Origin of the sequence: Corallococcus sp. AB011P, from assembly GCF_003611605.1 — a bacterium.
GTDB lineage: Bacteria > Myxococcota > Myxococcia > Myxococcales > Myxococcaceae > Corallococcus > Corallococcus coralloides.
Window position 1 is genome coordinate 1 of record NZ_RAVX01000026.1, and the last position, 56,812, is coordinate 56,812.

At 70.2% G+C, this 56,812-nt stretch carries 49 protein-coding genes (1 of these 49 cut by a window edge); 7 read left to right on the top strand and 42 right to left on the bottom strand.

Going from position 1 to position 56,812, the window contains the following annotated elements:
• Positions 1-685: 685 nt before the first annotated feature.
• Complete coding sequence (gene gmk, locus D7X30_RS36915) at positions 686-1,309, bottom strand: guanylate kinase (RefSeq protein WP_120567677.1); 624 nt, start codon at positions 1,307-1,309, stop codon at positions 686-688.
• Positions 1,306-2,184, bottom strand: a complete 879-nt coding sequence (locus tag D7X30_RS36920) for a YicC/YloC family endoribonuclease (protein ID WP_120567678.1) — start codon at positions 2,182-2,184, stop codon at positions 1,306-1,308. Before D7X30_RS36920 ends, gmk begins: the two co-directional genes overlap by 4 nt.
• An 82-nt stretch (positions 2,185-2,266) precedes the next feature.
• Between D7X30_RS36920 and D7X30_RS36925 the strand changes: the two genes are divergently transcribed.
• Positions 2,267-3,376 carry a glycosyltransferase family 9 protein gene (locus tag D7X30_RS36925; RefSeq protein WP_120567679.1) on the top strand — a complete coding sequence of 370 codons (1,110 nt, stop codon included), beginning with the start codon at positions 2,267-2,269 and terminating at the stop codon, positions 3,374-3,376.
• Between the two features lie 169 nt (positions 3,377-3,545).
• Here the strand turns inward: D7X30_RS36925 and D7X30_RS36930 are convergent, their stop codons facing one another.
• From D7X30_RS36930 to D7X30_RS36970, 9 genes are read right to left on the bottom strand one after another with little or no spacing between them, the layout of a single operon-like run.
• A complete protein-coding gene (locus D7X30_RS36930) occupies positions 3,546-4,034 on the bottom strand; it encodes an adenylyltransferase/cytidyltransferase family protein (protein ID WP_120567680.1) in 489 nt (162 codons plus the stop codon).
• Positions 4,031-5,044 (bottom strand): bifunctional heptose 7-phosphate kinase/heptose 1-phosphate adenyltransferase, encoded by a 1,014-nt coding sequence (locus D7X30_RS36935; protein WP_120567681.1) that lies wholly within the window; start codon positions 5,042-5,044, stop codon positions 4,031-4,033. The genes D7X30_RS36930 and D7X30_RS36935 overlap by 4 nt, the downstream gene beginning before the upstream one ends.
• 31 nt (positions 5,045-5,075) lie before the next feature.
• The gene (lpxK, locus tag D7X30_RS36940; RefSeq protein ID WP_120567682.1) at positions 5,076-6,155 is read right to left on the bottom strand and encodes a tetraacyldisaccharide 4'-kinase; all 1,080 of its coding nucleotides are present in this window, start codon (positions 6,153-6,155) and stop codon (positions 5,076-5,078) included.
• Positions 6,152-7,183 carry a glycosyltransferase gene (locus D7X30_RS36945; RefSeq protein WP_120567683.1) on the bottom strand — a complete coding sequence of 344 codons (1,032 nt, stop codon included), beginning with the start codon at positions 7,181-7,183 and terminating at the stop codon, positions 6,152-6,154. Before D7X30_RS36945 ends, lpxK begins: the two co-directional genes overlap by 4 nt.
• Positions 7,183-8,184, bottom strand: a complete 1,002-nt coding sequence (locus D7X30_RS36950) for a glycosyltransferase family 4 protein (RefSeq protein WP_120567684.1) — start codon at positions 8,182-8,184, stop codon at positions 7,183-7,185. Before D7X30_RS36950 ends, D7X30_RS36945 begins: the two co-directional genes overlap by 1 nt.
• Positions 8,181-9,449 (bottom strand): 3-deoxy-D-manno-octulosonic acid transferase, encoded by a 1,269-nt coding sequence (locus D7X30_RS36955; protein ID WP_120567685.1) that lies wholly within the window; start codon positions 9,447-9,449, stop codon positions 8,181-8,183. Before D7X30_RS36955 ends, D7X30_RS36950 begins: the two co-directional genes overlap by 4 nt.
• Before the next feature lie 20 nt (positions 9,450-9,469).
• Complete coding sequence (locus D7X30_RS36960) at positions 9,470-10,645, bottom strand: PHP domain-containing protein (protein ID WP_120567686.1); 1,176 nt, start codon at positions 10,643-10,645, stop codon at positions 9,470-9,472.
• Entirely contained in the window at positions 10,642-12,426 is a 1,785-nt protein-coding gene (locus tag D7X30_RS36965; RefSeq protein WP_120567687.1) for an ABC transporter ATP-binding protein, read from the bottom strand. Before D7X30_RS36965 ends, D7X30_RS36960 begins: the two co-directional genes overlap by 4 nt.
• Positions 12,427-12,428: 2 nt before the next feature.
• Positions 12,429-14,315, bottom strand: a complete 1,887-nt coding sequence (locus tag D7X30_RS36970) for a DUF4388 domain-containing protein (RefSeq protein ID WP_120567688.1) — start codon at positions 14,313-14,315, stop codon at positions 12,429-12,431.
• Between the two features lie 63 nt (positions 14,316-14,378).
• On the opposite strand from D7X30_RS36970, the gene lpxB reads away from it, so the two are divergent.
• The 3 genes from lpxB to D7X30_RS36985 all read left to right on the top strand — a co-directional run bounded on the left by lpxB (position 14,379) and on the right by D7X30_RS36985 (position 16,957).
• Positions 14,379-15,539: a lipid-A-disaccharide synthase gene (gene lpxB, locus D7X30_RS36975; protein WP_120567689.1), complete on the top strand. Its 1,161-nt coding sequence runs from the start codon at positions 14,379-14,381 to the stop codon at positions 15,537-15,539.
• Between the two features lie 71 nt (positions 15,540-15,610).
• Positions 15,611-16,315, top strand: coding sequence for a polyprenol monophosphomannose synthase (locus tag D7X30_RS36980; protein WP_120567690.1), 705 nt, complete (start codon positions 15,611-15,613; stop codon positions 16,313-16,315).
• A gap of 6 nt (positions 16,316-16,321) precedes the next feature.
• Complete coding sequence (locus D7X30_RS36985; protein ID WP_120567691.1) at positions 16,322-16,957, top strand: MarC family protein; 636 nt, start codon at positions 16,322-16,324, stop codon at positions 16,955-16,957.
• Here the strand turns inward: D7X30_RS36985 and D7X30_RS36990 are convergent.
• The 20 genes from D7X30_RS36990 to D7X30_RS37085 form a co-directional block, all read right to left on the bottom strand.
• The gene (locus tag D7X30_RS36990; protein WP_120567692.1) at positions 16,950-17,420 is read right to left on the bottom strand and encodes a hypothetical protein; all 471 of its coding nucleotides are present in this window, start codon (positions 17,418-17,420) and stop codon (positions 16,950-16,952) included. The genes D7X30_RS36985 and D7X30_RS36990 overlap by 8 nt on opposite strands.
• A gap of 8 nt (positions 17,421-17,428) precedes the next feature.
• Complete coding sequence (locus D7X30_RS36995) at positions 17,429-18,454, bottom strand: OmpA family protein (protein WP_120567693.1); 1,026 nt, start codon at positions 18,452-18,454, stop codon at positions 17,429-17,431.
• Between the two features lie 74 nt (positions 18,455-18,528).
• Positions 18,529-19,332 carry an LpxI family protein gene (locus D7X30_RS37000; RefSeq protein ID WP_120567694.1) on the bottom strand — a complete coding sequence of 268 codons (804 nt, stop codon included), beginning with the start codon at positions 19,330-19,332 and terminating at the stop codon, positions 18,529-18,531.
• Positions 19,333-19,362: 30 nt separating this feature from the next.
• Positions 19,363-20,139 (bottom strand): acyl-ACP--UDP-N-acetylglucosamine O-acyltransferase, encoded by a 777-nt coding sequence (lpxA, locus tag D7X30_RS37005; protein ID WP_120567695.1) that lies wholly within the window; start codon positions 20,137-20,139, stop codon positions 19,363-19,365.
• 34 nt (positions 20,140-20,173) lie between these two features.
• Positions 20,174-20,644 carry a 3-hydroxyacyl-ACP dehydratase FabZ gene (gene fabZ, locus D7X30_RS37010; protein WP_014395495.1) on the bottom strand — a complete coding sequence of 157 codons (471 nt, stop codon included), beginning with the start codon at positions 20,642-20,644 and terminating at the stop codon, positions 20,174-20,176.
• Positions 20,641-21,705, bottom strand: a complete 1,065-nt coding sequence (gene lpxD, locus D7X30_RS37015) for a UDP-3-O-(3-hydroxymyristoyl)glucosamine N-acyltransferase (protein ID WP_120567760.1) — start codon at positions 21,703-21,705, stop codon at positions 20,641-20,643. Before lpxD ends, fabZ begins: the two co-directional genes overlap by 4 nt.
• A gap of 15 nt (positions 21,706-21,720) precedes the next feature.
• Positions 21,721-22,287 (bottom strand): OmpH family outer membrane protein, encoded by a 567-nt coding sequence (locus D7X30_RS37020; protein ID WP_120567696.1) that lies wholly within the window; start codon positions 22,285-22,287, stop codon positions 21,721-21,723.
• A gap of 119 nt (positions 22,288-22,406) precedes the next feature.
• Positions 22,407-24,878: an outer membrane protein assembly factor BamA gene (gene bamA / locus D7X30_RS37025; protein ID WP_233592039.1), complete on the bottom strand. Its 2,472-nt coding sequence runs from the start codon at positions 24,876-24,878 to the stop codon at positions 22,407-22,409.
• Positions 24,879-24,954: 76 nt separating this feature from the next.
• A complete protein-coding gene (locus tag D7X30_RS37030; RefSeq protein WP_120567698.1) occupies positions 24,955-25,629 on the bottom strand; it encodes an ABC transporter ATP-binding protein in 675 nt (224 codons plus the stop codon).
• Positions 25,630-25,631: 2 nt separating this feature from the next.
• Complete coding sequence (locus D7X30_RS37035) at positions 25,632-28,001, bottom strand: ABC transporter permease (protein WP_120567699.1); 2,370 nt, start codon at positions 27,999-28,001, stop codon at positions 25,632-25,634.
• Between the two features lie 12 nt (positions 28,002-28,013).
• Positions 28,014-29,573, bottom strand: a complete 1,560-nt coding sequence (gene lysS / locus D7X30_RS37040; RefSeq protein ID WP_120567700.1) for a lysine--tRNA ligase — start codon at positions 29,571-29,573, stop codon at positions 28,014-28,016.
• 89 nt (positions 29,574-29,662) lie between these two features.
• Complete coding sequence (locus D7X30_RS37045) at positions 29,663-30,043, bottom strand: anti-sigma factor (protein ID WP_120567701.1); 381 nt, start codon at positions 30,041-30,043, stop codon at positions 29,663-29,665.
• A complete protein-coding gene (locus D7X30_RS37050) occupies positions 30,040-30,672 on the bottom strand; it encodes an RNA polymerase sigma factor (RefSeq protein WP_120567702.1) in 633 nt (210 codons plus the stop codon). The genes D7X30_RS37045 and D7X30_RS37050 overlap by 4 nt, the downstream gene beginning before the upstream one ends.
• 157 nt (positions 30,673-30,829) lie before the next feature.
• A protein-coding gene (gene prfB, locus D7X30_RS37055) for a peptide chain release factor 2 (protein ID WP_233587644.1) occupies positions 30,830-31,952 on the bottom strand; the annotation gives its coding sequence in 2 pieces (ribosomal slippage) (positions 30,830-31,882 and positions 31,884-31,952; 1,122 coding nt in all).
• A gap of 50 nt (positions 31,953-32,002) precedes the next feature.
• A complete protein-coding gene (locus D7X30_RS37060; protein WP_120567703.1) occupies positions 32,003-33,325 on the bottom strand; it encodes a DUF4105 domain-containing protein in 1,323 nt (440 codons plus the stop codon).
• Positions 33,326-33,376: 51 nt separating this feature from the next.
• Positions 33,377-34,258, bottom strand: coding sequence for an rRNA maturation RNase YbeY (ybeY, locus tag D7X30_RS37065; RefSeq protein ID WP_199724656.1), 882 nt, complete (start codon positions 34,256-34,258; stop codon positions 33,377-33,379).
• Positions 34,255-36,768, bottom strand: a complete 2,514-nt coding sequence (locus tag D7X30_RS37070) for an HD family phosphohydrolase (protein WP_120567704.1) — start codon at positions 36,766-36,768, stop codon at positions 34,255-34,257. Before D7X30_RS37070 ends, ybeY begins: the two co-directional genes overlap by 4 nt.
• 213 nt (positions 36,769-36,981) lie before the next feature.
• On the bottom strand, positions 36,982-38,061 hold the full coding sequence (locus D7X30_RS37075; protein ID WP_120567705.1) for a PhoH family protein: 1,080 nt from the start codon (positions 38,059-38,061) through the stop codon (positions 36,982-36,984).
• 96 nt (positions 38,062-38,157) lie between these two features.
• Positions 38,158-39,276: a DUF4388 domain-containing protein gene (locus tag D7X30_RS37080; RefSeq protein ID WP_120567706.1), complete on the bottom strand. Its 1,119-nt coding sequence runs from the start codon at positions 39,274-39,276 to the stop codon at positions 38,158-38,160.
• A 3-nt stretch (positions 39,277-39,279) separates the two neighbouring features.
• Positions 39,280-41,451: a tetratricopeptide repeat protein gene (locus tag D7X30_RS37085; RefSeq protein WP_120567707.1), complete on the bottom strand. Its 2,172-nt coding sequence runs from the start codon at positions 41,449-41,451 to the stop codon at positions 39,280-39,282.
• Positions 41,452-41,557: 106 nt separating this feature from the next.
• Between D7X30_RS37085 and mazG the strand changes: the two genes are divergently transcribed.
• On the top strand, positions 41,558-42,742 hold the full coding sequence (gene mazG, locus D7X30_RS37090; protein ID WP_120567708.1) for a nucleoside triphosphate pyrophosphohydrolase: 1,185 nt from the start codon (positions 41,558-41,560) through the stop codon (positions 42,740-42,742).
• Between the two features lie 172 nt (positions 42,743-42,914).
• Positions 42,915-43,181, top strand: a complete 267-nt coding sequence (gene rpsT / locus D7X30_RS37095) for a 30S ribosomal protein S20 (RefSeq protein ID WP_014395478.1) — start codon at positions 42,915-42,917, stop codon at positions 43,179-43,181.
• A gap of 46 nt (positions 43,182-43,227) precedes the next feature.
• Here the strand turns inward: rpsT and lptE are convergent, their stop codons facing one another.
• The 3 genes from lptE to leuS all read right to left on the bottom strand — a co-directional run bounded on the left by lptE (position 43,228) and on the right by leuS (position 46,992).
• Positions 43,228-43,749: an LPS assembly lipoprotein LptE gene (gene lptE / locus D7X30_RS37100; protein ID WP_120567709.1), complete on the bottom strand. Its 522-nt coding sequence runs from the start codon at positions 43,747-43,749 to the stop codon at positions 43,228-43,230.
• Between the two features lie 129 nt (positions 43,750-43,878).
• A complete protein-coding gene (locus D7X30_RS37105) occupies positions 43,879-44,472 on the bottom strand; it encodes a hypothetical protein (RefSeq protein ID WP_158619457.1) in 594 nt (197 codons plus the stop codon).
• Positions 44,473-44,490: 18 nt separating this feature from the next.
• Positions 44,491-46,992: a leucine--tRNA ligase gene (gene leuS, locus D7X30_RS37110; protein WP_120567711.1), complete on the bottom strand. Its 2,502-nt coding sequence runs from the start codon at positions 46,990-46,992 to the stop codon at positions 44,491-44,493.
• A 217-nt stretch (positions 46,993-47,209) separates the two neighbouring features.
• Between leuS and asnS the strand changes: the two genes are divergently transcribed.
• Positions 47,210-48,610, top strand: coding sequence for an asparagine--tRNA ligase (gene asnS, locus D7X30_RS37115; RefSeq protein WP_120567712.1), 1,401 nt, complete (start codon positions 47,210-47,212; stop codon positions 48,608-48,610).
• A gap of 69 nt (positions 48,611-48,679) precedes the next feature.
• Here the strand turns inward: asnS and D7X30_RS37120 are convergent, their stop codons facing one another.
• The 8 genes from D7X30_RS37120 to D7X30_RS37155 form a co-directional block, all read right to left on the bottom strand.
• Entirely contained in the window at positions 48,680-49,570 is an 891-nt protein-coding gene (locus D7X30_RS37120; RefSeq protein WP_120567713.1) for an NAD(P)-dependent oxidoreductase, read from the bottom strand.
• 25 nt (positions 49,571-49,595) lie between these two features.
• Positions 49,596-51,317 (bottom strand): putative ABC exporter domain-containing protein, encoded by a 1,722-nt coding sequence (locus D7X30_RS37125; protein ID WP_120567714.1) that lies wholly within the window; start codon positions 51,315-51,317, stop codon positions 49,596-49,598.
• A complete protein-coding gene (locus tag D7X30_RS37130) occupies positions 51,314-52,087 on the bottom strand; it encodes an ABC transporter ATP-binding protein (RefSeq protein ID WP_120567715.1) in 774 nt (257 codons plus the stop codon). The genes D7X30_RS37125 and D7X30_RS37130 overlap by 4 nt, the downstream gene beginning before the upstream one ends.
• A 27-nt stretch (positions 52,088-52,114) precedes the next feature.
• On the bottom strand, positions 52,115-52,498 hold the full coding sequence (locus D7X30_RS37135) for a response regulator (protein WP_120567716.1): 384 nt from the start codon (positions 52,496-52,498) through the stop codon (positions 52,115-52,117).
• Between the two features lie 69 nt (positions 52,499-52,567).
• Complete coding sequence (cheB, locus tag D7X30_RS37140) at positions 52,568-53,611, bottom strand: chemotaxis-specific protein-glutamate methyltransferase CheB (protein WP_120567717.1); 1,044 nt, start codon at positions 53,609-53,611, stop codon at positions 52,568-52,570.
• The gene (locus tag D7X30_RS37145) at positions 53,611-54,483 is read right to left on the bottom strand and encodes a protein-glutamate O-methyltransferase CheR (RefSeq protein WP_199724657.1); all 873 of its coding nucleotides are present in this window, start codon (positions 54,481-54,483) and stop codon (positions 53,611-53,613) included. The genes cheB and D7X30_RS37145 overlap by 1 nt, the downstream gene beginning before the upstream one ends.
• A gap of 13 nt (positions 54,484-54,496) precedes the next feature.
• Complete coding sequence (locus tag D7X30_RS37150) at positions 54,497-56,488, bottom strand: HEAT repeat domain-containing protein (RefSeq protein WP_120567718.1); 1,992 nt, start codon at positions 56,486-56,488, stop codon at positions 54,497-54,499.
• 251 nt (positions 56,489-56,739) lie between these two features.
• Positions 56,740-56,812, bottom strand: the 3' portion of a protein-coding gene (locus D7X30_RS37155) for a chemotaxis protein CheW (protein WP_120567719.1). It continues 455 nt past the right edge of the window; only the last 73 of its 528 coding nucleotides appear in the window; its start codon lies beyond the right edge, outside the window; it ends in the stop codon at positions 56,740-56,742.

Consider the following 56,812-nt stretch of genomic DNA (forward strand, 5'->3'; position numbering starts at 1 on the left):
GCTTTTGCGTCCTGCGGGCTGCTTCGAATCTCGTCGGCGCCGTCCAGTGACTTCCGCCGCTTCTTTTCGAAGGGGAGCGGCTTCTACTTCAGCGCCGCGTTCCCTGTCAACCGCTTGCTGTCAGCTTTCCTCACCGCTTTGCGTCCGTTGTGTTGCCTTCCGGACCGCTGCTTCTTCGGTGGGGCGCGGCTTCTATCTCTTCGCCGCGTTCGCTGTCAACCCGCTCGTTGACTGCCCTATTTCCTTGTCGGTGCTGCTCTCTCTACGAAGTGCCTTCCGCGCCAGTGCGCGGGCTTCGAAGCGAGGGGCGCGGCTTGTACCACCGCCGCGTTTTGTGTCAACCGCTCGACTGCTGCTTCTACTTCCCGACCTGCTCCGCCTCCCGTGAGGCGGCAACCCGCTCCGACACCTTCAACGCCCGCTGATCGGCTGCCCTGCTGCGGCACCATCTAAGAATCGGTTCGGAGAATGTCAACTTCCCGTCACCGATGAGGCCGACTGCGCCTCTCCCCGTCTCTGCGTCGCTCAGGTGCCACCGGAGTGACGCCTGCGTGTCGCCGCGAGGTGGGCGGCTTATCCATCAGGCGATCGGGCAGCGCAAGATATTTGATGCAGGCTGCCAGCGCGGTGCGACGTGGTGGAGGGGGAACCCGTGGGGCGGTCCCACCCATTCCCCCGACGGATTTCAGCTCCCGAACTTGAGCTTGGAGAGGTCCACCCTTCCCCGCCGGCACTTCTCCGCGACCACCACCGAGCGGAGCTCCTGATAGGCGCGCTCGATGTCGTCGTTCACCACGATGTAGTCGTAGGACGCGATCCCCCGCTCGATCTCCGAGCGAGCGGCCAGCATCCGGCGACGGATGGTCTCATCCGAGTCCGTCTGGCGATCCCGGAGCCGCCGCTCCAACTCCTCCATGGAGGGGGGCAGCACGAAGATGAGGACCGCGTCAGGGTGCTTGCGCTTGATGGCCTGCCCGCCCTGGACGTCGATGTCGAAGATGGCGGTGCCACGGCGGGTGCGGGCTTCGTCCACCACGGACTGGGGGCTGCCGTAGAAGTGGCCGTGGACCTCGGCCCACTCCACGAACTCGCCCTTCTCGATCTTCTCCTGGAAGGCGGCGACTCCCACGAAGTGGTAGTCCACGCCCTCCTGCTCCTTGCCCCGGGCGCGCCGGGTGGTGACGCTGGTGGAGAAGATGCCGTCCGGCATCTCCTTCAGCAGCCGGTGCGCGAGGGTGGTCTTTCCAGCTCCGGACGGCGCGGAGAGGACGAGGAGCAGGCCAGGCTGGAGTCCAGTGGGTTCGTTCATTCGACGTTCTGCACCTGTTCGCGGATGCGCTCGACCTCGGCCTTCATCGAGACCACGCGCGCGGAGATCTCCGCGTGCTGGCTCTTGGAGCCTGTCGTGTTCACCTCGCGGTGCATCTCCTGCACGAGGAAGTCCATGCGCCGGCCCACCGGCTCGGGGCTCGCCATCAGGAGCCGGAACTGCTCGAGGTGGGTCGCGAGCCGGGTCACCTCTTCCGCGATGTCCGTGCGCTCGGCGAACAGGGCCACTTCCTGCGCCAGGCGCTGCGGATCCACCGCGACGCCGCGCGCGAGCTCCGCGACACGCTCGGTGAGCCGCTGCTGGTAGTCACTGACCGCGCGAGGCGCGAGCCGGGCGACTTCCTGGCTCCAGCCCTCGATGAGCTTCATCCGGGCGTCCAGGTCCGTGTGGATGGACTCGCCTTCGGTGTTCCGCATCGTCTCCAGGGCCGCGAGCGCCTGCTGGAGCGCGGTCTGCGTGGCCTGGGTGGCGGACTCCACGTCCACGCCCTTCTCCTCCAGGCGGATGACGCCCGGCTGGTTGGCCACCTGCGACCAGGCGACGTCCACCGACTGGCCCATGGCCTCGGCGACCTCGCGGAAGGCTCGCGCGTATTCGCGGGCCAGGGCGACATCCACCGTGGGGACGTTGCCCGAGACGGTGGCGGCCTGCCGGCGCACCAGGATCTCCACCGAGCCTCGCGCGAGGCGGTCCTTCACCTGCTTCACGAGGGCAGGCTCGAGCGCGGACAGCTCGCGCGGCAGCCGGACCTTCACTTCACAGAACTTGTGGTTGAGCGAGCGTGCTTCCACGGAGACCTCTTCGTCCCCCACGCGGGCGCGGCCCGAACCAAATCCGGTCATGCTCTTGAGCATCGGGCCGGGTGCTAGGGGCTTTCGGTCCCAAGGTCAAGCCAGCGTCTTGTGTCCGTTCCAATTCTGGTAGGGTCCGCCGCCGATGGCGTGGCACAAGCGGCTTGAAACGTGGGCGAAGCTGGCACTGACGCTCCTGGCTTCCCTCCTGTTCTGGCGCCCCGGACGTCGCCGTTCTCCCGGAGCGCCCCTCCCCCACCCGCGAAAGGTCCTGCTCGTCCGGCCCGACAACCGCGTGGGCGAGGCCCTTCTCACCACGCCCCTGATGCGGACCCTCAAGGCGCATCTCCATCCGCCTCCGGAGGTGCACGTGCTGGTGCACGCCAAGGTGGCTCGCGTCCTCCAGGGACACCCTGACGCGGATGCGGTCCTGGCGTTCGACCGGCGCCTGCTTTGGCTGGGGCCCCTGGCGCCTGGCATCCGCGCGCTCCGCCGCGCGGGCTATGACAGCGTGGTGGACTGCGCCAACTGGAGTGCTCCTTCCGTGACGAGCGCGCTCGTCGCTCGGATGGTGGGGCCCAAGGCGGTCGTCATTGGGCCTGGCATCTGGCCGGTGTCGCTGCTGCAGTCGGTGTCCGTTCCTGCCCGGTCCGATACGCGGCACGAAGCCATTCAGCGCACCCACCTGCTGACGCCCCTGACGAAGGGCGCTGTCGCCGAGGGGCTTTCGTTCCGGGAGCCGGTGCTCGGCGAGGCGTTCCGCGGCTATCTGGCGACGTTCTCCGGGACGGGTTCGCGGCGCGCGGTCATCAACCCGGGGGGCCGGCTGGGTGAGCGCCGCATCCCGGCCGAGGCCTTCGCGGCGGCGGCGCGGGAGCTCATTTCACTCGGCTATTCGCCTGTCGTGACGTGGGGGCCCGGAGAGGAGGCCCTGGCTCGGACCGTGCTCTCCGGCGCTCCGGGGGCGGAGCTTGCTCCGGCGACGAGCATCGATGAGCTGGGTGCTCTCATGCGGACCGCTGGCCTCACCATCTGCAACAACACCGGGCCCATGCACCTGTCGGTCGCCGTGGGCGCGCCCACGCTCGCGTTCTTCCTGCGCATCGACATGGAGCGCTGGGGTCATGCGGTGGCGCCCCACCGGATGGTGGACCTGACGCCCGTCGTGGATGGGGCTTCCGGCGTGGGATTGGAGCAGCGCGTGGCCACGGAGGTCCGGTCCTTCGTCGCGGAGCGGGCCTCGCTCACGGGGTGAGCGGTCGCTCCTGCTCGGACACCATCTGGGGGACGCCTTCCTCCACGGGCCAGGCTCGGAGGCACTTGCCGCAGCGGACTTCGGGCGGGGGGCCCTGGTGCTCTTCGAGCGGGCTCTTGCAGTGGGGACACCCCAGGATGGACCTCAGCGCCGGGTCCAGGACCATGGGCTACTTCGCGCCTTCGCGGCCGAGCCTGCGGGCCAGCTCCGTGGTGCTGTGGTCCTTCGGGTCTCCCGCCACCGCCGTCCTCCCTCCGTAGGCCCGGACCTCGTCACCTTCCGGAATGGAGTCCGGCGTGTAGTCCGTCCCCTTCACGTGCACGTCGGGCTTGAGGGCGCGGATGAGGGTCCGCACGTTCGGCTCGTCGAAGACGACGACGCGGTCCGTGCAGGCCAGCGCCGCGACCAGCTCCGCGCGCTCCGCTTCCGGGATGTGCGGACGGCCCGGCCCCTTGTAGGCCCGGGTGGAGGCGTCCGAGTTCACCGCCACCACCAGCACGTCCGCCAGGGCCTTCGCCCCTTCCAGGTAGCGGACGTGACCGACGTGCAGCAGGTCGAAGACGCCGTTGGCCAGGGCCACCGTGCGGCCCTGCTCGCGCCAGCGTTCCCGTTCCTCCGCGATGGCAGCCAGGGGACGAAGCTTGTCCAGGGTGTTCATCGTGGGCTCCGCAGCGCTTCGAGGAGTTCTTCGCGGGAGACCGTCGCCGTGCCGGGCTTCTGCACCACCAGCGAGCCCGCGACGTTCGCGAGCCTCGCGGCTTCACCGAACGAGGCTCCGGCCGCGAGTGCCAAGGCGAAGCTCGCGATGACCGTGTCGCCCGCTCCCGTCACGTCCACCGCCGACTTCGCTCCGTGCACGGGGATGAGGTCCACGCCGCCCTTCGCGTCGAAGACGGCCATGCCATGCCGGCCTCGCGTCACCAGCAGGGCCTGGCAGCCCAGCTTGCGGACCGCTTCGTGACCGGCCTCCAGGAGGTCCTCCTTCGTGCGCACCGGACGGCCCGTGAGCGCTTCCAACTCCGGCTCGTTGGGCTTGCACACCGTGAGGCCGGCGAAGGCCATGAGCGCGTAGCGGCTGTCCACGCAGACCGGGAGGCCGTCCGCGGCGAGCTTTCGCAACACAGCCCGGACCTCGTCGCTGACGACGCCCGCGCCGTAGTCCGAGACCACCACCGCGTCCGCGTCCTTCGCCGCGGCCTCCACCTGCCTGGCGATGGCCTTGCGCATCCGGGGCGGGAGGGGGCCTCGCTGGCCCCTGTCGACGCGGAGCATCTGCTGCCTCGTGGTGCTGATGCCTCCCGCGAGGATGCGCGTCTTCGTCTCCGTCTGGATGCTCCGGCTGCTGACCGCGTGCAGCCGGATGTCCGCGGCTTCGAAGAGCTTGCGCAGCTCGCTGCCCATCGAGTCCACGCCCAGGGCTCCCACCGCCGTCACCTGCCCCGACAGCGCGCGGATGTTGGCCGCCACGTTGGCTCCGCCGCCGAGATTCACCTCCGACGACTCGTACCGGACGATGAGCACGGGGGCCTCGCGGCTCACCCGGTCCGTCTGTCCGTAGAGGTAGTGGTCGGCGACCAGGTCTCCCACCAGCAACACCCGACGGCGCGCGAAGGCGAGTGGCAGGCGCGAGGACGAAGCTGCCGGACGTGAAGACGGGGCCGCGGGCATGGGCGCGCGTTGTCCCACAGCGGTCCAGCCCTCACAAGTCGCGCGTCTCTCCCTGCAGCCCGAGCGCCCGCTTGAGATGCGCTTCGCCCTCCAGGACCTCCACTCCCAGGCGCACCACCCAGGCCTCGAAGCCGACGGGCAGGCGCACCGCGTCCTTCTCCGTCGTCACCACGAGCGCTCCGTGCTGGCGGGCCCGGGCTTCAACCTGGCGAAGCTCGTCCGCCGTGAAGCGATGGTGATCCGGGAAGAGGGCCGCGTCCCGGACCTCCGCTCCGAGGGTGGTGACGGTCTTCAGGAAGCCTCCGGGCCGGGCCAGCCCCGCCAGGGCGAGGACCGGCTTTCCTTCGAGCGCTTTCGTCGCGTGCTCGGTCCCCGAAGGGTCCCACCAGCCCGTGGGCCCATAGCGCGTCCGGACCCGTGGAGCGGTCACGCCTTCGAGCCATGGGTTGGGGGCGGCGTCTCCGGAAGCAGCTCTCAGCCAGAGGAGCGTGGCGCGGCGCAGGGCCGATGGGGGCTCGCGCAGCGGGCCTCTTGGGAGCAGTTGGCCGTTGCCCAGGCCCACGGCCTCGTCCACGACCACCAGGTCTTCGTCACGGTGCAGGCGGCGGTGCTGGAAGCCGTCGTCCAGCAAGACCGTGTCCAGGCCGAAGTCGTCCCTGGCCCGGAATGCAGCCGCGACGCGGTCCGCTCCCACGAAGAGCCGGGCCCTCGGACATCTGCGTGCGAGCAGCAGGGGTTCGTCGCCTGCTTCCGTCACCGCGGGCAGGGGCTCCGCTCCCGTGAAGGTGAGTGGCTCCTGGGACTCGCGTCCGTAGCCTCGGGTCAGGATTCCGACCTTGCGCCCTTCGCGGATCAGCAACTCCGCGAGATGGAGGACCGCCGGTGTCTTGCCCGTGCCTCCGACGTTGAGGTTGCCGATGGAGATGACCCGCAGACCTTCGACTTGTTCGGCTCGCTTCAATCCCGAGTCGTAGAGGGCACCGCGGAGACGAACCGCTCCGCTGTAGGTCCAGGACAACAGCGTGAGCGGTGACAGGAGGGCACGACGGGTCCAGGGCTCCGGTGCCGGCGGATAGAAGATCCGCTCCAGGGCCGTGGGTCCGCCCGTCATCGCCGTGGCTCCGCTGCCTTCTGATAGAGGGTCAGGATGTCCCGGGCGATGTGCTCGTTCGTCGGGTGCCGGGTCCCCGCCGTTGCTCCGGACAGCGAGGCGGTGACGACGGCTTCCACCGTGGGCGCTTCCACCCTCGCGTCCGCCAGCTCCGGGAGTGCTCCCTCGTTCACCGCGACCACCCGGACTCCGCAGGCCCTGGCCTGGGCCGCGGCCCTCGCGCTCCAGTCGTTTCCCAGGCCGAGGATCCAGACTTCATCCAGGGCCTGCAGCCACTTCGCGAAGTCCGCTCCCTGCTGGTAGCCCGCGAACGCCACCTGTTCGTTGAGGCCTCGCTCCGATACCTGCTTCCGGGTCGCTTCAAGCAGCGCCCCATCACCTACGAGCACGAGGCGGGATTCGGGACGTTGCTGGCGGAGCGTGGCGAAGGCTTCGACTCCCAGCGAGTGACGGCGGCTCTGCTGGAACGTGGAGATCATCCCCACCAGGTGCGTGTCATCGAGGCCCAGGGTCCAACGGAGGGTCTTGCGGTCCTGGGGGCGCTCGAACATCGGGTCCACCAGCGCGGGCAGGACCTGGACGGGGCGATGCCGACCTTCGAGCTTCTCCATCAGGTGGCTCGCGGGCACCGTGTACGCGGCGGCTTCGGGCAGCGAGGAACGCAGTGAACGGGGCGCGTGGATGGAGCGGATCCGCACAGCGCCCTTCGGCGTTCCCCAGCGCGCCACGAGATGATCATGGGTGAAGTGGGCGTGGACCACGTCCACCGTCCTGCGGCGGAGGGCTCGCAGGTCGCTCCAGAGCTCCCAGGGTGGGGACTTCACGGACAACACCAGGCCTCCTTCGTCCAGGAGGCCCAGTTGCTGGAAGCGGGGAACGGCGGGCTCCTCGGCGGCGATGTCCCGGCGCTTGCGGTCCACCGCCACCGTGACCTCGTGGCCCAGCGCCCGCTGCGCCTGGGCCAGCAGCGCGACGTTCTCCGCCGGGCCGCTCCAGAAGGGACTCGCGAGCAGGTGCAGGATGCGCATCAGCGCTTCACCAGCGAATGGTAGAGGTCACGGAGCGCCCGGGCTTCGTGCTCGACGCCGCAGCGGCTGCGCGCTTCCTCTTGCGCGTTGCGGCCGACCTGCCGGGCCCGCTCCGGTTCGCGGGTCAGCTCGTCCAACAGGTCGCGCAGGCCCTTCACGTCTCCGGGTTCGAAGAAGAAGCCCGTGCGGCCGTGCTCGATGAGCGTGTCCAGGTACGGCAGCTTCGAGGCCACCACGCAGCAGCCGGAGGCCATCGCCTCCACGTGCACCAGCGAGTAGCCCTCCGCGTAGGAGGGATGCACCAGGATGCTCAGGCCCTGGTACCAGGGCTCGATGGTGGACTGCTCTCCCGCGAGCAGCACCCGGTCCTCGATGCCCTGGCGCAGCCCGTTCACCCAGGCCAGGTCCGGCCCCTTCGCGAGCCCCACCAGCACCGCCTGCCAGTCCGGCCGCTGCGGCAACAGGGGCCTCAGCGCTTCGATGAAGTCGCCCTGCCCCTTCTCCTTGCGGATGCGTCCGATGACGCCGATGCCGTAGCGGCCCCCCTGCTGGAGCCGGGCCCAGGCAGCGTCGCGGTCTTCCGGTGGGTGGAAGCGCTGGAGGTCGATGCCGTGCGAAATCACCGTGGACGGGAGCGCGATGACGTCGGAGATCTGCTTCGTGAGCGATACGAGCGCGTCCGCGCCCCTGGCGAGCCAGCGGGTGAAGCGCGTGGGGGCTACCGACGTGTGCCTCGTGAAGACGAGTTGGACCCTTCCTCCCAACGCCTTCAGGAGCATCCCCGCCAGCAGCTCGTTGTTCCGGTGCGCGTGCCAGACGATGGGCTCCTGGTGCGAGCGGCGGATCAGCTCTCCCCAGGTGATGCGCGGCAGGGCTTCCGTCAGGCCAGAGCCGATGACCCGTGTCTCGTCGCCCTGGGCCAGCGCTGGTACGACGGACTCCACGTGCCGCGTCACTCCCGTGTAGCGCTTGTGGAAGTGTGGATGGACGATAAGGGTCATCGAGGAGCCCTCCTTAGCGCGGCCATGGCCTCCGCGTTGCGCTCACTGGCTCCGGAGATTCGACGCACCGTGGCTTCGGCCTGGGCTCCCAGTTGCTGCCGACGTTCGGGATGGGCGAGGAGGTCCTCCAGCGCGGCGTGCAGGGCTTCTCCATCCGCCACTTGAATGCCTCCGTTGCCTTGCAGCACCGCGACGCTGTCGCGGAAGTTGTCCATGTGCGGGCCGAACAACACCGGCCTGCCCTGCCCCGCTGGCTCCAGGATGTTCTGGCCGCCCCGCTTCGTGAACGAGCCTCCCACGAACACCACCGTCGCCAGGCGGTAGGCTCGCGACAGCTCTCCCATCGAGTCCATCACCACCACCGGCGCTCGCTCCGGGTTGCCCTGCGAGCGCAGGCCCACGGTCAGGTTCCGCTCCCTTGCGAGGGTCTGAATCCGCTCCGCCCGGTTCAGGTAGCGCGGCGCGATGACCAGGCTCAGCGTGGGCCAGCGTTCCCGTAGACGCTGATACACCTGCAACAGGATTTCTTCCTCGCCCTCGTGCGTGCTTCCCGCGAGCCACACCGGATCCGCTGGAGCCAGGCCGAGGGCGGTTCGCAGGGCTTCGTCCTCGGGGGCTGGCCCCGCCGCGAGGGCGTCGAACTTGGTGTTCCCGGTGGTGAGGACCCGCTCGGCCGGTGCGCCCAGGGCCTTTGCTCTTTCGGACTCCTCGTCCTGCCGCATCAGCAGCAGGTCCATGTCCTTCAGCGGGTTCTCGATGAGGCCGAAGAGCGTCCGATACCTCCCCACGTTCGCGGGGGAGAAGCGCCCGTTGGTCATCACCACGCTCGCTCCAGACTGCTTCGCGGCGCGGATCAGGTTGGGCCAGACCTCCGTGTACTCGAGGACGAGGAGGTCCGGCTGGAGGGCTCGCACCGCCCTTCGTGTCGCGCCCCAGAGGTCGTAGGGCACATACACGACTCCGTCGATCTGCTTCGCCAGGCGGTCTCTTGCCATCGCGTGGCCGCTGTCCGTCATCGTCGAGAGCACGATGCGGCAGCCGGGGAAGCGCTGGCGCAGGGGGCCGAACATGGGCGCCAGGGCCAGCAGGTCTCCCGCGCTGGCTCCGTGCAACCACAGCAGCGGGCCCTCTCCCTTTGGCAGGTCGCCTGGCTCGTAGAAGCCCAGCCTCTGCTTCAGCCCGTGACGCGTCTTCCGGTACACGCAGAGCACCGGGAACAGCAGCGCGAAGAGGACGTAGGTGGCGACGACGTAGAGCAGGCGCATGGGCGACGTCCCGCGCTCTATCAGATGCCCGGCGGTCTCGGCACCACTCGCACCGGGCTGGGGACCAGCCAGGGCCGCCACTCGTGGCCGAAGAAACGTCCGGGCGCGTGGGCCCAGACCTCTACCTGGACTGCTCCGGGGCCGGTCAGCTCGATGTGCTGCCCGTCGGGTTGCAGGCGGCCGTCACCCCACACCCGGACCTCCAGCGTGCCTGGGGTGTGTTCCGGGAGGCGGACCGTCAGCACCGTGCCCGCGGGGGCTTCTCTCGTGTTCGCGTCGAAGCCTTCCAGGGTGAAGCCCTCCGGCGCTCCGAGCGCTCGGAAGACGCAGAGGGCCTGGCCGCTCGCCAGCGCCTGCGTGACCTGGGTCGCGGCTTCGCGCGCGTTCTGGGACAGGGGGCCCTTGAGCACGTCCGGCGGGAGCTCCATGTCGAGCGCGTTGAAGATGTCCTCGTACGCGGGCACCCCGTGCGCGTCATGGCCACACAGGGCGATGCGCTTGCGCTCTCGCGCCAGCTCCAGGAAGCGCTCCGTCGGGCGTGGCTCCGGGACCGCGAGCAGCATCACTCCGTGCACCGGGTTCACCAGGGAGGCGCCCACCGCCGGCAGGAGCCGGCTCACCGGGCTTCGCAGCGCCTGCCGGAAGAAGGTGTCCGCTGAGTACAGCTCGAAGCCTGGGACCTGGTGCGCCGTTGCTTCGTCCTTCCAGGGGTTCTTCGTCTGGACCGGATGCGCGAGGATCGCCGTGCCTCCAGCGGCCTCCACCGCGGCCACCGCCTGTTCCGGGGGCCCCCAGGGCGTCACGCCTTCGATGGGCCGTTGCATGCCGAACGCGGTCAGGTGGCCCGCGTTGGTCGAAATTTCCACCCCGGGGATGAGCAGCACGCCGTCCACCCAGGTCGCGGCGGGCGGCTTGAAGTCGTTGTGGTCGGTGAGCACCACGAAGTCGAGGCCCGCGGCCTTCGCCGCCCGGGCGACCTTCGCGGGCGTCCCGTTCCCGTCCGAGCGAGTGGTGTGCACGTGGTACGCGCCTCGGATCCACGGCTTCGCGTTCGGGGCGGGCTCGACGACGGGGTAGTCCGCGAAGCCCGCCGCGAAGGCGAAGAAGCCCGCGACGCCCATGAGCAGGAACAGCAAACCGAACACGGCGCGGATCGCCAGGGAGAGGGGCCGCCTGGCCGTGCCGGCCTTGCTCACGCCGCTCCCCGCTCGATGGGGCCTGACGTCTGCAGGCGCCACATGGCGGCGTAACGGCCTTCCTTCTGGAGCAGGTCCGCGTGGCTCCCGCTCTCCACGACCCGGCCCGCCTCCACCACGTGGATGACGTCCGCGTTCGTCACCGTGGACAGCCGGTGCGCGATGACCAGCGCTGTCCGGCCGGGGAGCACCTTCGCCAGCGCGGCCTGCACCTCGCGCTCGTTCTCCGGATCCAGGCTGCTGGTCGCTTCGTCCAGCACCAGCACCGGGGCCTTGGACAGGACCGCCCTCGCGATGCACAGGCGCTGGCGCTGGCCTCCGCTCAAGGTCACGCCTCGCTCGCCGATGCGCGTGTCGTAGCCCTGTGGCAGGCCCTGGATGAAGGTGTCCGCGTTCGCCACCCTCGCCGCGGCCTCCACTTCCTCCTTCGTCGCTTCGGGCCTCGCGTGCCGCAGGTTCTCCAGCACGGTGCCGTGGAAGAGCAATGGCTCCTGCGTCACCAGCGCGAACTGACTCCGGACGCTCGCCGCCGTGTACGTGTCCGCGTCCACGCCATCCAGCAGGATGCGCCCCTGCTGGGGACGCTCGAAGCGCAGCAGCAGCGACGTCACCGTGCTCTTGCCGCCTCCACTGCCTCCCACCAGCGCCGCCACCTGGCCCACCTTCAGGTCCAGGGTCAGCCCGTCCAGCGCGCGACGCTCGCCGTAGAAGAAGCGCACGTCCTCCATGCGCAGCGACTCATGCAGCGCGGGCGTAGGCACCGCAGCGGCGGCGTCCTCCACGGGGTGCTTCAGGTCGAGCAGCGCGAAGAGGCGCTCTCCCGCAGCTCCCGCCTGCACCGCGAACTGCGTCACCCGGCCCAGGTCCTTCACCGGCTGGTACACGAGGATGACCGCCGTGAGCAGCGACAGGAGCGCCTCCGGCTCCATCGCCCGCGTCGCCGCCGCGTACCCCAGCGCTCCCGCGAGCGCCGCCGCGGCGAGCACCTCCATCACCCCCGGCACGCCTCCGCGCGCCCAGGCCGCGCCCACCACCGCTTCCTCGTGGGCCTTCGCGTAGGACTCGAAGCGCGCCAGCTCCGCCTCCTGGCCGTTGAAGGCCTGGATGGTGCGCAGGCCTCCGAGCCCTTCATGCAGCTGGCCCGCGAGCTGCCCCAGGTGGGACTGCCCTTCTCGCGTTCCCTTCAGCACCTTGCGCGTGAGCTTCGAGGCGGGCAGCGCCGCCAGCGGAATCACCGCCAGCATCAGCCCTCCGAGCATCGGGCTCATCGCCAGCGCCACGCCCGCGAGCACCAGCACCTGGATGGTGTCTCGCAGGTACGAGCCCACCGTGTACATGGCGGCCAGCTCCACCGCCATCACGTCCGAGGAGAAGCGGCTGAGCAGATCTCCCGTCCGCTCCTTCGACAGCTGCGACGGCGACAGCGCCGTGAGCCGCAGGAACAGGTCGCGCCGCAGGTCCTTCACCACGCGCTGCGCGAACAGGCCCATGAAGTAGAACTGGCCCAGGTACCCGACGCCCTTCACCGCGCCCACCGCCAGCACGAACACCGGGAAGCCCCAGAGCGCGGCCTCTCGCGGCAGGTTCGCGAGCCACGGCACCCGGTGCGCGCTCGCGAAGCCCTCTTCGCCTCCCGACAACAGGAAGCGCAGCGCCGGGCCCAGCAGGTACGCGTACGCGCCCGTCGCGAGCCCCAACACCGCCATGCACACGAAGGCCAGGACGAGGGTTCCCGCGTGCGGCTTCGCGTACCGGAGCAGCCGCCTGAGCGCGTGATGCATGACTACTTCACCACCTTCTGCAACGCCGCCCTCGCGAGCACCGAATACGGATTCAGCTCCAGCACCTTCATCAGCTTCTTGCGCGCGAGCGGCGCGTCGTCCAGGTCGATTTCGATGATGGCCGCGATGATCTGCGCCCGCTCCAGGTACGGGTCCAACGTCAGCGCCTGCTTGAGCACCTTGCGCGCCGCGAGCGCCCGCTGCATCAGAGGCCCGGGCGAGCCCCGGTACTTCGCCCAGGCGAGGTACGAGTAGTACTCGGGCTCGCCGCCGTTGAGTGACACCGCCTCCTCGAAGCCCTGGATGGCCGCCTTGTAGTCGCCCCGCTTCATCGCGGACTCGCCCCGGCGCAGCGCGAGCTCCGCGTCCACGTTGATGGCGGTCGCGCGGCCCACCACCTCCTGCCGGCTGAGGAAGTACTGGAGATAGGCGCGGCGCTTCTCGTCCACGCTCAGCACGCGGTACGCCGCGGACAGCTTCTCCTGCACCTGCTCCAACAGGTCGCGCAGGTCGGAGAGGTCGAACTCCGCGTAGGTGTCCGGATGAAAGCGCATCGCCGTCTCGTGATACGCGCGCTCCACCGCCTCCTTGTCCGCCGCGAGGTCCAGGCCCAGCCCGCCGAAGTAGCTGCGCGTGATGATGCGCACCGCTTCCTCGCGAAGCGCCGCCGCCGTCTCCGCGGGCAGGCTCTTGCGCTTGCGCGGCGCGATAACGTCTGGCACCACTGCCGCGCTCAGCACGTCCGTCCCCGTCGCCACCGGCGTCGCGGAGAACGTCACCCCGCCCGTCAGCTTGAGGAACCACAGCAGCGTGTACGCCGCCCGCAGCTCCGCGCGTCCGTGCGCGAGCAGGTCTTTGAGCACGATGCGGCCATTCACCTGCATCGCCAGCTTCAGGTCCTCCGTGTCCAGCGCCATCGACTGGAGGTCCCGGCCGAAGTCCGCCGAGCGCACCGGGTACTCGTTCAGGTGCGCCTTGAGCGCGTTCGCCACCACCCGCAGGGGCATCCGCCGGCGCGCGGCCTCCAGCAGCGGGGCCAGGGCGGGCTGATCCACGGAGGCCACTTCGGAGGAGAACTCGTCGCCCGCGTAGAACGCGTAACGGCCCTCGCGCATGGCCAGCACGCGTCCGAGCCGGTCCCTGGTGAAGTCGCGAAGGAGCGCCAGCAGGTCCTCGCCCACCGCCTCCACGCCCACGTCCGCCAGCGCCGCGCCGATGCGCAGCCCGGAGGCTAGTGACTCCACCACCGGCTGCTCCTGCGCCTCCGTAAGGACCCGCCGCTCGCGCAGGAAGCGCGGCAGCGCGTCCTCCTTCGCGGAGGAGTCGAAGTTCACCGGCCCGCCGCGCAGGAAGTACACCCGGCGCGACAGCCCCTTGAGGGCCACCACCAGCACGCCGTCACGGCGCAGCCGGTAGAGCGAGTGCTGCAGCGCCGGCAGCGGGAAGGACTTCAGGTCCCCCGCCGCCACCGCGGGCCTCGACAGCGTGGCGGCCAGGCCCGTGAGCGGGATGGCCTGGGCGGCCTTCACCAGCGCCTCCAGGCGGGGCACCAGCTCCCCCGGCTTGAGCGGATCCGGGATGTACGCGTTGACCTTCAGGTCCAGCACCGAGCTCACGCCCTTCGCGCGGCCCAGGTGCCCCTTGTCGATGGCCACGATGGGCACGCGCCCGCCCTGGCTGTGCCCTCGGATGAGGTGCACGACGTGCTGCCCCTCCACGCGCGGCAGGTCCACGCCCAGCACCACCACGTCCGGGTTGTCCGCCGAGAAGTGCTCCAACGCCATCACGGCGTCATTCACCGCCCGAACGGTGTACCCGGCCTGCGAGAGCAAGCCCGTCAGGTGCTCCAGGGTCGGGGGGTGGCTCTCAGCGAGCAGAAGCGTCTTCAAGGGGGCCGCAGTCTACAACCTCCCTCCCTCCGCGCATCAGCTACGATGAGGGTCTTGCCTCCCATGACGCAGCCATCCTCCCCCCGCATCCTCGTCGTGGCCGGCGAGGCCTCCGGCGACACCCACGCCTCGGAGCTCGTCGCCGCCCTCCAGGCCCTGCGCCCCGACCTCACCTTCTTCGGCATGGGAGGCGCCCGGCTGGCCGCTCGGGGGGTGGAGCTCATCCACGACGCCCGGGAAGTGTCCGTCATGGGCATCACCGAGGTGCTCCCCCGCATCCCCCGCATCCTGCGGATCATGAAGGACCTGGCCCAGGCCGCCGAGGAGCGCCGCCCCGACTGCGCCATCCTGGTGGACATCCCGGACTTCAACCTGCGCCTGGCCAAGAAGCTCAAGGCCCTAGGCATCCCGGTGGCCTACTACGTGTCCCCGATGATCTGGGCCTGGCGCCGGGGCCGCGTGCGCACCATCCAGCGGCTGGTGGACCGGATGCTCTGCATCCTTCCCTTCGAGGAGGACTTCTACCGGGAGGCCGGGGTGCCCGCACGCTACGTGGGCAGTCCTGTCCTGGAGCAGATGCCCAAGTCCGCCAGCGCCCGCGAGTTCCGCCAGCGCCTGGGCCTGCCCGAGGACGCTCCCACGCTCGCGCTGCTGCCCGGCAGCCGGATGAGTGAGATCCGCCGCATCCTGCCCACCCTCGTCGGGGCCGCAAAGCAGCTCGTCTCCGAGCGGCCGGGGCTCCAGGTGGTGGTGCCGGTGGCGCCCACCATCGCGAAGGAGGAGATCCTCTCCCGCTTCGAGGGCAGCGGCGTGACGCCGGTGCTGGTGGACGGGCGCGCCCCGGAGGTCGTGGGCGCGAGCGACGCCGCGGTGGTGGCCTCCGGCACGGCGGTGCTGGAGGCGGGGCTGATGGAGCGGCCGCTCGTCGTCGTGTACCGCGTGTCGCTGGTGACGTACTGGGTGGGCCGGCTGATGCTGAAGGTGGCCTTCGTGTCGCTCATCAACCTGCTGGCGGGCCGGCGCGTGGTGCCGGAGCTGCTCCAGGGGGAGATGACGCCGGAGAACATCGCCTCCGAGGTGCGGCGCGTGTGGCTGCCGGGCGAGCCCCGCGATGCCATGGTCCAGGGCCTGGCCGAGGTGCGCGGGCGCCTGGGCGAGGTGGGTGCCGCCCACCGCGCGGCCCAGACGGTGCTGGAGCTGCTGCCCCCGCGCCCTGTCGCCTGAGCCGGAGAACCGACCGGGTTGGCGTCGGTTCTGCTGTTCCAGCGCCGGGTTTGGGGTATGTCCGCCGGGTCATGAACCGTGCGCTGGTCTGCATCCCCACCTACAACGAGCGGGACAACATCGGCCCCATCACCCAGGCGGTGCTGGCGGCGGACCCCCGTGTGGACATCCTCGTCGTCGACGACAACTCGCCCGACGGGACGGGGCAGCTCGCGGACGAGCTGGCCGCGAAGAACCCGCGCGTGCGCGTGCTCCACCGCGAGAAGAAGGAGGGCCTGGGCCGCGCGTACCTGGCCGCCTTCCGGTGGGCCCTGGCCGAGGGCTACACGTACATCCTGGAGATGGACGCGGACTTCAGCCACGACCCGCGCTACCTGCCCACCTTCCTGGACGCTGCGGAAGGCGGCGCGGACCTGGTGCTGGGCTCGCGCTACGTGGATGGCGGCGGCACGGTGAACTGGGGCGTGGGCCGGAAGATCATCAGCCGAGGCGGTTCGCTCTACGCGCGCAGCATCCTGGGCGTGGACGTGCGCGACCTCACCGGCGGCTTCAAGTGCTTCAACCGCCGCGTGCTGGAGAGCATCAACCTGGATGAGGTGCGCAGCACCGGGTACGCCTTCCAGATTGAGCTGACCTACCGCACCCTGCGCAAGGGCTTCACCGTGCGCGAGGTCCCCATCGTGTTCGAGGACCGGCGCGTGGGGCACTCGAAGATGAACAAGAAGATCTTCGTCGAAGCGCTGGGCATGGTCTGGAAGCTGCGCTTCACGGTCTAAAGCACCATGTCGACGTCCGGTATGGTGTCCACCTTCCTCGTGTCGCTGTCCGCCATCTTCTTCGTGGTGGACCCGATTGGCGTCGTGCCGCTGTTCCTGGCGATGACGGCGGGGGACACCAAGCAGCAGATCCGCAGCACCGCCCTGCGCGCCTGTCTGGTGGCGTGCGGGATGATGCTGTTCTTCGCCGTCTTCGGCCGCGTCATCTTCCAGGTGTTCGCCGTGTCGCTGGGCGCCTTCCGCGTGGCGGGCGGCATCCTGCTCCTGATTACGTCCCTGGACATGTTGCGCGCCCGCCCCTCCTCCACGCGCACCAGCCCCACGGAAGAAGAAGAGGGCGTGGTGAAGGAGGACGTGGCCATCGTCCCGCTGGCCATTCCGCTGCTCGCGGGGCCGGGCGCCATCGCCACCGCCATGGTGCTGATGGCGCGCTCCGGGACGTCCTTCGTGTCCGCGCTGCCGGTGGTCGCGGCGGTGGTGCTGACCTTCACCGCGACCTACTTCATCCTCAACGCGTCCAGCCTGGTGCAGCGGGTGCTGCGTCAGTCCGGCGTCGCCATCCTGGAGCGCGTGTCAGGGCTCATCCTGGCCGCCATCGCGGTGCAGTTCATCGCGGACGGGGCGAAGGACCTGCTCAAATAGCGTCCGCGCCCGCCACCCACACGGCGCCGTCCTTGCGCACGGTGCCCTGGGGACGGCCGTCCATGGTGAGGCGGTCCGGGCTGGAGCGCTGCGCGTCGTACGCGTAGCCGCCCTGGACCTCCTGCAGGTACACCACCACGGCGTCCACCACGTTCTCCTGCACGACCTTGAACGATTCGTTCGCGCACTGGGTGTCGCCGGTGAAGAAGCGCTCCAGCGAGGCCTCCTCCGGGTGGCGCACGTAGACGACCACGGGGGCCCTCTCCTCCTTGCCCTCGGCGACGAACTTCTGGATGGCCTTCGCGGGCGCGGGCTGGCGCATCAGCGCCTGGAGGAGCGTGCACTTCTCGTCCTCGGCCTGCACTCGCTGCTCGAGGGGGACCGAGTGCGCGCAGCCCACCGTCCCCAGCAAGCCCAGGCCCGCGACGGCGAGCGCCCAACGGATGCGAGGAAGTTCCACCATGTGACACCTCAAGGCTTGCGCCAGCGAGGGGCGAAGGGCGCGTTCGTCAGGGACGGGTCCTCCACCGCGATGATGTATTCGGCGCGGCGGTTGGCAGCCTCCGCCGTCTCGTCCGGCGTGGGCACCGCCGGGGACTGCTCACCAAAGCCCTCGTAGAACACTGGTACCTTCAGGCCCCGTTGGCGGAAGTAGGACGCGATGCTCTTCGCCCGCTTGAGCGAAAGCTCGCGGTTGTCGCTCGTGCTGCCCACCGTGTCGGTGTGCCCGAGCACGTACAGGCGCAGCGACGCCCAGCGGCCATACTTATTCAACGCCTCCGTGATGCTCTTGTAGCTGGCGTCCAGCTTGCCCTTCTCCGCCGGCGGAACGTCCGAGCGGCCGGAGGCGAAGGTCACCTCCTCATGCGGGATGTCCACCTGCCACGGGTAGAGGTCCACGCCCGTGTAGAAGTCGGAGGTGTCATAGGCCCTCAGGCGGATGTGCATCACCTTGCCCTCCGCCGGCAGCCACTTCACTTCCAACGGCGTGCCCGCGGGCGCGCCCTTGAAGTCCACGTCGCCCGCGAAGGCCGTCTTGCCGGTGTCCATCTTCACCGTGACTTCCGTCTTCGCGGCCGGGCGCGACAGCGTGAAGCGCAGCTTGCGGCCGGGCACGTCCACGTCCTCCGGGCGCACCTCCATCTTCAGCGGGCCGTTGAGCTCCGTGTCGAACGAGAGAGGCATGCTTCCCGGCTCCGCCCCGCCCGGGAACCGCACGGTGAGCTCGCCCTCGTAGTGGAACTTCCCTTCCGGCTGCTCCAGGGCGACGCGGCGGGTGAGACCCGGCTTGCCGCCCCCCTTGAGCTCCACCGTCTTGCCGTCGCTGCGCTTGAGCTTCACCTCGAAGCCGTCGATGGGCTCCTCGATGTGGATGAGCAGCGCGGGCACGCCTTCACCCAGCGCCGCCTTGCCTTCCAGCGATACCCGGATGGCCTCCGCGGAGGCAGTGAGCGGCAGACCCAGCAGGGCCACGAGAGGTAGGAGTCGGACGGACATGCGGCGTCAACCTCGGCGTCGCGGGAGGAGGTGGGGAGGCAACTCCAGCCCGGGGGAACGGATTCCCGGCGAGCCTACCGCACGCCCACCAGGGTGATGCCTCGCGCGGTGGCCCCCGCGAAGAGGGCGGGTGCGTCCAACAGCACCGTGCGCCCTACCTCCAGCGCCAGCACCCGGGCGCCTACTTCCTCCATGACTTCCAGCGTGCGGGGCCCCACGGCGGGCAAGTCGAAGCGCAGGTCCTGCTCCGGCTTGCAGCGCTTCACCACCACCGAGCCCGGGCCGCCCAGCTTCGCGCCCCGGCGGATGGTCTCGTCGGTGCCCTCCACGGCCTCCAGCGCCAGCACGTGGCCGTCCCGCACCACCACCGTCTGGCCCACGTCCGCCTGCCCCAGGAGCACCGCCACCTCCCTGCCGAGGGCCACGTCCTTCTCTTGCACGGGCTTCAGCGCGGGGCCGGCCAGGTGCCCTTCGGGGCACAGCACCTCGCCCAGGAAGTCCGTGGGCGCGATGATGGTGATGCCCTGTGACTCGAAGTCCGCGGCCACGGCGCGCAGGAGCGCGTCGTCCCGGAAGCTGCGCAGGCGGGAGATGATGCGCACCGCGCCCAGGTCCGGCCGGGCCTCCGTGAGCGCTCGCACGCGGCCGATGCCGCCCGCCATGGCCGCCCGGGAGACACCCGCCTGGCGGAAGACCTTCTGGATGCGGCCCACCTGCCCCACGCGCACCCAGGCGAAGTGGCCGACCTCCTGCTCCAGCGCCGGGTCCGTCTCTCCCCGGTGCGCGGCCACCACCACCTCCAGGCCGCGCGCACGGGCGGCCCGCGCGAAGAGGAAGGGAAGCTGGCCGTTGCCGGCGATGAGCCCGATGCGCTCCACCCACTCCCCTCCGTTCCCTCGTGAAAGGGCCTAGCGCGTGACGCCGCGCTTGCTCGTCTCCACGAACCGCACCAGGTGCTCCACTTCCGGGTGCCCGGAGAGCTCCCCGCGCAGCTGCGCGAGCGCCTCCTGGAGCCCCAGCTTGGAGCGGAAGAGGATGCGGTAGGCCTCCTTCACGCGGCCAATCTGCTCCTCGGTGAAGCCGCCGCGCTCCAGGCCCACGGTGTTGAGGCCCACCAGCGTGGCCCGGTCCCCCTGCACGGTGCAGTACGGGGGCACGTCCATGGTGACCATGGAGCCGCCGGAGATGAACGCGTAGCGCCCCAGCCGGGTGAACTGGTGCACCGCCACGAGGCCCGAAATCTTCACCGAGTCCTCCACCACCACGTGGCCCGCGAGCGCGGCCCCGTTGGCCAGGAGGACCTCATTGCCCACGACGCAGTCGTGCGCGATGTGGCTGTTGGCGAGCAGCAGGTTGCGGTGGCCGAGGCGCGTGGCGCCGCCGCCGGCCACCGTGCCCAGGTTCACCGTGACGAACTCACGGATTTGATTCTCGTCGCCAATGACGAGCTCCGTGTCCTCGCCCGCGTACTTCAGGTCCTGGGGCGCCGCGCCCACGGAACAGAACTGGAAGAGGTGGTTGCGCTCTCCCAGGGTGGTGCGGCCCTCGATGACGACGTGCGGCCCGATGCGGGTGCCCGCGCCAATGACGACCTGGGGCCCGATGACCGAGAACGGCCCCACCTCCACGGTGTCGTGGAGCCGGGCTCCCGGATGGACGACCGCGGTGGGATGAACCTGCGCCATGTCCTTCTCTCCTCAGCAGCGCGAATGACGCGCCCTACGGCGCCGCGCTCTCGTCGCCCTTGGCTGCCTTGTTCTTGTCCACCACGGTGGCGAGGAACTCCCCTTCCGCCACCTTGGCGCCATCCACCGACGCCACACCCTTCGTCTTCCAGATGGCGCCCTTGTGGCGGATGACTTCAATGTCCAGTTGGAGCCGGTCTCCGGGCACCACCGGCTTGCGGAAGCGCGCGTTGTCCACGCCCATCAAGTACGTGACGAGCCGCGTCGGGTCCATGGCTTCCGTCTTATACGCAAGGATGGCCGTCGCCTGGGCGAGCGCCTCCAGGATGAGCACGCCCGGCATCACCGGGTGCCCCGGGAAGTGGCCGTTGAAGAAGGGCTCGTTGATGGTGACGTTCTTGTAGGCCGTGAGCTTCTGGCCCGGCACGATTTCCACCACCCGGTCCACCAGGAGGAACGGGTAGCGGTGCGGCAGCAGCGCCTGGATCTCGCCAATGTCCATCATCCGCCCTTCTCCTTCTCCAACAGCTCCACCCTCTTGCGAAGGGCGCGCACTTCCTTGAGCAGATCCGCCAGCTGCCCCGACGCGGCGCTGGCGCGCAGCCAGTCCTTGTGGGGGATGGCGGGGCTGCCACTGACGACCTGCCCGTCTGGAACGTCATGGGCGACGCCGGACTGCGCGCCGACCTTGGCCAGGTCTCCCACGCGGATGTGGCCCACCACGCCCACCTGCCCCGCGAGCACCACGCCGGTGCCCACCTCCGCCGAACCCGAAACACCCGCCTGCGCGCAGATGAGCGACAGCGGGCCCACGCGCACGTTGTGGGCGATCTGCACCAGGTTGTCGAGCTTCGTCCCGCGGCCCACCACCGTTTCACCCACCGTCGCGCGGTCGATGCAGGTGCAGGCCCCGACTTCCACGTCGTCCTCGATGCGGACGATGCCCACCTGGGGAATCTTGAAGTGGCGCGGGCCGTCCTCGCCCTCCGCGTCGAAGGCGAAGCCGAAGCCGTCCGCGCCCACCACCGACGAGGCGTGGAGGATGACGCGCGAGCCCACCACGCACCCCTCACGCACCGTGGCGTGCGGGTAGAGCACGCAGTCGTCGCCGACACGCGCGCCTTCACCGACGTAGGCGCCAGGGTGTAGCACCGTGCGGGCGCCGACGTGGGCGCCCTTCTCCACCACCGCCCCGGCCTTCACGGTGGCCTCCGGGTGCACCGTGGCCTCCGGGTGCACGTGGGCGGCCGGGTGGATGCCCGCGGCGGGCCGCGTGGCCGGGTGGAACAGGGCGAGGAGCTTCGCGTAGGCCAGGTGCGGGTTGGGCACCCGCACCAGGGCCACGCCGTCGCGAGCGGGCGCATCCGTCCCCACCAGCACCGCCGAGGCGCGGGTGGCCTCGAACTGCTTGCGGTAGCGGGGGTTGCCGTAGAACGACACCTCCCCCGGGACTGCCTCCTCCAGGCCGTTCAGGCCATGGACGAGCAGTCCGGGGTCGCCGAGGAGCTCACCCCGGACGTGGGTGGCGATGTCCCCCAGCCGGTGCGCGTTGGGTGCGGATGGCACGGGGGTGTCCAACGCCTACTTCTTGACCGGGGCGTCCTTGGCCACCGGCGCGGGCTTCTTGGAGGCGCTGTTGTTGTAGCTGCGCACGACCTCGTTGGAGATGTCGTACTGGGACAGCGCGAAGACGATGCCGGAGTCGCGCTTGTCCAGCACCATGCCCAGGCCGTCCCGCTCCGCGATGGACGCGATGACCTGGTCGATGCGGTTGACGATGGGCTCCATCTCCTGGCGCTCCTTGTTGGCGGCCTCGGCGCGGCTGCGCTCGTACTTCTGCGCCAGCTCCATCACCTTCTTCTGGAGCTCGGTGGCCTTCTGGGTGCGCGTGGCCTCGCTCATGGCGCTGGCCTGCTTGTCCAGGGTCTCCTTCTCCTTGCGGAGCGCCTCCTGCTCCTTGTCGATCTCCTTCTGGCGGTCCTCCAGCCACTTCTGGAGACGGGCCTTGGCGGCCTTGCCGTCATCCACCTCCAGCAGCACGCGCTGCAGGTCGACGTAGGCCACCTTGAGCTCGGCGGCCGAAGCGGCAACCGGGAGGGCGAGCGACAGGACAGCGGCGGCGGCCGCCAGGGTGCTTCGAAGCGACATGGGTCAAGGCTCCTCGGAAAGGGTGCTGCAGGCTCCGACGTCCGCCATCCCGGCCTGTTCACTTCCGCCCGGGTGGGGCGGAGGAGGACGTACCGGGAAGGCCTTGGGGTCAATGCCTATCAGAAGAAGTTACCGATCGTGAACTCGAACAGGATGGGGTCGTCCGACGGCCGCTTGGTCAGCGGGATTCCCCACTCGAAGCGCAGGGGTCCGATGGGCGAGAACCAGCGGAAGCCGAAGCCCGCCGAGTGGAAGAGGCCCAGCGGGAGCTTGTCCTGCCGGTCCTCGAAGAACCTCTCGTTTGAGCCGAAGGCATTGCCGGCGTCGTAGAAGAGCACGCCGCGCAGGCCGGCCTTCTCGAAGATGGGGAACTCCAGCTCGAAGTTGAAGATGAGCTGCTTGTTGCCGCCCACCCGGAACTCGGTGACGTTGGCGTCCGGGTTGTCCGCGCGCGGCACCAGCAGCGTGGGGCTGATGCTGCGCAGGTAGTAGCCGCGGATCGTGTTGATGCCGCCCACGTAGTAGAGCTCGCTGATGGGCAGCGGCTTGCTGGAGTCCAGCTGCTGCACGTAGCCCAGCGTGGCGTTCGTCTTGAAGACCAGGCCCAGCGGCAGGGGGAAGTACAGGCGCGAGTAGGCCGTGTAGCGGTTGAAGAGGAACGTGCCGCCCAGGAACGAGGGCGCCGTCTCCACCGAGCCGTAGTGGATGAAGCCGCGCGACGGGAAGAGGCGGTTGTCGCGCCGGTCGAAGGACACGGACAGGCGCAGCGCGCTGGTGACGCCGGACTGGAACTGGTTGGCGAGCAGCACCGCGCCAATGCCCTGCCCCGCCTGCACGTCCACGTACTCACGCGAGTAACCGACGGTGGCGAGCACGTCGTCCACCAGCTGGCGGCCCAGGGAGACGGTGCCGCCCGTGGAGTTGCGGATGAAGCCTTCGTAGTCCGCCTGCACGCGGAAGAACTCCGCGGACAAGAGGTAGTTCGTGTCCAGGAAGTACGGGTCGTAGAACGACAGCTGGACGAGGGAGCGCAGGCCCGAAATCTGGGCGGACGCGGACACGCTCTGGCCCCAGCCGAGGAAGTTGTTCTGCGACACCTGGGCCGTGAAGATGAAGTTCTCCACGTTGGAGAAGCCCAGGCCCACCTGGAAGGTGCCGGTGGCCTTCTCCTTCACCTCCACCTGCAACACGATGGCGTTGTCGGAGCTGCCCGGGTGCTGGGTGATTTCGACGGTCTCGAAGAAGCCCAGGGCGGTGACGCGCTCGCGGCTGCGCTTCACGCCGGTGCCGTTGTAGAGCTCGCCTTCGTAGACGCGCAGCTCGCGGCGGATGACCTTGTCGCGCGTCTTCGTGTTGCCGACGACGTCGATGCGCTCGATGTTGACGAGCGGGCCCTTCTGGATGTCGAAGGTGAGGTCCACCGTCCGGTCTTCCGCGTTCACGGAGGTGACGGGGTTGATGTTGGCGTACGCGTACCCCTTGTCGAAGTACACGTCGGAGATGGCGGAGATGTCCGTGGAGAGCTGGCCGCGGTTGAAGCGCTCCTTGGGGCGCGACTTCATCAGCCTCAGCAGCTCTTCCGGCGGGCGCTCCAGGTCGCCCGCGAAGTCGATCTTCCCGATGTCGTACGACTCACCCTCGGTGATGTGCAGGGTGATGTAGATGTCGCGCTTGTCCGCGGACAGCTGCACGGTGGGCTTGTCCACGCGCACGTTGATGAAGCCGCGGTCGTAGTAGGCGATCTGGATGACGGCGAGGTCGCGCTGGAAGGCCTCCTCGCGGTAGGTGCCCTCGCCGGTGAAGAAGGACAGGAAGCCGCCCTCCTTCGTAATCATCGTCGCCTTGAGCTCCTCCGGGGACACCTTCTCCGCGCCCTGAAGGATGATCTGCTTCACCATCACCTTCGAGTGCTCGTTGATGACGTAGACGACGTTGACCGCGGCGCCGCCCTCCACCGGATCCAGCCGGTACGTCACCTCCGCCAGGAAGTAGCCCTTCTCGACGTACTTCTCCTGGATCTTCTTCTGCGTGGCGCGCACGGCCTCGATGTCGAGGATGGCGCCGGCCTTGAGCTCCAGCTGTTCCTTCAGGTCCTCCGCGTTGAGCTCCTCGTTGCCCTGGAGCTGCACGGCGCGGATGGTGGGGCGCTCCGATACGCGCACCACGTACGCGATGCCGTTGGCCATGCGCTGCGCGAGCAGCTGCACGTCCGTGAAGTAGCCCAGGGCCCAGATGGCGCGGAGGTCCTCCGCGGAGCGGGTGAGCGGGTCACCGACCTTCGTGCGCAGGGCGCGGCGGACGGCCTCCGACTCCACGCGGCGGTTGCCTTCGATGCGGATCTCCACCACGCGATCCGACGAGGAGACGTTCGTGTCCTCGTCGTCCGGGGAGGTGGCCAGCGGCGCGTCCGCGCCCGAGGGCGAGCCTCCATCTGGAGGCGACACGGGCGTGGCGGCGGGAGTCGACGGGGGGACGACGGCGGGCGAGCCCGCGTCCACGTCCACCTGGGCGTAGGCAGAAACGGGCCCGAACGCCCACAGGGCGACCGCCAGCAGCGGGAGCAATGACTTGCGCAGAACGGTGAGCCTCAAGTGCAGTCCGGCCAGGAAAAGGCGGGGCAATGTACGGGATGGGGGGAGGGCCCCTCAATCCAAAAGCGAGCGGCCATCAGGCCTCCGACACCTGCCCGCCGGCCAGTCTCAGACGGCGGGGCATGGAGCGAGCAAGCGTCTCGTTGTGCGTGACGACGACGGCGGTGATGCCCAGGTCCCGGTTGACGTCCCGGAGGAGCTGGTGGATGCCCTCGCCTGTCGTGGGATCCAGGTTGCCCGTGGGTTCGTCCGCGAGCAGCACCGCGGGCTTGAGCACCAGCGCGCGCGCCAGGGCCACGCGCTGGGCCTCGCCGCCGGACAGCTCGCCGGGGCGGTGGTCCACGCGGCTGCCCAGGCCCACGCGCTCCAGGAGCTCACGGGCGTAGGCGTACGAGGGGCCGCGGTCCCTGCGCTGGATGAGCGCGGGCATGGCCACGTTCTCCAGCGCGGTGAACTCCGGCAACAGGTAGTGGCTCTGGAAGACGAAGCCGATGGTGCGGTTGCGGAACTCGGCGATCTCCGCGTCGTTCATGGAGAAGACGGACTTACCGTCGAAGAGGACTTCACCGGCGGCGGGGGCGTCCAACGTGCCCAGCACGTGCAGGAAGGTGCTCTTTCCCGCGCCGGACGCGCCAATCATGGAGACGAGCTCGCCGGCGTTGATGTCCAACGACACGTCGCGCAGCACGTCAATGCGCTTGCCGTGCAGGAAGTAGCTCTTGAAGACGTTGCGGATGGACAACAGCGCCATGGCTACTCCGCCTTCAGACCTTCTACCGGTTCCACGCTGCTCGCCTTGAGGGCCGGGTAGATGGACGCCAGGTAGGTGACGAGCACCGCGATGATCACCGCCAGCGCCGTCTGCACCGGTTCGATGCGCACCGGCAGCGCGGGGATGTAATAGACCTCCGGATCCAGCTTGATGCCGACCTTCTCGATGAAGAGGCACCACGCGAGGCCGGAGAACAGGCCCAGCACGCCGCCGGCCACGCCAATCTGGAGCCCTTCGGCGAGGAATATCTTCACGATGCCGCCGTCCGGGACACCCAGCGCCTTGAGGACGGATATCTCCTTCCGCTTCTCCAGCACCAGCATGATGACCGTGGCGACGATGAGGCCCGCGGCGACGATGATGATGATGGACAGGATGATGCCCATCACCAGCTTCTCCAGGCGCAGCGCGGAGAAGAGGTTCTTGTTCATCTCGCCCCAGTCACGCGCGCGGTAGGGGTAGCCGCCCAGCACGCGCACCACCTGGTTGGCGATGCGGCGCGCGTCGTCGATGTCCGCCACCTTCAATTCGATGCCCGTGGCGCCCTTCACCGCGAAGAAGTCCTGCGCTTCCTTGAGCAGGATGTAGACGAACTTGGAGTCGTACTCGTACATGCCCGAGTAGAAGACGCCCGCCACCCGGAACGCGCGGCTCTTGGGGATGGGCCCGGACGGCCCCAGCTCCGTGCCCAGCGGGGATACGACATTCACCCGGTCCCCCACCACCACGCGCAGCGAGGCCGCCAGCTCCCGGCCGATGATGATGCCCGGCAGCACCGTGGGCTTCGCGGGCTTGGAGGGCTTGCCGATGATGGGGTCCTCCTCCTCGGCGTCCTTCCCGCCATCCGCGTCCTCCACCGCGCTGCTGGGGAGGATCTTCCCGGGCTGCTCCAGGTGGCCCAGGTCGCCGCCGGGCAGGATGTTCTGCGGCAGGTCCGTCACCGAGCCGACCGTGTTCGGGTCGATGCCCTTGATGATGACGCCGTCGACGTTGCCCTCCGAGGCGATCATCACCTGGTTGATGATGAAGGGCGTCTGGCCCACCACGCCGGGCACGCGCTTCACCTGCTGCATCACCTTGTCGTAGTCCGGCAAATCGCCTGCGTAGCGCGACACCACCGCGTGCGCGTTGGTGCCCAGAATCTTCTGCTGGAGGTCGGCCTCGAAGCCGCTCATCACGCTGAGCACGATGATGAGCGCCATCACGCCCACGCCCACGCCGCCCACCGACAGGGCGGTCATCATCATGGTGGGCGACTGCTCGTGCAGCTTCATCCGGTGCTGCGCGGACGCGGCGGCGAGCGGATCCGCCAGGCCCAGGGACTTCACGCGCGTGCGCTCCACGGCGGCCTCCGCCCCGCGGATGATGAAGTAGACGATGAGCGGCGGGATGATGCCGAACATCAGCACCGCGAGCGCGCCCAACAGCAGCGACGGGCGGAACACCGCCACGTGCCGGCGCGCGACGAAGAGCTCGAAGCCCAGCCGCAGGTCCACCCGGCCGCTGCCCGCCGCGATGAAGCCCGTGTTGATGCCCAGCACGAGCGCCAGCACCAGCGCGGCGAAGACGAGCCAGTACGCCAGCTCCGGCCGGCCGATGAGCCCCGCGACGTACGTCACCTCCCGCAGCCGGTAGCCCAGCGCCAGTTGCAGGGACGGCACGCGCTCCATCAGCGACAGGAGGATGGGCACCGGCAGGCCCAGGTAGAACACGCCGATGGTGGCTTCCGGGAACGACAGCCGCTGCGCCCGGGACGCGCCCACGAAGCCGGACGCGAACGCCACGCCCATGCTCACGATGAACGCGATGGCGAAGGCGATGGTGGGTGGCAGCGAAAGCCCCCCGCCCGCCTCGCGCGCCGCGCCGCCCAGGTCCGACGGCACGCCGCTGGAGAGGACGGTCTGGAGGAGCAGGAGCACCAGCTCCGCCAGGAGGATGCCGCCGCCGTAGGCGCCCAGCGTGCTCCAATAGAAGTCCCGGTAGCGCGCCAGGCGCGGGTACAGGGGCGCACCCGCGGCGGGGCTCGGCCCCTCACCGGAGGCCGGCGCGCGGCGGATGCCGGCGGCGATGAGGCCCCAGCCGGCCAGCCAGACGAGCGTCCCGGCCACCAGCGCCTTGGGGCCGGCCACGGCCGAGGCCTTCTGGGCGCCCAGGGCGAGCGCCCCGGCGTCGAAGGACTGGACGAGCCCGCCCCACCCCACGAAGGAGAGGCCCAGGGCGCCGGCCACCTCGGTCCACGCCTCGGACTCGGAGATGGCCACCCCCAGGAGGATGGCTCCCACGAGTGCCACGAGGGCGCCGGCCCACAGGAGGGGCCAGCGATAGTCGGTCTGCCGTTCGGCGGGGTGCACGAGGCCTCGTGGCTACTTCGCCAGCGGCTTGAGGAGGGGGAAGAGAATCACGTCGCGAATGCTGGCGGCGTCCGTGAACAACATGGCGACGCGATCAATCCCGATGCCTTCACCGGCCGTGGGCGGCATGCCGTGTTCCAGGGCGCGGATGTAGTCCTCGTCGTAGTCCATGGTCTCCTGCTGGCCCCGCTGCTTCGCGTCCAGCTGGGCCTGGAAGCGGCCCTTCTGGTCCAGGGGGTCGTTCAGCTCGGAGAAGGCGTTGGCGATTTCCCGGCCCGCGACGAAGAGCTCGAACCGATCCGTGATTTCCGGGTTCTGGTCGTTGCGGCGGGCGAGCGGCGAGACGGCGGTGGGATACTGGGTGATGAAGGTGGGATGGATGAGCGTGTGCTCGACGTGGGCCTCGAAGAGGGCGCCCACCAGCTCACCGTGGTTCATGGCGTCCACGGCGCGGCGCTCCGCCTCCGAGTGGACCGTCTTGAGCAGCTCGTGACGCAGGCGGTCCGCGTCCACCATGTCCTTGTCGGACAGGCTGGGGACGGCTTCCCGGACGGCCTCCGGCATGGGGATGCGCTTCCAGCCCTTGCCGAAGTCGATGGTGTGCTCGCCGTACTTCACCTTGGAGTCGCCGGTGACGTGGCGGGAGGCCTCCGCGAGCATCTCCTCCGTGAGGTCCATCAGGTCCTCGTACGTGGCGTACGCCTGATAGAACTCCAGCATCGTGAATTCCGGGTTGTGCCGGGTGCTGATGCCCTCGTTGCGGAAGTTGCGGTTGATTTCGTAGACGCGCTCCATGCCGCCCACCACGAGCCGCTTCAGGTAGAGCTCGGGCGCGATGCGCATGTAGAGGTCGACGTCGTACGTGTTGTGGTGCGTGACGAACGGCCGCGCCGCCGCGCCCGTCACCAGCGGGTGCATCATCGGGGTCTCGACCTCGACGAAGTCGCGCCCGTCGAGGAAGTTCCGGATGAACTTCACCAGCTTGCTGCGCTTCAGGAAGACCTGCTTCACGTCCGGGTTGGAGACGAGATCCAGGTAGCGCTGGCGGTAGCGGACCTCCACGTCCGTGAGGCCGTGCCACTTCTCCGGCATGGGGCGCAGGGACTTGGTGAGCGGGATGAACTTCGTGGCCGCGATGGACAGCTCGCCCGTCTTGCTCTTGAAGACGGTGCCCTGCGCCGCGACGAAGTCACCCAGGTCGCACTGCTTGAAGACCTCGTAGAGGTCCCCCAGCGCGTCCTTCTTCACGTGCACCTGGATTTCGCCGGAGCGGTCGCGCAGCTTGATGAACGCGGCCTTGCCGAACGAGCGCATGGCCACGATGCGGCCGGCGACGTCCGCCTGGGGGGCTTCCTTGTCCAGGTCCTCGGCGGTCTTCTGGCCGTGCTCGTCGTGGAGCCGCTGCGCCACGTCCTTGGGCGCGTAGCCGTTGCCGTAGGGGTTGAAGCCGGCCTCGCGCCACTTCGCGGCCTTGTCCAACCGCTGCTGGTAGATCTCCTGCTCCTTGGAGCTGGAGTCCACCGCTTCGCCGCTCTTCTCACCTGGGGGGGTCTTGTTCTCGGTGTCGGCCATGACGCGCTCGTATGAAAGGCGCGGCACCGTAGCCAAGCCTCCCCCGGTACGCAACGCATCCCAGGGGGTAGCGGCCCCGGAAATGACCGTCAGGAAGACATCAAGAGAAATGCGCCCACCGCCGCGGCCAGCAGCAGCGGGATGAGGATCTCCACTGGGAAGCGGTGCTGGGCATGCGCCAGGTGCAGGCCGCGCAGGCCGAAACGGCGCTGGCGGCGCACGCGGGCGGCCACGAGCGACGCGAGCGCGGGGGGGGCTTTCTCCCGCTCCACCGTGCGCACGCGCTCCACCGTGCGGGCGTACCGGTCCCACCCCTGGCGGCACTCCTCGCAGCCGTCCAGGTGGCTGCGGACCGCCTGCTCCTGGGGGGCGGCCAGCTGTTCATCGGCGAGCGCCAGGAACAGCGCCCTCGCCTCCCGGTGATCCAATCGCGGTTCCACGTCCGTTGACCTCCACCCGCCGCCGCTCATGGTTCGAAGCGCCCCAGCAGGTCCGCCAGCTTCTCGCGTGCCCGGTGGAGCCGGCTCTTCACGGTTCCCTCGGGCAGCTCGGTGATGTCGACAATCTCGTCGTAGCTCAGGCCCTCGATGTCTCGCAGCGCCACCAGCATGCGCGCATCGGGGTCCAGTTGGGAAATGGCCCGCTGCACCCGGGCCCGCTCACGCGCCGCGTCCAGGGCGGCGTCCGGCTGCGGCGGGGCTCCCCCGCCCTCCGCGATGGCGGCGGCGCTCGCCTCGTCGAAGACGTCCGAGCGGCCCCGCCCCCGGCGCTGGAGGTACTTCAGCCGGTTGAGGCAGTGGTTCTTGGAGATGCGGAACAGCCACGTGGACAGGCGCGCGTCCTCGCGGAAGCGCCGGACGTGCTGGTGCACGCTGACGAATATCTCCTGCACCAGGTCGTGGGCCTCCTCGCGGTCGCCCACCATGCGGAAGCAGAAGTCGTAGAGGCGGTCCTGGTGCTGGTGCACCAGCGACTCGAAGGCCTCCGGGTCGCCGCGCCGCAGCCGGACGAGCAGCGCCTGTTCCTCGCGGCGCGGGTCGGCCAGGGCCTTGGGGGCCAGGGCCTGCTGTCCGACGTCGAGCACTCCGCCCGGTGCCACCCGCGCCTCCCCGTGTAGGGCCTACTCCATCCTACCGCACCGCCCTGCCCCGCCCCCTGACACCGGCCCCGGAAAAAAGGTTCCCGGACATGGAAAACCCCTCCCGGACTCAAGGCCCGGGAGGGGTGGGATGCAGCCGGACGGGGCTTGCGCGCCCTTAGTCCGCGGCGGCGTTGCGGTTGGGGTTCTTCACGCCCAGGAGCTGCGCGGTGACGAACTCGTCCAGGTCGCCGTCCAGGACCTTGTCCACGTTGCCCGTCTCCACGCCGGTGCGCAGGTCCTTGACCATGCGGTACGGCGCCAGCACGTAGCTGCGGATCTGCGAGCCGAAGGAGATGTCCTTCTTGGCCGCCTCCGCCGCGTCGCGCTCGGCGTCGCGCTTCTTCATCTCCAGCTCGTACAGGCGGCCGCGCAAGATCTGGAAGGCCATGTCCTTGTTGGCCGACTGCGAGCGCTCCGTCTGGCAGGTGATCATGATGCCCGTGGGCAGGTGCCGCAGCTGCGCCGTGGACGACGTCTTGTTGACCTTCTGGCCACCCGCGCCACTGCCGCGGATGAACTTCAACTCGTAGTCCTTCTCCGGCAGGTCAATCTGGATGCTGTCGTCGACCTCCGGGTACACGTCCACGGAGGCAAAGGCCGTCTGCCGGCGCGCGTTGGCGTCGAAGGGGCTGATGCGCACGAGCCGGTGCACGCCCACTTCCGCCTTGAGGTAGCCGTAGGCGTTCTCGCCCTCGATGCGCAGCGAGACGTTCTTGAAGCCCGCCTCTTCGCCCGGCAACGCGTCGCTGATCTCGACCTTCCAGCCCTTCGTCTCACCGTAGCGCGTGTACATGCGCAGGAGCATGGCGGCCCAGTCCATGGAGTCCGTGCCGCCCGCGCCCGGGTTGATGTCCATGAAGCAGTTGCTGCGGTCCTGCGGGCCGGAGAGCATCCGCGCCAGCTCCAGCTTCGCGACCTCGCCCTCCAGCGACGCGAGCGTGCCTTCCGCCTCCTGCGCGCTCGCCTCGTCGTTCATCTCCGCCGCCAGCTCCAGCAGCGTCTGCGCGTCGTCCAGCCCGCGCAGCGTCTTGTCGAAGGCGCCCACGCTGGCCTCCAGCGTGGACTTCTCCTTCAGCAGGCCCTGGGCCTTGGTGTTGTCGTTCCAGAAGTCGGGCTGCGTGGAGTCACGCTCGATCAGCGCAATGCGGGACCGCTTGCGGTCGAGGTCAAAGATGCCCCCGGAGCGCGTTGAGGCGCTCCTTCAGGGCGTGGATCTTCTCCATCGAATCGTTCGCCATGGTGTTCGTCGTCTCCTTCGTTGCGAAACAGTTGGGAAAGCCGGGGTGTTTCAGGAGGCCTTGAGCGAGGACACCTGCGCATCCTGACGGGGCGGCGTGCGCGCCGTTCCTGGCACGAGCGCCCGGAGCCGGTCCAGCCAGAACGCGCCGGCCATGCCCAGGGAGATGGGCAGGATGAGCGCGATGGCACGCCAGTTGTCCTGGTCGAACCAGGGCAGCACCTTGAGCACCAGCCCCAGCGCGCCCGTGGCCACGAGCAGGCTCCACACCCACTTGAGCCGCGCGCGCGCCTTCGCGCTGTTCCAGGTGAGGCGCAGGCCGTACGGCACGGCCAGGAGCGTCAGCGGGTTCGCGAGGAAGAGGTTCTCGTTGTGGTGCGTGACGACGTGGTTCGTGCCCACCCACATGATGACGAGCGCCAGTCCGGGGATGCCCAGCACCAGCCCCACCACCACGTTCTCCAGGCCCAGGAGGATGCGCGCCGCGCGGCTGCCCTTCTTCTCCCACGCGGCCAGGCCCAGCGCGGCGCCGCCCAGGAGCACACCCAGCGCGAGAATCCACGGACCGAAGTTCGGCGGCTGCGCGGGAGGCCGGGGACGCGAGGGTGACGCGTAGTAGTTCCACTGCTTCTCCACCAGCGACACCGGCTGCCCGTCCGGGCCCGGCACCTTCAGCTCCGCCACCTGCTGCTCCAGCTCGTCCGGGAGGAAGGCCTCCTCGCGGCGGGTGATGGGCTTGTCGATGGAGTCATTCATCATGAAGTCGAGCAGGAAGCTCACGGGCGGGCTCACCGCCGTGTAGCGCCGCGTGTGCTCGCGCAGGGTCATGCGGGCAGGAGCCTTCTCCGCCTCGGACAGCCGGCCGCCCACGGCCACGTCGATCATGTCGCGCAGCCGCGTGACGCAGTTGTCGCTGTAGTGCTCGTAGAGGTAGTCGCGGTTCTCCGGCAGCACGTTGTCCGCCAGCTTCTTCGCCACCGTCACGCGCTGCTGCGGCGTGAGGTTGAGCTCCTGCACACGCACGTCGCGCCCCAGCGACTTGTAGAAGCGGAAGGTGCCGTTGACGCTCGACTCACCGACCCAGAACTCCAGGCGGCCCTTGGCGAAGTGCACCACCGTCTGGTCGTCGAACGAGTACATCCCGTAGTTGTAGAGCCGCTGCATGTTGCGGGCGCGGTCCTCCACCACCAGCGAGCCGTGGCCCCACCACGAGAAGACGTCGTCGCCGGGGCTGAAGGTCACCAGCCAGATGGACAGGTCCTCGCCCCGGCTCTCGCCCGTGCCCCACGGCGGCACCGACGCGGCGCGCGCGGGGGACGCGGACAGCAGGAGACCCAACAGGCTTGCGACGATGAGCGACGACAGGCGGGGCATCGTTCCATCCAACACGAGGCACGGGGGGCCGCAAGCCCCCCGGCGGGGATTTCAGATGAGCTTCGCGCGGCGGGCGCGCGAGTCGATGGTCAGCGAGTCCGCCACCATGCCCCGCTCACCCAGGAGCTGCTCCTCCAGGGCCGCCATGCGCTTCGCGTCGCGAGGCTTCTCATGGTCGTGCCCCAACAGGTGCAGGAGGCCATGCGCGAGGTAGCGGCCCATCTCCGACTCCAGCGTGCGGCCGTACTCCTTCGCCTGCCGCTTCGCGGTGTCCAGGGAGATGACCACGTCGCCCAGCGGGCGGGGGCCCGGGGTGCCCTTGGGCAGGTCGCCCGCGGGGAAGGACAGCACGTCCGTGGCCTTGTCCTTCTGCCTCCACGTGCGGTTGAGCCGGCGGATGGCCCGGTCCCCCACGAGCGACAGCGACAGCTCGCAGTCGGTGAGGCCCAGGCGCTTCAGGTAGTCGCGGGACCAGGTGGTGAGCAGGCGCTCGTAGTCCGCTCCCTGGCCGTGCGCCACCTGCACCGTCACGTGGTTGTCCGCGGCCTTCGCCTTGGGCGCCGGCTTCTCGATGTGCGCCAGCTCCACGCGGAACGCCGGGGCGCAGATGGACCAGTAGTCACACGCGCCCTGCGAATCGTTGCGGTACACCACGCGCTTGCCGCGCGGCACCAGGCCCACCTCGCCCGCGCCAATGCGCTCGCGCTTGCCGTCCACCACCAGGGTGAGCTCACCCGTGAGGACGAGCACCACCTCGTCGAACTCCGGCGTCTGCGCGGGTTCGCTCCAGCCCGGCGGCGCCCGCATGCGCGCCACGGACGCGGACTCCGTCTGCGTGCTGGCCACGCCGACGAACTCCTCGATGCGCTTGCCGTCGTCGCGCGGAATCACCTTGCCCTTGCGCAGCTTCACGCCCTCCACCTTGCGGCTCATGACATGCCCGCCGTTCGCACCTTCGTGTCCTTCGCTTCCGTCTTGGCGGGCGCGGGCGCCATCATCAGCGGCGCGCCTCCGCCCTTGCCCCCACCCATGGCGCCCGCCGGGTAGACGGGGCGCGTGTGGTAGATGCCCTCCAGCGTGTGCAGGAAGGACTGGGCGATGAGGTTCAGGTCCTTGAGCGTCAGGTCGCACTCGTCGAGCTGGCCCTCGGAGAAGATGATGTTGATGATCTTCTGCACCTGCGCCTGGAGCTTCGCGCTGGTGGGGTCCGGCATGGAGCGCGTGGAGGCTTCCACCGCGTCGGCGATCATCACCAGCGCCGCCTCGCGGAACTGCGGCTTGGGGCCCGGGTAGCGGTAGATGCTCTCGTCGATGGGGGGCGCGCCTTCCTTGCCCTCCTGCTCCTTCAGGGCCTTGTGGAAGAAGAAGCCCACCGTGCGCGTGCCGTGGTGCTGGGGAATCGCGTCCGCCACCAGCTTGGGCAGGCGGTACTGCCGGGCCATCTCCAGGCCCTCCGTCACGTGGCGCTTGATGATGACCGCGCTCATCGCGGGCGCCAGCCCGTCATGCCGGTTCTCCCCCTTCTGGTTCTCCCCGAAGTAGAGCGGGTTCCGGCCCTTTCCGATGTCGTGGTAGTACGCGCACGAGCGAGCCAGCAGGGGGTTCGCGCCAATCGTCTCCGCCGCGTTCTCCACCAGCGTGCCGATGATGATGGAGTGGTGGTACGTGCCGGGCGCCTGGACGATGAGCTCCTTGAGCGCCGGGTGGTTCAGGTTCGCCAGCTCCAAAAGCTTGATGTCCGACGCGTAGCCGAACGTGGCCTCGATGAGCGGCGTCAGCGCCATCACCATGACCGGCACGGCGAGCGCGGTGCCGAAGAACGCGCACACCGCGGTGATGAGCGTGTCCCCGGCCAGGCCCTTGCCCTCCACGAGGAACAGGAAGAGCACCGCGATGAGGTTGGCCACGCCGGTGACGAGGCCCGCGCGGAAGATGCCCACGCGGTCCTTCGCCTTGACGATGCGGTCCGCCGCCACCAGCGAGCCCACCAGCGTGTAGATGCCGAACGCCAGCGAGTTGCCCAGCATCACGCCCGCGAGGCACGCGATGACCATGGCGAAGAACAGCGCCAGCTCCTGCGTGAGGATGAAGCGCACCAGCATGGCGCCCGCCGCCACCGGGAAGGCGTAATAGAACGCCTCGATGGGCAGCGCCGTGTAGCGGTCCTGCACCGCGTCCGCGATGGACACCCAGACCTGGAGCAGGCCCAAGAGGCCCACCAGCAACAGGCCCAGCAGCACGCCGTCCTTGCGCGTGGGGCGGAAGCGGCGGAAGGCCGCGCGGCAGAAGCCGTAGAAGGCCACCACCAGCAGGGCCACCAGGCCCGTGCCACCCACCTGCAACTGGAGCAGGTCCAGGCGGTCCGTCTGCGCGCGCATCCCACGCAGCATGACGAGGTGCGTTTCGTTGACGAGCTCGCCGTCGCCGATGACGCGCTGGCCCTTCTTGATGGCGATGACGGCGTCCTTCACCGCGTCGCCCGCGAGCCGGCGGCGCAGGTCCGTCTCCGCGATGTTGATGGTCAGGCTGGGGCGCACGAGCCGCTTGGCGATTCTCAGCACCGCGCGGCGCTGCACCGCCGGGGCCTCCGGCATCACGTTGCCGGGCACGGAGGCGAACCGGTCCTGCTCCTGGTGCGCCTCCCGCATGTCCACCACCTGGGCGGCGCCCGCGGGCAGCGTCTCCTCGTTCTTGTGCTGCACGTCGCGCACGGTGAGGCCCTGGGGCGCTTCACGCACCAGCTCATCCCGCGAGCCGGCCACGTACACCTGGCTGCCGTCCGCGCGGTAGGCCCGGTCGAGCAGCACCAGGGTGGCGGTCTCCGCCTCCTCCGAGAAGCCGTTGGCGACGAGCGCCTGGAAGTCCTCCGACTCCAGCCCCGCGTCCCGCTGGCCGATGAGCTGCTCCTGGAACCGGGCCTGCATCTCCTCGCGGTCGCGGCGCTGGCGCTCCAGGGCCTCCGGGGTGAGCGGCGCGGGGCGGCGGCGCCTGGCCTGGCCCTCCTCCTGCGGAGTCTCCTCGGCGCGGGCGTCCTTCTCCTCCTCCAGGTGCTCGCGCGCGGAGGCAAAGGCCGCGCGCACGGACGTACGCAGGTTGCCCACCACCGCCGGGTTGAGGTCGTACACCGGGCGCACGGCGCTCCGGGCCTCGCGGCGGCGCTGCTCCGTCATCGACTGGTGGACGATGTCGTAGTCGCGCGCGGCCTTGAAGCCGGCGGGCGAGTTGGCCCGGAAGGGCTTGCCCAGGTTCTCCTCGGTGAGCGCCGGAATCTGCTGGCTGTAGAGCCCCGGGGAGATGACGAAGCCCGCTCCCACGGAGACGACGAGCAGCAAGAGGGCCTGCACGACGCGCCGGCCCCACTCCCCACGCCGCCCGAGCCCCAGGCGGACCGCGAGCGCGTCCAGCGGACTGGGCCCGGGGGTTGGTGATTCGGGATCGGCCATGGGGGAACTCCTACCCTGCGAAGACGTCAGGCTCCCTAGAAGGAAGCAGCGACGGGGAAAATTCGTGAGGGTGGGACAGCCGCCGCCTGGACGCCAGTTCGCTCTGCGAAATTTGCGGGTAAGCCAACAGGCAGCAGTGTGGGCCACCCAGCGACTCCACCCCCGTCCCGGCGCAAGGCTGGGAGCGGGGGTGGCGGTTGCGGCGTCACGACGTCAGGACTCCGTGCCTCCCGCCGGAGAGGCGGCGCCTTCGAGGGCCGCTGAGGGCTCGCGGGCGGCCTGGGCCTCCTTCTGGGCGGCCTCGGAGCGCTCGTAGGCGCGGATGACCTCCTGCACCAGGGGGTGGCGCACGACGTCCACGTCGGAGAACTCCGAGAAGTGGATGCCTTCGATGTTCCGCAGCACGGAGCGCGCGTGGTTCAGGCCGGACAGCTTGCCCGTGGGCAGGTCCACCTGGGTCACGTCGCCGGTGATGACCGCCTTGCTGTTGTAGCCCAGGCGGGTGAGGAACATCTTCATCTGCTCCACGGTGGTGTTCTGGGCCTCGTCGAGGATGACGAAGGCGTCGTTGAGGGTGCGGCCGCGCATGAACGCGAGCGGCGCGACCTCCACGACGCCCTGCTCCACCAGGTGCTGGGCGCGCTCCACGGCCATCATGTCGTGCAGTGCGTCGTAGAGCGGGCGCAGGTACGGGTTCACCTTCTCCGCCAGGTCGCCAGGGAGGAAGCCGAGCTTCTCACCGGCCTCCACGGCGGGGCGCGCCAGGATGATGCGCTTGACCTTGCGCTCCTGGAGGAAGGCGACCGCCATGGCCATGGCGAGGTACGTCTTGCCGGTGCCGGCGGGGCCCACGCCGAAGACGATGTCGTGGGCGCGGATGGCGTCCACGTAGCGCTTCTGCGCGATGCTCTTTGGGGCGATCTGCCGGTTGCCGGAGCTCTTGAGGACGGTGCCGAGCATGACCTCCTGCAGCGACTCCGAGCCGCGGCCCAGGACCTTGATGGCCTGCTCCACGTCCTCCCGGTAGACGGTGCGCCCGGCGCGGATCATCTCCTCCAGGTTCTCCACCAGACGCACGGCGAAGGCGACCGCGTCCGCGGGCCCCGAGAGAAGCAGCTCCGTACCGCGCTGCCCCACACGGACCCCCAGGCGCCGCTCCATCAGCTTGAGGTTTTCGTTCTGGTTTCCGCAAAGGGCCTGGGTCGTCTCGTTGTCACGGACGTCCACCTTGGCGGAGGTGGGGGTGGTTTCAGCGCGAGCTGCGGGCACTTCCAGCGTGGCGGGATTTCGCAATGCGCGTCATTCCTCGTTCAGTGATCGCTCGCCCTCAATTTAACGCCGCCCCTCCCCCCTCGCCCGCCATCTCTCGACGGCGAGCCTGCCCGCGGGCTAGCGCACGGGGGGTAGGAGGATGAACTGCCGGGCGGCCGTGCGGCGGTAATAGTACTCCTCCCGCCACGGGTAGCGCAGTTCCTCCGGACTCAACAATCCGGCATCCACCAAAGCATCCAACCGTTCGGGGAGGGTTCCCTTCTCCAGTTGGAACACCTCCAGCGCGGCCTCGATGCGGACGCGCTGCGCGTGGGCAATCTGACGCTGGGCCGCGGGATCCCCCAACCGGGAGGCGCCGGGCTCGTGCCCGTTGCCCCCGACCCAGCGGGACGCGATGAAGGCCAGGCCCGCGATGACCGCCATGGTCACCGCGATGCGGCCCAGGGGGCCAGCCACCCGGGCGAGGAAGCGGGTGTCCTCCGGCACGGGCGCGCGGCCCTCCGGGTCGATGGCGCGCACGTAGTCGCCCTTGACCAGGTTGTAGAGCGCCTTGCAGGTCTCGAACTCGCCCAGGCCGCAGAGGTCCACCATGCGGCGCAGGTCGCGCCCCACGGCGATCTCCTCGTAGACGTGGCGCTCCGACGGACCGATGACGCCCAGCTCTCCGCCCTCGTCGGCGTGGGCGCGGGGCGGCGGGAGCGCCTTGACGCGCTCGAAGGTCATGTCATCGCGGTGGATGCGCTTCCGGATGACGGGCCACTCGTCCACCATCCGGAAGCCCTCCATCAGCACCGTCTCCGCGCGCAGCGGGGTGATGCCTTCGGGGCCGGGCTCCACGGGCTCCTGGACGAATTCGTAGGTGCCCGCCTTCCAGGTGAAGAGGCGGTAGAGCGTCTCCGTCACCTGGAGCTGCGCCATCTGCTGGAAGCGCTCCGCGGTGAGGGCGTGGCTCTGCACCAGCACGTCGCCCAGCCGCTTGAGGGTGCGCTTCTGGACCTCCAGCGCGGCCTCCAGCTGCGTCTCCGTGATGATCTCGGCGCGCACCAGCATGGCGCCGATGAGCTCCTTGCGCTTCCGGGTGAGGCTTTCGGCCTTGATGATGTGGCCGTCCTGGAAGCCGACGCGCACCTCCTGGTCCTTGTTGCGCAGGTGGAGCGTGCCCGTCTTCTGCTGCTGGCCAATCAGCTGCAGGATGTCGCCGATGCCGAAGTCCTTGAGGGTGCCCTTGAGGGCCATGGCTCAGGCCTCCCCCCGCTGATGGCGGCGCAGGCCGCGCAGGGTCAGCAGGTAGACGAAGAAGAGGACCGTGCCCGCGGGCACGAGCTTGAGGTACAGCGGCGCGTCGCCGTAAGGCGTGCGGACGAGGCCCCGGTGGAGCACCAGCGCGGCCACGGCGAAGCTGAAGAGGAAGGCATAGAGGGCGCCCCGCACCGGCAGGCCCGTGCCCACGTGGCCCGCGCCGGACACCAGGCTGCCCAGCGCGTACGTCACGCGCTTGGTCCAAACCTGGTGGCGGTCCACCTCGCCCTGCTTGCGCGAGCGGAACTCCTTGGGCACCTGGCTCTTGCGCGCGTAGACGTGGACGCACTGGCCGCACATCGCGCCGCCCACGGACAGGTCCTTGTCGCAGCGGAGGCAGACGGCGTTTCCGCACCGCTCACAGCCGCGCGAGGCCTTCATGCGCCAGGAGGCTTCCCCGAAGACGGCGACGAGCGCCGCGAGCGCCGCGGTCAGCCCCCAGCCCACCGGGCCCGCCGGCAGGATGGGTGACAGCCACCGGCCCACCTGGTCCTCCACGCGGGCGCCCTCCTGGGTGCCGTCCGCCAGGCCCATCCAGTCGCGCTCCGGCACCGTTGGCGCCAGCAGCAGGAGGTTGAGCAGGGGGCGGTCCTCCGGCGGCGGATCCCGGCGCAGGAGCGAGTTGTCCAGGGCCTGCGCCTGGGCGATGGCTGAGGTGGAGCGGTCCAGCTCCTTGCCCAGCTGATCATCCGGCAGGAGCCGGGCCCGGCGCCGGTACACCTGCCCCAGGTTGTAGTGCGGCGCCGCCATGGACGGATCCGCCTTGGACGCCTGCGTGTAGAGGAGCACCGCGCCGTCCACGTCGCCCAGACCCATCAGCGCGTTGCCGAAGCGCGTGAGCATCCGCGCGTCGCCTGACTTGAGGGCGGAGGCGGCCTTGAAGTCCGCCCGCGCCTCTTCCAGCAGGCCCCGGCGCGCTTCGTACCAGGCGAGCGCACCCAGCTCCTGGAAGCGGGCGGTGCGTGCCTCCGCGCGAGCGCGCACGCGGGCCGCCGCGCCCTCCGCGGACAGGCCCCCGCGTTCCAGGAGATAGACGTCCTCCGCGGGCGTGCCGGCGAACACGGTGAAGCGCGTCAGCGTCCCCGCGGCGAGCGGCATCACGCCCAGGCCCATCAGCAGCACGGCGGCCACCCAGCGCTCGGCGCGGCCCACGTACAGCGCGACCGAGGCGAAGAGCAGGAGCAGCACCGGCACCAGGCCCGCGCCCAGCACCGCGGGCAGCGCCAGGAGCATCACGCCCAGGAGCCCGGACTGCCAGTGCGTCACCGCCCGGGGGAACAGGTGGTGGAAGTCGTGCAGCGCGTAGCGGATCCGCCGCAGGAAGAGCACCGCGACCACTGCCACCGCCGTGGCCGCCCACGCCGCGAGCACCAGCGCGCCCAGGTCCGTGAGCGCGGGCCGGCGGTAGCGGGCGTCTCCGAGCAGCGTCACGAGGGCGGTCTTCCACTCGCCCAGCCCGCGCGGCACGTTCAGCGGATCCTCCACCACGTACGTCTCCGCCCGGGCGAAGCGTGCGGCGGGCAGCCCGGGCGACAGGGCCACGGCCACGTCCAGGAGCGCGAGCGCGCCCTTCAGGTCCCCGGCGCGACGGCGGACCCCGGCCTCGCGCACGAAGCCCATGCTCAGGGGTTCCAGGTCGGAGGCGAGCACCTCCTCACGCAGCGTGAGCAGCTCCTTCTGGGCGGCTCCCGCCGCGGCCAGGTCGTTGCGGGAGCGGGCCGCCTTCCACTTCTCCCAGACGGCCAGCAGCTCCGCGTCCGTCACCTTCGGCGCCATCACCGGGGTGACGGCGGGACGGGACGGGACGACAACGGGCGGGGGCGCGGGTTCGGCGGGGGCAGCGGGAGCGGCGGGGGCTCCGGACTTCAGGGGCGGCGGGGCGATGACGCGGCGCCGGTTGTCGGGGCGGGGCTCGGGCTCCGGTTCGTCGGCCTCCTCGGAGCCGGTGTCTTCCACCGGATCATCCTCCGTGGCCTGGAAGGTGCTGGGGTCCGGCTCCGGCTCGATGACCTTCTCCTCGATGCGCAGGAGCGGCTCCTGCATCAACGCAGGGGCGCGCGCGGGGACAAGCAGCACGAGGCTGCAACACAGGCCGAGGAACGAGCGGAGCATCCGGACGTCCGATGATAGGCGACAGGCCGGGCGATCCGAAATCATGTGGTGCCCACCGCCCGTGCTACAGGATCCCGCGGCGGGGGGATTGCTCGGGAGTGAATGCATGGCGGCGCCTGGAAACGAGCTGGAACGACTGGTGGAGATCATGCGGCGCCTTCGGGCCGAGGGCGGCTGCCCGTGGGACCGCGAACAAGACCTGCGCTCGCTGCGCCCCTACCTGACCGAGGAGGCGTTCGAGGTCCTGGATGAAATGGACCGCGTCTCCGACGGCGGCCCGTGGCGTCCGCTGTGTGAAGAACTGGGGGACCTGCTCTTCCAGATTGTCTTCCACGCGCAGCTGGCGGCGGAGCTGGGCGAGTTCACGATGGCGGACGTCTGCGCGGCGATCAGCGACAAGATCACCAGCCGGCACCCGCACGTGTTCGGGGATCAGCAGGTGAGTGGCGCCGAGCAGGTGCTGGCCAACTGGGCGCAGCTGAAGGCGGAGGAGCGCAAGAAGAAGACCGGGCGCGCGGGCTCCGTGCTGGACGGCGTGCCCACCGCGGCCCCGTCCCTGCTGCGCGCGGAGCGCCTGACGGAGAAGGCCAGCCGCATCGGCTTCGACTGGCCGGACCTGGCCGGGGTGCGCGGCAAGCTGGACGAGGAGCTGCGTGAGCTGGACGAGGCCATCGCGTCGGGCGACCGGGACGCCATCGAGCACGAGCTGGGGGACGTCCTGTTCTCGCTCGCGAACCTCGCGCGCTTCGTGAAGACGCCCGCGGAGGACGCGCTGCGCATGGCCACGCGCCGCTTCGTCACCCGCTTCCAGTACATCGAGGCGAAGCTGAACGAGGAGAACGTCCCCTTCGGCGGCGCCACGCTCGCGCACATGGAGCGCCACTGGCAGGCCGCCAAGGCCGTGGAGAAGGCGCTGCCGCCGCCCAGCCACCCGCCTCGCGCGTCCGTGGCCACCCTGCGACTGGCCGTGCCGGACGTGGCGGCCCAGCGGGCCTTCTGGGATGAGCTGGCCTCCTGGCTGGGCTGGACGCCCACCCGGTCGACGAACGGCACGGCGGCCTACACGGGCGCGGGCCTGGGGCTCGTCTTCACGCCGGGCGCCCAGGCGCAGGCCTCGTCCGCGGTGGCCCTCACCCTGGAGGCCCCCTCCGCCTCGGGGGTCGCCCGGCTCCTGGAGCTGTTCCGGGCCAACCATCCGGGGCGGTTGGTGCCGTGCGCCACCTCCGAGGCGGGCTTCCAGTTCGTGGATCCCGCCGGGTTGCGCTGGGAATACGCCGCCCCGCCGGCTTGATTCTTCCGGCGTGAGGCGTCGGTGGAGGCCCCGGAGGCATTCCGGGGGCCTCCCAGGGGTTCCGGAACTGGAAATCCTGATCGCGATCGCACGCGTGCCTTGACGCAACCGGGGCGTCGCAGTAAGGACGGCCCCTCTTTTTCCTTGCCTTGCCTTCCGCTGGAGCATTGCCTTGGCGAACACCAAGTCCGCAGAGAAGCGTTACCGCCAGTCCCTGAAGCGCCGCGCCCGGAATGTGAATGTCCGGACGACCGTGAAGGACGCCGTCAAGTCCGCCCGCGAGGCCATTGCCTCCAAGGACGGTTCGAAGTTGACGGACGCGCTGAAGGCGGCTTCCAAGACCCTCAACAAGGCGGCCAGCAAGGGCGTCCTGCACAAGCGCACCGCCGCGCGCCGCATCTCCCGGCTGGCCAAGGCCGCCGCGAAGAAGAAGGCCTAGTCGTCCCGTAGCACCACCGTGGGTCGAGGACCGGGCTCCCCGGTCCTCACCAGGTGCTGGCCAGCCGATCGTAGCCGTCGCGCATGAGCAACTCCGCCAGGCGCGCCAGCGCGGCCTGACGGTTGGCCTCGGCTTCCAGGACGTTCCCGCGTCCCTGGAGGTAGTCCTCGGTCCCCGCCACCACTGTCTCCGACAGCAGCTGTCCCTCCTTCACGAGGCGCAGCCGCACGGTCGTGGAGATGCGGTAGTTGTTGGGGATGATGGTCGGGGACGTCCAGATGTTGAGCACCGCCCCTTCAATCGTGGACGCGCAGCCCGGAGCGGTGGCCAGCCGGCCGGCCTGGATGAGCTGGTTGCGCAGGTAGCGCGTGAAGAGGTTCTCCAGCCCGGGCTCCGCCGTCTCGTTGGCTAAGATGGGCGCGCACACCTGCCCTGTGCCCTCTGGCAGCGCGGAGCCCCACGGGCTGAAGCGGTAGCCGCACCCGGCGCCCAGCATCGCCGCCGCCACCACGCCCCACCGGAACGCCTTCACCGCACCCGCCTGAACCGCGTTCCTTGAGGGCCGCATGGGCGCGCACCCTACCCGGCCGCGATCCTCCGTCAAGCGTCGGAGCCGGACCGCCGCGTGGCATGCCCCTCCTACGCGTGGAGCTGGGGGCGCGCCGGGCCTGCACTCAGAACGCGGCGCGGAGGGGCCTCACGCGTCGGAACCATTCAGCGGTACGCCTCGCATGCGTCCGGCGTCCGCGAGCGTGGCGCGTGCCGCCTTGAGCCGCGCCTCGCGGGCCGAGCCCTTCAGCGCCATGCCCAGGGGCCACTCCATGCGCGTGCCGTCATCCAGCTCCACACTGAGGCCATGGTGGCGGTACAGCGCCGCGAGCCCCAGGCCGATGACGCCCCCCGCGAAGGACATGATCCGCACCGCCTGCGTGGGCGCCCAGAAGAGGCCCAGCACGGTGAAGGCGAGCAGTCCCAGCGGTTCGAAGTAGGGCCGCGTGCGCCACTCCAGCCGCCGCACCCTCGCCCAAGGCACGTCGAGCGTCGGGCCCCCGCCCGGGCGCCCCTGGAACGACAGCTGCGTGTCGTTCACCGCCAGGACGCGCCGGTTGCCGAGGTCCAGCGCCAGCGGGGTGACGCCCGGCAGCGACGGCGCGGGCGACTCCAAAGCATCGGGAGAGCGGGCCGGCAGGGGCGCCTCCGGCAGCTCCGCGTTGCAGAAGGCACAGCGGCGCCGGGCCGCCGACTGGGGGCGCCCGCAGGCGGAGCACATGACGAGCACTTCCGCGGGCACCACCCCTCCCTTCCGCCGTCAGCCGACGACGAAGTTCACCAGCCGCTTGGGGACGAAGACGAACTTGCGCAGCGTCTTGCCTTCGAGGGCGGCCTTCACCTTGTCGTCCGCCTCCGCCGCCGCACGCACGTCCGCCTCGCCCGCGTCCGCCGCCACGCGCACCTCCGCGCGCAGCTTGCCGTTCACCTGCACGGCGTACGGAATCACGTCGTCCACCACCAGCGCCGGCTCGAACTCCGGCCAGGACTCCGTGACGGTGGACGCCTTCGCGCCGTAGGCCTCCGCCAGCTCGTCCGCGATGTGCGGCGCGAGGGGCGTGAGGATGCGCGCGAGCAGCCGCACCGCCTCCCCCATCGCCGCCTTCTCCGCGGGCGTCTCCGGCGTGCCCACCGCGTAGAGCGCGTTCACGCACTCCATGACGCCCGCGACGGCGGTGTTGAAGGACAGGCGCTCGATGGCCTCCGTCACGCGCTTGACGCACTTGTGCGCCGCGCGGCGCGTCTCCAGCGCCTTGCCCTCGTAGGGGCCCGAGTACGTGGCCTCCGCCGAGGAAGCGTGGTGCGTGGCGGCCAGCGTCCACACGCGCTTGAGGAAGCGGAACACGCCCTCCACCTGCTCGTGGGACCAGTCGAAGTCGCGCTCCGGCGGGCCCGCGAAGAGCACGTAGGTGCGGGCCGTGTCCGCGCCGTACTTCGCCACGATGGTGTTGGGCGCCACGCCGTTGCCGTAGCGCTTGCCCATCTTCCGGCCATCCGCGCCGTTGACGATGCCCTGCGTGATCAGCCGCGTGACGGGCTCATCCACCGGCGACAGCCCGAGGAGCTTCATCACCCGGGTCCAGAAGCGGAAGTAGAGCAGGTGCATCACGCCGTGCTCGGGGCCGCCCACGTAGATGTCCACCGGCAGCCAGTGCTTCGCGTCCTTCGGGTCGAAGGGCGCCGCGTCGTACTTCGGCGACAGGTAGCGCGCGAAGTACCAGCAGGAGTCGACGAAGGTGTCCATCGTCTCCGTCTCCCGGCGCGCGGGACCACCGCACTTGGGGCAGGTCGTGTTGACGAAGGACGCGACCTTCGCGAGCGGCGGCTCGCCTCGCCCGGTGAGCACCGCCTGCGTGTCGATGTCCGGCAGCCGCACCGGGAGCTGATCCAACGGAACGGGGAGCCCCTTGCGCTCGGGGTCGCACTTCTCGCAGTAGACGATGGGGATGGGCGTGCCCCAGTAGCGCTGGCGGCTGAAGCCCCAGTCCCGCTGGCGGTACGTCACCGTGGCCTTGCCCTGCCCCTGCGCCTCCAGCTTCGCGGCCAGCTTCACCCGCACTTCGGCGGAAGGCATGCCGCTGAAGTCCCCGGAGTCCACGAGCACGCCGTCGTTCGTGTACGCCGCGTCGAGCGTCTCACCCGCGCCCAGCTTGTCACCGGACGCCGGCTGGATGACCACGCGCACGGGCAGCGAATACTTGCGCGCGAAGGCGAAGTCGCGCGCGTCGTGCGCCGGCACGCTCATCACCGCGCCGGTGCCGTAGTCACTCACCACGAAGTTGGCGATCCAGATGGGCACCGGCTGGCCCGTCACCGGATTGAGCGCGTAGCCACCGGTGAAGACGCCCTCCTTCTCCGCGTCCTCGCCCAGCCGCTCCGTCTTGCTCTGGGCGGCCATCTTCTTCGTGAACGCGTCCACGTCCGCGCGGCGGTCCGCCGTCGTCACCTGGGCCACGAGCTTGTGGTCCGGCGCGAGCACCACGTAGGTGCAGCCAAAGAGCGTGTCCACGCGGGTGGTGAAGACGCGCAGGGCGGCGTCATGCCCCTGCACGCGGAAGTCCACCTCCGCGCCGTCGGAGCGGCCAATCCAGTCGCGCTGACGGGTGGTGATGCTGTCCGGCCAGGCCTTGAGCGTGTCGAGCGCGTCGAGCAGGTCCTGCGAGTACTTCGTGATGCGGAACGCCCACTCGGGCATCTCCTTGTCCTGCACCTCGGAGCTGCAGCGCTCGCAGCGGCCGTCCTTCACCTGCTCGTTGGCGATGACGGTGTGGCAGCCGGTACACCAGTTCACCTTGCTGAAGCGGCGATAGACGAGCCCGCGCTCGAGCATCTGGAGGAAGAACCACTGGTTCCAGCGGTAGTACTCCGGCTGGCTGGTGTTGACCTCGCGCGTCCAGTCGTAGCTGTAGCCGAGCGTCTTGATCTCCGCCTTGAACGACTCGATGTTCTCGCGGGTGCGGATGGCCGGGTGGACGCCGTCCTTGATGGCCGCGTTCTCCGCCGGCAGGCCGAAGGCGTCCCAGCCCATGGGGTGCAGCACGTCGAAGCCGCGCATCTGGTAGTAGCGCGCGTAGACGTCCCCGATGAGGTAGTTGCGCACATGCCCCATGTGCATCTGGCCACTGGGGTACGGCAGCATCTCCAGGACGTACTTCTTCGGGGCATCCGGACGCCTGCCTGCCCGGAAGAGGCCCTCCTGCTCCCAGCGGGTCTGCCACTTTCCTTCAATCGACTGCGGCTCGTAACGCTCGTTCATCGCCATGGCTTCTCTGACTCTTAGCGGGAGGTAGGACACGCGGGCAACAAGTCTTGGCGCGTCGAAAGCCTGGACGGCTGGCGCCCCCGGGGCCCTGACCGGGAAACCCGGATGGGCGGGGACCCGGCAGGCCCCGGGCCGGGGGCGGGCCTCGCTCGGTGCTTGCCCTCGGGCCCGGGCGCGACTAACTCGCCTTCCCGGTCTGGAGCAGAGGGAGAGCACCATGCAGGTCGTGAGTGTGAAGAAGGCCCTGTCGGGGGCTGTCGAAGCGGGCTCGAAGGTGGAGGTGCGCGGCTGGGTGCGGACGCGCCGCGACTCCAAGGCGGGCATCAGCTTCGTGAACGTGAGCGACGGGTCGGTCTTCGACCCCATCCAGGTCGTCGCGCCCAATTCGCTGCCCAATTACGAGAAGGAAATCCTGCACCTCACCGCGGGCGCCTCCGTCATCTGCCGGGGCACGCTGGTGCAGTCGCAGGGCAAGGGGCAGGCGTTCGAGGTGCAGGCGGATGAAGTGCAGGTGCTGGGTCTGGTGGACGACCCGGACACCTACCCCATCCAGCCGAAGCAGCACTCGCTGGAGTTCCTGCGGGAGGTGGCGCACCTGCGCGTGCGCACCAACACCTTCGGGGCCATCACCCGCGTGCGCAACGCGGCGGCGCAGGCGGTGCACCGCTTCTTCCACGGTGAGGGCTTCTGCTGGGTGAACACGCCCATCATCACCGCGAGCGACGCGGAGGGCGCGGGGCAGATGTTCCGCGTGTCCACGCTGGACGCGCACAACCCGCCGCGGGGCGAGAACGGCAAGATCGACTGGGGCAAGGACTTCTTCGGCAAGGAGGCCTACCTCACCGTGTCCGGGCAGCTGAACGTGGAGGCGTACTGCCTGGCCATGTCCAAGGTCTACACGTTCGGCCCCACGTTCCGCGCGGAGAACAGCAACACCACGCGGCACCTGGCCGAGTTCTGGATGATTGAGCCGGAGATCGCCTTCGCGGACCTCAACGAGGACGCGCTGCTGGCGGAGCGGTTCCTCAAGTACGTGTTCAAGGCCGTGCTGGACGAGTGCGCGCCGGACATGAAGTTCTTCGAGGAGCGCCAGCAGAAGGGCGTCACGGAGCGGATGGAGAAGTTCATCGGCTCCAGCTTCGAGCGCATCGACTACACGGAGGCCGTCTCCATCCTCCAGAAGGCGAAGAAGAAGTTCGAGTACGCGCCGGAGTGGGGCAAGGACCTCCAGACGGAGCACGAGCGCTACCTCACCGAGGAGCACGTAGGCCGGCCCGTGGTGGTGATGAACTACCCGGAGGCCATCAAGGCCTTCTACATGCGCATCAACGAGGACGGGAAGACCGTGGCCGCGATGGACGTGCTCGCGCCGGGCATCGGCGAGATCATCGGCGGCAGCCAGCGCGAGGAGCGCCTGGACGTGCTGGACGCGCGCATGAGGAAGTTCGGCCTCGATCCCGCGCACTACCAGTGGTACCGCGACCTGCGCCGCTACGGCACGGTGCCGCACGCGGGCTTCGGCCTGGGGTTCGAGCGGCTCATCGTCTACATGTGCGGCCTGCAGAACATCCGCGACGCCATCCCCTACCCGCGCGTGCCGGGCTCCGCGACGTTCTAGTCCGCGCCGCGGCGCACTGAAGTCAGCGAGGGCCTTCCGTGGCGCGAACCACGGGAGGCCCTTCGTCTTTCAGCCCTTCTTCGTGATGCCGGCGCGCTCCTGTGCGAGCGCGCCGAGCGCTGACCAGTCCTCATCGCCGCGCCCCTGGGCGACGCCGGTGAGGAAGTGGTCGCGCAGCAGGCTCGCGAGTGGCAGCGGCACCTCCGCCGCCCTGCCCGCTTCAAGCGCCAGCGTCACGTCCTTGAGGCCCAGGCGCAGCGCGAAGCCCGCGGGTGTGTACTGCCCCTTCGCGATAGCGCCCGCGTAGTTCTCGAAGATGGGCGCCTTGGCGAAGACGGACTTGAAGACGTCCAGGAACGCGGCGCGCTCCACGCCGCACTTCTCCGCGAGCGCGAAGGACTCCGACAGGGCCTCCATCATGGACGCGATGAGGAAGTTGCCGGACAGCTTCACCGTGTTCGCCGCGGACGGCCGCTCTCCCAGCTCCGTGAGGCCGCGTCCCAGGGCCGTGAGCACCGGGCGCACCCGCTCCACCTGCGCCTTCGGGCCCGCGGCGACCACCCAGAGCTGCTTGCCCGCGGCGGCTTCGGGCCGGCCGAAGACGGGGGCGGAGACGTAGCCCTGCCCCGCGTCCGTGTGCGCCTTCGTCAGGCGCTCCGACAACGCGACGGAGATGGTGCTGGAGGAGACATGGATGGCGCCCTTCGGCAGTGCGCTGACGACGCCGTCCTTGCCCAGCACGGCCTCCTCCGCGGCGTGGTCGTCCGCGAGCATGGACACGACGACCTCCGCGTCCCGGGCGGCCTCCGCGGGCGTCTTCGCCACGCGCGCGCCCTGCTGCTTCAGCGGATCCGCCTTGGAGGCGGTGCGGTTCCAGACGACGAGCTCATGGCCCGCGCCGGCCAGGTTCTTCGCCATCGGCGCGCCCATGTTCCCCAACCCGATGAAGCCGACCTTCATGGAGATGCTCCCTTCGTGCTCGCGTTCACGCTTCGTTCGACTGTTCTTCCGACACGTCCAGCCGCTCGAAGGCACGGCCCAGGACGGCGACGCCCAGCGCCACCTCCGCGAAGAGTGCCCCCGCAGCCGCCAGCCCCGCGAGCGGAACCGCCCAGCGCCCCATGACAGTGAACAGCGGATAGCCCACGAGGAGGGCCACCACGGTGGCCGGCAACAGTCCCAGGAACGTCACCACCAGCGTGCCCACCAGCGTGAGCAGCCGCTGGCCCAGCGCCTCCACGCCGCGCGCCCGCTCGGAGTCCGCCGGAATCCACGCGGGCAGCAGCACCACCGCCGCGTTCTGCACGAACAGCCCCGCCAGGCCCAGCGCCGGCAGCACCGGCAGGAGCCCCAGCACCACCGGCGTGGACCACGGCGCGAGCGTCGCGTCGTCCGCGCCCACGCCCAGCACCAGCGCCAGGAGCAACATCACCCATTGCGCCACACCCAGCGTCAGCGCGGACGCCGCCAACTCCGCGCTCACCACCTGCCGCCCCGTGAGCGGCAGCGCGCGCAAGAGCTCCAACTTCGGCAGGTCCATGCGCAGGTCGGTGCGGAACGCGCTCGGGCCAATCACGGCCATGGCCAGCGCGACCATCAAGGCCATGGGGCCCAGGAACTCACGGCTGTTGGAGAACAGCCGCGTGTCTCCCATCACCAGCGCGAACACGGCGCCCAGCACCCCGAAGGACAGCAGCATCATCAGGCCGCTGCCCATGCGCCTGCGCGCGATGAGGTTCTTCCACAGGAGCGCGACCTCCGGTCGCCCCCGGGCCTTCAACACGAAGGGCACCCGGCCCACGCGCAGATTGCCCGAGCGCGCGGCCCGCTGTGCCCGCCGCCGCGTCCGCGCTTCCGCCCCGGCCACCGCGGAGTCCTCGAAGGGCACCTCCACCGCGAGCACCCAGGCGTAGTGCGCCACCAGCAGCGCCAGCGACGCGGGCAGGTAGCGCAGGAAGCCCTCCCAGCTTCGCGCCATCGCGGGGGCCACCAGCGCCCGGCCCGGCCACAGCACCGCTCGGGGGCCGGGGGCGTTGAGCACATCGCGCAACCACTCGCGCACGGCGAAGGGTCTGGAGAGGTTCTCCGGCAGCGGGTAGTCGCGCAGCGTGGACAGCAGCGTGCCCATCCCCGCCACCAGGAGCACCGCCACGACCGCCCACCGCACCGCGCTGCCCCAGCGCCCTTGAGACACGAGCCACGCGCGCACGAAGGACGCCGCCGTGCCGTGCAGGTAGAGCGTCCCCATGGCCAGCGCCGCGCCCAGGAAGAAGAGCACCGGGCGGGGACTGGTGAAGCGCCCCACGAAGAGGGTCGCCGCCAGCGCCGCGAGCATCGCGCTCAAGAGGCCGCGCAGCAGCTTGTAGTGCAGCAGCGCCTTGCGCGTGACGGGCGCGGCGAAGAAGGTCTGCACCTCCGTCTGCGTGAAGGTCAGCGCGGGCCGGTCCGCGCCCAGCACCCACGCCGTCACCAGCGTGCCCAGCACGGAGACCTCCAGCGAGAGCTCCGCGAACAGCCTCGCGTTGGGGGACACCGCGCGGCCCGTGCCCTGCACGAAGACGCTGCGCCCCACCAGCGAGTACAGGTACGCGAGCCCCACCAGCGCGCCCAGGAGGTAGCGCGGACGCTTCAGCCGCTGCACCTGGCGCACCACCCGGTTGCGCCACGTCCTCACCCAGAGGAACGCCACCGCGCTCGGGAAGCTCACGCCGGTTCGTTCCCCCGCGCTTGCGCCTCCTCCGACGCCGCGCTGGTGATGCGCACGAACAGCTCCTCCAGCGACGCGCTGTCACCGGCTCCGCCCGCCATCTGCTCGCGGATCTCCGGCAGCGAGCCCAGCGCCACCGCGCGCCCTCCGGCGATGACGAGCAGCCGGTGACACAGCTCCTCCACCAGGGGGAGCAGGTGCGACGACAACACCAGCGCCGTGCCCTCCTCCGCGCGGCGGCGCAGCGAGGCCTTCATGCGGCGGATGCCCAGCGGATCCAACCCCGTCAGCGGTTCATCCAGGAGGATGAGCCGGGGCTGGTGCAGGAAGCCGCACGCGATGGACAGCTTCTGCTTCATGCCCCGAGACAGCTCGCCCGGCAGCGACTTCTCCCGGCCCGTGAGCTCCATCTCCGCCAGGAGCGCGCGGCCCCGCTCCTCCCAGTCCTCCACGCCGTAGAGGCGCGCGGTGAAGTTCAGGTGCTCCCAGACGGTGAGGTACTCGAAGAAGCGCGGCTCGTCCGGGAGGAAGGCCAGCTGGCGCTTCGCCTCCACCGGCGCCTGTGCCACGTCGAAGCCCGCCACCCGCACGCGCCCCGCGGAGGGCGGCAGGATGCCGGCCAGACACCGCAGCGTGGACGTCTTGCCCGCGCCGTTGGGCCCCACGAGGCCCAGCACCTCGCCCGGTGCCACCTGGAAGGACAGGCCGCGCACCGCCCGCACCGCGCCGTACGTCTTCTCCAGCCCCTCGACGTCCAGCGCCGGTTCCATGCGTGCCCTTGGGATTCCTGTCGAAGCTCAGCCGAGCTTCAGCAGTTCCTTCACCGTGTCCAGCACCACGCGGGCCTGCACGGGCTTCACCAGGTAGGCCGTGGCCCCCAGCGCCATGGCCCGCTCCCGGTCCGCCGCCGCGCCCTCCGTCGTCACCACGACGATGGGCACCGCCCGGTGGTCTTCCGTCTGGCGGATGTGGTGGATGAGCTTCAGCCCGTCCATCAACGGCATGTTGATGTCCGTCATCACCAGGTCGAAGCGGCCCTGCGTGGAGAGCTTCTTCAGCCCCTCCACGCCGTCCTGCGCCTCGATGCAGACCACCCCGGCCAGGCGCTGGAGCGCGTACATGATGCTGCGGCGCATGGCCTGCGAGTCATCCACCACCAGCGCGCGGATCTGCTGCGACATGGACACCAGCCTAGCACCCGCGCGCCGCCCGGCCCGGGATTGTGCGGCGGCTGTCATGCAGCCAGCGATTCACTGCCCGCCGGACTGCCGTCGGCGGCGCACCAGCGCGGCCAGCTCCGTCCCGATGGCGTCCAGGGCCAGCACCCGGCTCACCGCTCCGGTGGCGATGGCCTCCTTGGGCATGCCGTACACCACCGCCGTGTCCTCGGACTCGGCCCACGTCTCGCCGCCCTCGCGGCGGACCGCGCGCACGCCCTGCGCCCCGTCCGCGCCCATCCCCGTCAGCACCACCGCCACCGCGCGCGGGCCCAGCACGTCCGCCGCGCTCTCGAAGAGCCGGTCCACCGACGGTGCGTACTTGTCCGCGGGCACCGGCGACGGCGTGCGCAACTCCAGGCGCCCGGTGCGGTCCGACAGCACCAGGTGGCGGCCTCCCGGCGCGATGTAGACGTGGCCCGGCTTCACCACGTCGCCCTCGCACGCCTCCGTCACCGTGAAGGGACCGATGCGGTCCAACCGCTCCGCGAAGGCCTTGGTGAACTGCGACGGCATGTGCTGGCCCACCAGCACGCTGACGGTCGGCTCGGTGGCCAGTCCCTCCAGGAGCCGCTGCACCGCGGGAGGCCCGCCCGTGGACGCGCCCACGGCGATGACCTGCGGCACATCCCCCGACAGCACGGCGCCACGCAGCGAGGCCCCGTGGCGTCCCCCGGACTTCACGTGGCGCGCCGCGAGCACCTTGTCGATCAGCTCGCGCCGCAGGTGCTCCAGCGCCGCGGGCGTGCCCTGGGGCGGCTTGGCGATGAAGTCGAACGCGCCCAGCTCCAGCGCCTTGCCCACGTCCGAGCGGTGCGAATAGCTGGAGATGACGATGACGGGCGTGGGCGCCGCGCGCATGAGCAGCCGCAGGAAGGTGTGGCCGCCCAGCCGGGGCATCTCCAGGTCCAGCGTCACCACGTCGGGCTTCAGGTCCAGGACCTTCTTGAGCCCCTCCTCGCCGTCCTGGGCCCAGTCCAGCACCATCACCTCCGCGGAGGACTCCAGCAGCGTGGTGAGCGTGCGGCGGTTGGTGGCCGAGTCGTCGATGATGAGCACCGTGAGCGGGCGTGCCATCAGCGGACCTCCCCGCCCGGAAACTCGGGCCGGCGGTAGACGAGGTCGCCCTTCAGGTGCACCAGCTCGAAGTCCGCGCCCAGGCTGAGCAGGTTCTCCGCGTGGCCCAGGAGCAGGTAGCCCCCGGGACAGAGCCGGTCGCGGATGACGCCCAGCACGCGGCGGCGCGCGGCCAGGTCGAAGTAGATCATCACGTTGCGGCAGAAGACGACGTCCGAGCGCGGCACCAACTGGCTGCCCGCCACGTCCGACAGGTTGTGGTGGCCGAAGTTCACCCACGCCTTCACGTCGTCGCGCACGCGGACGCGGTTCACGCCCACGGGCACGAAGTAGCGCTCCAGCAAGTCCGGCGGTGTCGCGCGCAGGGCGCTGGGGCCGTACTCGGCGCGGCGGGCCACGGCCAGCACTCGGCGCGACAGGTCCGTGCCCAGCACCTCCACGTCCCAGTCGTCGAAGCGGCCGCTCTCCTTGAGCAGCATGGCCAGCGTGTACGCCTCTTCGCCGGAGGAACACCCCGCCGACCACAGCCGCAGCCGCCGCGTGTGCGCGTTGCGCTTCTCCAGGATGGGGATCAGCTCCTCGCAGAAGGCCTTGAGCTGCGCGGGTTCGCGGAAGAAGTACGTCTCGTGCGTGGTGAGGGACTCCACCGCCGCTTCCAGCTCCGCGCTGCGCTGGGCGTCGTAGCGAAGGTAGCGGTGATAGGAGCCGAAGTCCTGGATCCCCAGCGCCTCCAGCCGGGGCCACAGCCGGCGCTCCATCACGAACTTCATGTTCTCGTGGATGAGGATTCCGCAGTGCGCGTAGACGTGGTCGCGCAGCAGCCGGAACTCCTCCAGCGTCATCTCCGGGCGGCCCTCGTCGAAGCGTGGCATCCGAGTCCTCCCCTCAGCGCCGCGACAACCGGACGACCGCTTCCGCCAGCGCCACCTGGGCCAGCGCGTCCTGCTCCACCGCCATCGCCTGTTGGAGCACGGGCAGGCACTCCGGCCGCCCCATTCCGCCCAGCACGCGAGCCGCGGCCGCCCGCACGTCCCAGCGGGGATGGCCCAGGAGCGACATCGCCAGCGCGGCCCCATCCGCCGAGGCCCCCGCCGACCCCAGCGCCGGCAACGCCGCCTTCACCACCTCCGCGTCGTGATGGCTGAGCGCGTCCCACAGCACGCCCGCGCCCACCGTCCCCAGCTTCGTCAGCGCGCGCACCGCCAGCATCGCGAGCGCACCATCGCCGTGGCGCACCAGCGCCTCCAGGTCCGGTGAGCGCTCCTTCGCGCCCGCCGCGCCCACGGCCTCCACCGCGGCCACTCGCACGCCGCGGTCCTCGTCCTTCAGCGCGAGCCCCAGGAACGTCGCGGCCTCCCTGCCGCCCTGCAGCCCCAGGGAGCGCACCGCGGCGATGCGCACCTTGGGGGACTCGTCCGCCAGCGCACCGCGCGCCAGCTCCAGGCCGGCCTCGCCGTCCGCCCGGCCCGCGGCCTCCACCGCGGCCGCGCGCCAGGAAGCGTCTTCATCGCGGGCAATCCGCCGCAGCACGGGCAACACCCTCGCGCCACCCAGCCGGCCCAGCACCGCCACCGCCGCGGGCGTCGTGCGCTGCTCCACCGCCGCCTCCAGCGCGGCCAGCGCATCCAGCGGGTGGGCCACGGTCAGCTGCTCCAGCGCTCGCGCCGCCATGCCCGACAGCACGGGGTCCGAGAGCAGCTCCACCAACGGCGCCACGGCGTCCGGCGAGTGCGTGCGCCCCAGCGCGCGCACCACCACCGCGCGCAGGTCGTCCTCCGCCCACTCCAGGAGCGCGCACAGCTCCGGCACCGACGTCGAGTCAACGAGCAGCACCAGCGCCTCCGCCGCCACGGTGCGCGCGGGCAGCGACAGCGTGCCCATGCTCCCGAGCAGCAGGCGCCGGCCCTCCGGCCCCAGCTGGCCCAGCGTGAAGAGCACCTCGCGCAACAGCCGGTCCTCGCGCGCCACCTCCGCCACCGCCACCGCGAGCGACGCTTCGCCCAGCGCTCCGGCCGCCACCAGCGCGCCGGCCCGCACCCGGACGTCATCGCCGTCCAGGGCCTGCGCCACGTGCGCCGTCACACCTGGGATGCCGCTCAGCACCGAGCGCGCCACGGCATCCAGCTCACCGCGCTCGTACGGGCCCAGCCCCACGGCCTGCTTCCCCAGCGCGACGAGCGCCGCCTCGCGAACCGAGCGCACCGGCGACGCCAGCGCCCGGCAGATGCGCTCCGTGGACACGCCCGGCGCGTACAGGCCCAACAGCCGCAGGGCGCTGCGCTGCACCCCCGGGTCCTCCACCAGCGCCATCACCCGCGCCAACGGGGGTGCGCGCTTGAGCGACGCGAGCCCCTCCAGCGCGGCCAGCCGCAACAGGGGCGTGGGCGCGTCCAGCAGGTCTTCCAGTGCCCTCGCCGCGGCGTCCCCACCCATCCGGCCCAGCGCCTCCGCGGCCGCCACGCGCACGTTGAGGTCGTCGTCGGAGAGCGCGCGCAGGAGCACGTCCTCCACCTCCGGGCGGCCCAGCTGGCCCAGGATGTCCGCCGCCAGCTTTCGCTGATCCGGATCCTCGTGCTCCAGCAGGTGCACCAGCGGAGGTATCGCCACCGGCCCCATTCCGGACAGGGCCTCGGCCGCCGCGTTGCGCGCGCCCGTCTCGCCGCGTTCTCCCAGGACGGAGATGAGCCGCGCGGTGACGCCCGGCGCATCCGGCACGTGGCGCAGCCCCTCCGCCGCCGCGTGGCGCACGCGCCAGCTCTCGTCATGCAGGCCGGTGGTGAGGGTCTCCAGGGCGCCAGGCGCGCGAGGATCCACCGCCTGCAGTGCCCGATACCGCACCTCCTCCTGCCCCGCGGGGGACCGCACCGTGTCGCTCATCCGCCGTCCTCCTTCGGGGTTGGTGTTCCTCGGGATGTCCGCATCCTGCTTGAAGCCGCTGGAGGAGTCGCGTCCCGCGAGGCTGCTCCCACCGCCGGTGGGCGGCCCCGCGCCGGATGGAAACGTTCACCTTCCCACCCTTCGTGTCCAAGGCATGGAATGCGACTCGGTGCGCCAGGGGCCCCGCGTCCCAGCCCTCCTGGCGGAAGAGCCCGAGGGAATGGCCCCCCAGCACCGTGCCCAGGGGGCGCTCAGCCAGCGGGCGGCGTGCGGGAGTCGCGCTCCAGCTCCGCGCGCAGGAGCGCCTTCAGGTCCAACAGCAGC

What these genes read in the sequence shown, in the direction of transcription:
- gmk (WP_120567677.1), bottom strand. Translation starts at nt 1,309, where the DNA reads ATGAACGAACCCACTGGACTCCAGCCTGGCCTGCTCCTCGTCCTCTCC.
- D7X30_RS36920 (WP_120567678.1), bottom strand. Translation starts at nt 2,184, where the DNA reads ATGCTCAAGAGCATGACCGGATTTGGTTCGGGCCGCGCCCGCGTGGGG.
- D7X30_RS36925 (WP_120567679.1), top strand. Translation starts at nt 2,267, where the DNA reads ATGGCGTGGCACAAGCGGCTTGAAACGTGGGCGAAGCTGGCACTGACG.
- D7X30_RS36930 (WP_120567680.1), bottom strand. Translation starts at nt 4,034, where the DNA reads ATGAACACCCTGGACAAGCTTCGTCCCCTGGCTGCCATCGCGGAGGAA.
- D7X30_RS36935 (WP_120567681.1), bottom strand. Translation starts at nt 5,044, where the DNA reads ATGCCCGCGGCCCCGTCTTCACGTCCGGCAGCTTCGTCCTCGCGCCTG.
- lpxK (WP_120567682.1), bottom strand. Translation starts at nt 6,155, where the DNA reads ATGACGGGCGGACCCACGGCCCTGGAGCGGATCTTCTATCCGCCGGCA.
- D7X30_RS36945 (WP_120567683.1), bottom strand. Translation starts at nt 7,183, where the DNA reads ATGCGCATCCTGCACCTGCTCGCGAGTCCCTTCTGGAGCGGCCCGGCG.
- D7X30_RS36950 (WP_120567684.1), bottom strand. Translation starts at nt 8,184, where the DNA reads ATGACCCTTATCGTCCATCCACACTTCCACAAGCGCTACACGGGAGTG.
- D7X30_RS36955 (WP_120567685.1), bottom strand. Translation starts at nt 9,449, where the DNA reads ATGCGCCTGCTCTACGTCGTCGCCACCTACGTCCTCTTCGCGCTGCTG.
- D7X30_RS36965 (WP_120567687.1), bottom strand. Translation starts at nt 12,426, where the DNA reads ATGCATCACGCGCTCAGGCGGCTGCTCCGGTACGCGAAGCCGCACGCG.
- lpxB (WP_120567689.1), top strand. Translation starts at nt 14,379, where the DNA reads ATGACGCAGCCATCCTCCCCCCGCATCCTCGTCGTGGCCGGCGAGGCC.
- D7X30_RS36980 (WP_120567690.1), top strand. Translation starts at nt 15,611, where the DNA reads ATGAACCGTGCGCTGGTCTGCATCCCCACCTACAACGAGCGGGACAAC.
- D7X30_RS36985 (WP_120567691.1), top strand. Translation starts at nt 16,322, where the DNA reads ATGTCGACGTCCGGTATGGTGTCCACCTTCCTCGTGTCGCTGTCCGCC.
- D7X30_RS36990 (WP_120567692.1), bottom strand. Translation starts at nt 17,420, where the DNA reads ATGGTGGAACTTCCTCGCATCCGTTGGGCGCTCGCCGTCGCGGGCCTG.
- D7X30_RS36995 (WP_120567693.1), bottom strand. Translation starts at nt 18,454, where the DNA reads ATGTCCGTCCGACTCCTACCTCTCGTGGCCCTGCTGGGTCTGCCGCTC.
- lpxA (WP_120567695.1), bottom strand. Translation starts at nt 20,139, where the DNA reads ATGGCGCAGGTTCATCCCACCGCGGTCGTCCATCCGGGAGCCCGGCTC.
- fabZ (WP_014395495.1), bottom strand. Translation starts at nt 20,644, where the DNA reads ATGATGGACATTGGCGAGATCCAGGCGCTGCTGCCGCACCGCTACCCG.
- D7X30_RS37020 (WP_120567696.1), bottom strand. Translation starts at nt 22,287, where the DNA reads ATGTCGCTTCGAAGCACCCTGGCGGCCGCCGCCGCTGTCCTGTCGCTC.
- D7X30_RS37030 (WP_120567698.1), bottom strand. Translation starts at nt 25,629, where the DNA reads ATGGCGCTGTTGTCCATCCGCAACGTCTTCAAGAGCTACTTCCTGCAC.
- lysS (WP_120567700.1), bottom strand. Translation starts at nt 29,573, where the DNA reads ATGGCCGACACCGAGAACAAGACCCCCCCAGGTGAGAAGAGCGGCGAA.
- D7X30_RS37045 (WP_120567701.1), bottom strand. Translation starts at nt 30,043, where the DNA reads ATGAGCGGCGGCGGGTGGAGGTCAACGGACGTGGAACCGCGATTGGAT.
- D7X30_RS37060 (WP_120567703.1), bottom strand. Translation starts at nt 33,325, where the DNA reads ATGCCCCGCCTGTCGTCGCTCATCGTCGCAAGCCTGTTGGGTCTCCTG.
- ybeY (WP_199724656.1), bottom strand. Translation starts at nt 34,258, where the DNA reads ATGAGCCGCAAGGTGGAGGGCGTGAAGCTGCGCAAGGGCAAGGTGATT.
- D7X30_RS37070 (WP_120567704.1), bottom strand. Translation starts at nt 36,768, where the DNA reads ATGGCCGATCCCGAATCACCAACCCCCGGGCCCAGTCCGCTGGACGCG.
- D7X30_RS37080 (WP_120567706.1), bottom strand. Translation starts at nt 39,276, where the DNA reads ATGGCCCTCAAGGGCACCCTCAAGGACTTCGGCATCGGCGACATCCTG.
- D7X30_RS37085 (WP_120567707.1), bottom strand. Translation starts at nt 41,451, where the DNA reads ATGCTCCGCTCGTTCCTCGGCCTGTGTTGCAGCCTCGTGCTGCTTGTC.
- mazG (WP_120567708.1), top strand. Translation starts at nt 41,558, where the DNA reads ATGGCGGCGCCTGGAAACGAGCTGGAACGACTGGTGGAGATCATGCGG.
- lptE (WP_120567709.1), bottom strand. Translation starts at nt 43,749, where the DNA reads ATGCGGCCCTCAAGGAACGCGGTTCAGGCGGGTGCGGTGAAGGCGTTC.
- leuS (WP_120567711.1), bottom strand. Translation starts at nt 46,992, where the DNA reads ATGGCGATGAACGAGCGTTACGAGCCGCAGTCGATTGAAGGAAAGTGG.
- asnS (WP_120567712.1), top strand. Translation starts at nt 47,210, where the DNA reads ATGCAGGTCGTGAGTGTGAAGAAGGCCCTGTCGGGGGCTGTCGAAGCG.
- D7X30_RS37120 (WP_120567713.1), bottom strand. Translation starts at nt 49,570, where the DNA reads ATGAAGGTCGGCTTCATCGGGTTGGGGAACATGGGCGCGCCGATGGCG.
- D7X30_RS37130 (WP_120567715.1), bottom strand. Translation starts at nt 52,087, where the DNA reads ATGGAACCGGCGCTGGACGTCGAGGGGCTGGAGAAGACGTACGGCGCG.
- D7X30_RS37135 (WP_120567716.1), bottom strand. Translation starts at nt 52,498, where the DNA reads ATGTCGCAGCAGATCCGCGCGCTGGTGGTGGATGACTCGCAGGCCATG.
- cheB (WP_120567717.1), bottom strand. Translation starts at nt 53,611, where the DNA reads ATGGCACGCCCGCTCACGGTGCTCATCATCGACGACTCGGCCACCAAC.
- D7X30_RS37145 (WP_199724657.1), bottom strand. Translation starts at nt 54,483, where the DNA reads ATGCCACGCTTCGACGAGGGCCGCCCGGAGATGACGCTGGAGGAGTTC.
- D7X30_RS37150 (WP_120567718.1), bottom strand. Translation starts at nt 56,488, where the DNA reads ATGAGCGACACGGTGCGGTCCCCCGCGGGGCAGGAGGAGGTGCGGTAT.